Origin of the sequence: Variovorax flavidus, assembly GCF_030317145.1 — a bacterium.
Taxonomy (GTDB): Bacteria; Pseudomonadota; Gammaproteobacteria; order Burkholderiales; family Burkholderiaceae_C; genus Variovorax; species Variovorax flavidus.
This window is the reverse complement of record NZ_JASZYE010000001.1, coordinates 1504981-1560494: the sequence shown is the minus strand read 5'-3', so window position 1 is coordinate 1560494 and position 55514 is coordinate 1504981. Positions and strand designations below refer to the sequence as shown.

General features: G+C 66.0%; 55 protein-coding genes and 2 riboswitches (2 of these 57 only partly in view). Of the genes, 23 read left to right on the top strand and 32 right to left on the bottom strand.

Going from position 1 to position 55514, the window contains the following annotated elements:
* The 3 genes from QTH90_RS07590 to QTH90_RS07580 all read right to left on the bottom strand — a co-directional run.
* Positions 1-739: the 5' portion of a flavin-containing monooxygenase gene (locus tag QTH90_RS07590; protein WP_286663860.1), read on the bottom strand. 713 nt of this gene lie to the left of the window's left edge; 739 of the gene's 1452 nt are visible here — the first part of the coding sequence; it begins with the start codon at positions 737-739; its stop codon lies off the left edge, out of view.
* A gap of 139 nt (positions 740-878) precedes the next feature.
* Positions 879-1166, bottom strand: coding sequence for a hypothetical protein (locus tag QTH90_RS07585; protein WP_286663859.1), 288 nt, complete (start codon positions 1164-1166; stop codon positions 879-881).
* Positions 1167-1346: 180 nt separating this feature from the next.
* Entirely contained in the window at positions 1347-1976 is a 630-nt protein-coding gene (locus QTH90_RS07580; RefSeq protein WP_286663858.1) for a flavin reductase family protein, read from the bottom strand.
* Positions 1977-2076: 100 nt separating this feature from the next.
* On the opposite strand from QTH90_RS07580, the gene QTH90_RS07575 reads away from it, so the two are divergent.
* Entirely contained in the window at positions 2077-2958 is an 882-nt protein-coding gene (locus QTH90_RS07575) for a DUF3014 domain-containing protein (protein WP_286663857.1), read from the top strand.
* Between the two features lie 12 nt (positions 2959-2970).
* Here QTH90_RS07575 and QTH90_RS07570 read toward each other — a convergent pair whose 3' ends face one another.
* The 13 genes from QTH90_RS07570 to QTH90_RS07510 form a co-directional block, all read right to left on the bottom strand.
* Complete coding sequence (locus tag QTH90_RS07570) at positions 2971-4269, bottom strand: RNA polymerase sigma factor (protein ID WP_286663856.1); 1299 nt, start codon at positions 4267-4269, stop codon at positions 2971-2973.
* Between the two features lie 12 nt (positions 4270-4281).
* Positions 4282-4725 carry a YciI family protein gene (locus tag QTH90_RS07565; RefSeq protein ID WP_286663855.1) on the bottom strand — a complete coding sequence of 148 codons (444 nt, stop codon included), beginning with the start codon at positions 4723-4725 and terminating at the stop codon, positions 4282-4284.
* A 16-nt stretch (positions 4726-4741) separates the two neighbouring features.
* On the bottom strand, positions 4742-5164 hold the full coding sequence (locus QTH90_RS07560; RefSeq protein WP_286663854.1) for a YciI family protein: 423 nt from the start codon (positions 5162-5164) through the stop codon (positions 4742-4744).
* Between the two features lie 139 nt (positions 5165-5303).
* Complete coding sequence (gene gcvP / locus QTH90_RS07555) at positions 5304-8213, bottom strand: aminomethyl-transferring glycine dehydrogenase (RefSeq protein WP_286663853.1); 2910 nt, start codon at positions 8211-8213, stop codon at positions 5304-5306.
* Positions 8214-8266: 53 nt separating this feature from the next.
* A complete protein-coding gene (gene gcvH / locus QTH90_RS07550; RefSeq protein ID WP_286663852.1) occupies positions 8267-8644 on the bottom strand; it encodes a glycine cleavage system protein GcvH in 378 nt (125 codons plus the stop codon).
* A 38-nt stretch (positions 8645-8682) separates the two neighbouring features.
* Positions 8683-9846 (bottom strand): glycine cleavage system aminomethyltransferase GcvT, encoded by a 1164-nt coding sequence (gene gcvT, locus QTH90_RS07545; RefSeq protein ID WP_286663851.1) that lies wholly within the window; start codon positions 9844-9846, stop codon positions 8683-8685.
* Between the two features lie 45 nt (positions 9847-9891).
* Positions 9892-10004: riboswitch (glycine riboswitch) on the bottom strand.
* A 10-nt stretch (positions 10005-10014) separates the two neighbouring features.
* A riboswitch (glycine riboswitch) is annotated at positions 10015-10117 on the bottom strand.
* Between the two features lie 33 nt (positions 10118-10150).
* The gene (locus QTH90_RS07540) at positions 10151-10675 is read right to left on the bottom strand and encodes a hypothetical protein (RefSeq protein WP_286663850.1); all 525 of its coding nucleotides are present in this window, start codon (positions 10673-10675) and stop codon (positions 10151-10153) included.
* A 77-nt stretch (positions 10676-10752) separates the two neighbouring features.
* The gene (locus QTH90_RS07535) at positions 10753-12045 is read right to left on the bottom strand and encodes a TRAP transporter large permease (RefSeq protein ID WP_286663849.1); all 1293 of its coding nucleotides are present in this window, start codon (positions 12043-12045) and stop codon (positions 10753-10755) included.
* Positions 12042-12554 (bottom strand): TRAP transporter small permease, encoded by a 513-nt coding sequence (locus QTH90_RS07530; protein WP_286663848.1) that lies wholly within the window; start codon positions 12552-12554, stop codon positions 12042-12044. Before QTH90_RS07530 ends, QTH90_RS07535 begins: the two co-directional genes overlap by 4 nt.
* A 97-nt stretch (positions 12555-12651) precedes the next feature.
* A complete protein-coding gene (locus tag QTH90_RS07525; protein ID WP_286663847.1) occupies positions 12652-13620 on the bottom strand; it encodes a TRAP transporter substrate-binding protein in 969 nt (322 codons plus the stop codon).
* A 39-nt stretch (positions 13621-13659) separates the two neighbouring features.
* A complete protein-coding gene (gene denD / locus QTH90_RS07520; protein ID WP_286663846.1) occupies positions 13660-14679 on the bottom strand; it encodes a D-erythronate dehydrogenase in 1020 nt (339 codons plus the stop codon).
* A gap of 35 nt (positions 14680-14714) precedes the next feature.
* Entirely contained in the window at positions 14715-15566 is an 852-nt protein-coding gene (locus QTH90_RS07515) for an alpha/beta fold hydrolase (RefSeq protein WP_286663845.1), read from the bottom strand.
* A gap of 92 nt (positions 15567-15658) precedes the next feature.
* A complete protein-coding gene (locus tag QTH90_RS07510) occupies positions 15659-17182 on the bottom strand; it encodes an ABC transporter permease/substrate-binding protein (RefSeq protein WP_286663844.1) in 1524 nt (507 codons plus the stop codon).
* A 106-nt stretch (positions 17183-17288) separates the two neighbouring features.
* Between QTH90_RS07510 and QTH90_RS07505 the strand changes: the two genes are divergently transcribed.
* From QTH90_RS07505 to QTH90_RS07495, 3 genes are read left to right on the top strand one after another with little or no spacing between them, the layout of a single operon-like run.
* Entirely contained in the window at positions 17289-18077 is a 789-nt protein-coding gene (locus tag QTH90_RS07505; RefSeq protein WP_286663843.1) for an alpha/beta fold hydrolase, read from the top strand.
* A gap of 21 nt (positions 18078-18098) precedes the next feature.
* Positions 18099-19169: an ROK family protein gene (locus QTH90_RS07500; protein WP_286663842.1), complete on the top strand. Its 1071-nt coding sequence runs from the start codon at positions 18099-18101 to the stop codon at positions 19167-19169.
* Positions 19166-20092, top strand: coding sequence for a complex I NDUFA9 subunit family protein (locus tag QTH90_RS07495; protein WP_286663841.1), 927 nt, complete (start codon positions 19166-19168; stop codon positions 20090-20092). The genes QTH90_RS07500 and QTH90_RS07495 overlap by 4 nt, the downstream gene beginning before the upstream one ends.
* On the opposite strand, the gene QTH90_RS07490 is transcribed toward QTH90_RS07495, so the two are convergent.
* The 3 genes from QTH90_RS07490 to QTH90_RS07480 all read right to left on the bottom strand — a co-directional run bounded on the left by QTH90_RS07490 (position 20070) and on the right by QTH90_RS07480 (position 23405).
* Entirely contained in the window at positions 20070-21449 is a 1380-nt protein-coding gene (locus QTH90_RS07490; protein WP_286663840.1) for a phospholipase D-like domain-containing protein, read from the bottom strand. The two genes, QTH90_RS07495 and QTH90_RS07490, sit on opposite strands and share 23 nt — an antisense overlap.
* Entirely contained in the window at positions 21446-22114 is a 669-nt protein-coding gene (locus QTH90_RS07485; RefSeq protein WP_286663839.1) for a glutathione S-transferase family protein, read from the bottom strand. Before QTH90_RS07485 ends, QTH90_RS07490 begins: the two co-directional genes overlap by 4 nt.
* A gap of 169 nt (positions 22115-22283) precedes the next feature.
* Entirely contained in the window at positions 22284-23405 is a 1122-nt protein-coding gene (locus QTH90_RS07480; RefSeq protein WP_286663838.1) for a 5-methyltetrahydropteroyltriglutamate--homocysteine S-methyltransferase, read from the bottom strand.
* A 145-nt stretch (positions 23406-23550) separates the two neighbouring features.
* On the opposite strand from QTH90_RS07480, the gene QTH90_RS07475 reads away from it, so the two are divergent.
* The 9 genes from QTH90_RS07475 (at position 23551) to QTH90_RS07435 (ending at position 31562) form a co-directional block, all read left to right on the top strand.
* Positions 23551-24657 (top strand): aromatic ring-hydroxylating dioxygenase subunit alpha, encoded by a 1107-nt coding sequence (locus QTH90_RS07475; RefSeq protein ID WP_286663837.1) that lies wholly within the window; start codon positions 23551-23553, stop codon positions 24655-24657.
* Positions 24654-25421, top strand: coding sequence for a GntR family transcriptional regulator (locus tag QTH90_RS07470; protein ID WP_286663836.1), 768 nt, complete (start codon positions 24654-24656; stop codon positions 25419-25421). Before QTH90_RS07475 ends, QTH90_RS07470 begins: the two co-directional genes overlap by 4 nt.
* 12 nt (positions 25422-25433) lie before the next feature.
* On the top strand, positions 25434-26444 hold the full coding sequence (locus QTH90_RS07465; protein WP_286663835.1) for a PDR/VanB family oxidoreductase: 1011 nt from the start codon (positions 25434-25436) through the stop codon (positions 26442-26444).
* A 158-nt stretch (positions 26445-26602) separates the two neighbouring features.
* Positions 26603-27772 (top strand): ABC transporter substrate-binding protein, encoded by a 1170-nt coding sequence (locus tag QTH90_RS07460; RefSeq protein WP_286663834.1) that lies wholly within the window; start codon positions 26603-26605, stop codon positions 27770-27772.
* Between the two features lie 26 nt (positions 27773-27798).
* On the top strand, positions 27799-28671 hold the full coding sequence (locus tag QTH90_RS07455) for a branched-chain amino acid ABC transporter permease (RefSeq protein WP_286568648.1): 873 nt from the start codon (positions 27799-27801) through the stop codon (positions 28669-28671).
* Positions 28671-29642, top strand: a complete 972-nt coding sequence (locus tag QTH90_RS07450; RefSeq protein ID WP_286663833.1) for a branched-chain amino acid ABC transporter permease — start codon at positions 28671-28673, stop codon at positions 29640-29642. The genes QTH90_RS07455 and QTH90_RS07450 overlap by 1 nt, the downstream gene beginning before the upstream one ends.
* Positions 29643-29650: 8 nt before the next feature.
* Positions 29651-30409: an ABC transporter ATP-binding protein gene (locus tag QTH90_RS07445; RefSeq protein ID WP_286664493.1), complete on the top strand. Its 759-nt coding sequence runs from the start codon at positions 29651-29653 to the stop codon at positions 30407-30409.
* Positions 30402-31106, top strand: a complete 705-nt coding sequence (locus QTH90_RS07440; RefSeq protein WP_286663832.1) for an ABC transporter ATP-binding protein — start codon at positions 30402-30404, stop codon at positions 31104-31106. Before QTH90_RS07445 ends, QTH90_RS07440 begins: the two co-directional genes overlap by 8 nt.
* 63 nt (positions 31107-31169) lie before the next feature.
* Positions 31170-31562: an SRPBCC family protein gene (locus QTH90_RS07435; protein WP_286663831.1), complete on the top strand. Its 393-nt coding sequence runs from the start codon at positions 31170-31172 to the stop codon at positions 31560-31562.
* 12 nt (positions 31563-31574) lie between these two features.
* Here the strand turns inward: QTH90_RS07435 and QTH90_RS07430 are convergent, their stop codons facing one another.
* Positions 31575-32192: an NAD(P)-dependent oxidoreductase gene (locus QTH90_RS07430; RefSeq protein ID WP_286663830.1), complete on the bottom strand. Its 618-nt coding sequence runs from the start codon at positions 32190-32192 to the stop codon at positions 31575-31577.
* 36 nt (positions 32193-32228) lie between these two features.
* Positions 32229-32897, bottom strand: coding sequence for a DsbA family protein (locus QTH90_RS07425; protein ID WP_286663829.1), 669 nt, complete (start codon positions 32895-32897; stop codon positions 32229-32231).
* Positions 32898-32974: 77 nt separating this feature from the next.
* Between QTH90_RS07425 and QTH90_RS07420 the strand changes: the two genes are divergently transcribed.
* Complete coding sequence (locus tag QTH90_RS07420) at positions 32975-33949, top strand: LysR family transcriptional regulator (protein ID WP_286663828.1); 975 nt, start codon at positions 32975-32977, stop codon at positions 33947-33949.
* Here QTH90_RS07420 and QTH90_RS07415 read toward each other — a convergent pair.
* The 4 genes from QTH90_RS07415 to dnaG all read right to left on the bottom strand — a co-directional run bounded on the left by QTH90_RS07415 (position 33894) and on the right by dnaG (position 41004).
* Entirely contained in the window at positions 33894-35030 is a 1137-nt protein-coding gene (locus tag QTH90_RS07415; protein ID WP_286663827.1) for an HPP family protein, read from the bottom strand. The two genes, QTH90_RS07420 and QTH90_RS07415, sit on opposite strands and share 56 nt — an antisense overlap.
* Positions 35031-35035: 5 nt before the next feature.
* Positions 35036-36274: a multidrug effflux MFS transporter gene (locus tag QTH90_RS07410; protein WP_286663826.1), complete on the bottom strand. Its 1239-nt coding sequence runs from the start codon at positions 36272-36274 to the stop codon at positions 35036-35038.
* Between the two features lie 164 nt (positions 36275-36438).
* Positions 36439-38754, bottom strand: coding sequence for an RNA polymerase sigma factor RpoD (gene rpoD, locus QTH90_RS07405; protein WP_286663825.1), 2316 nt, complete (start codon positions 38752-38754; stop codon positions 36439-36441).
* Between the two features lie 279 nt (positions 38755-39033).
* The gene (gene dnaG, locus QTH90_RS07400; RefSeq protein WP_286663824.1) at positions 39034-41004 is read right to left on the bottom strand and encodes a DNA primase; all 1971 of its coding nucleotides are present in this window, start codon (positions 41002-41004) and stop codon (positions 39034-39036) included.
* A gap of 81 nt (positions 41005-41085) precedes the next feature.
* On the opposite strand from dnaG, the gene QTH90_RS07395 reads away from it, so the two are divergent.
* Positions 41086-42048, top strand: a complete 963-nt coding sequence (locus tag QTH90_RS07395; RefSeq protein WP_286663823.1) for a YihY/virulence factor BrkB family protein — start codon at positions 41086-41088, stop codon at positions 42046-42048.
* Here the strand turns inward: QTH90_RS07395 and QTH90_RS07390 are convergent.
* A complete protein-coding gene (locus tag QTH90_RS07390) occupies positions 41996-42754 on the bottom strand; it encodes a 3-hydroxyacyl-CoA dehydrogenase (protein ID WP_286663822.1) in 759 nt (252 codons plus the stop codon). The genes QTH90_RS07395 and QTH90_RS07390 overlap by 53 nt on opposite strands.
* A 268-nt stretch (positions 42755-43022) precedes the next feature.
* Positions 43023-43580 carry a phasin family protein gene (locus QTH90_RS07385; protein ID WP_286663821.1) on the bottom strand — a complete coding sequence of 186 codons (558 nt, stop codon included), beginning with the start codon at positions 43578-43580 and terminating at the stop codon, positions 43023-43025.
* A gap of 173 nt (positions 43581-43753) precedes the next feature.
* Between QTH90_RS07385 and QTH90_RS07380 the strand changes: the two genes are divergently transcribed.
* On the top strand, positions 43754-44683 hold the full coding sequence (locus QTH90_RS07380) for a histone deacetylase family protein (RefSeq protein WP_286664492.1): 930 nt from the start codon (positions 43754-43756) through the stop codon (positions 44681-44683).
* Positions 44680-45117, top strand: coding sequence for an acyl-CoA thioesterase (locus tag QTH90_RS07375; protein WP_286663820.1), 438 nt, complete (start codon positions 44680-44682; stop codon positions 45115-45117). Before QTH90_RS07380 ends, QTH90_RS07375 begins: the two co-directional genes overlap by 4 nt.
* 71 nt (positions 45118-45188) lie before the next feature.
* Here QTH90_RS07375 and QTH90_RS07370 read toward each other — a convergent pair whose 3' ends face one another.
* Complete coding sequence (locus QTH90_RS07370; RefSeq protein ID WP_286663819.1) at positions 45189-45596, bottom strand: hypothetical protein; 408 nt, start codon at positions 45594-45596, stop codon at positions 45189-45191.
* A 61-nt stretch (positions 45597-45657) separates the two neighbouring features.
* Positions 45658-45891 (bottom strand): CsbD family protein, encoded by a 234-nt coding sequence (locus QTH90_RS07365; protein WP_286507397.1) that lies wholly within the window; start codon positions 45889-45891, stop codon positions 45658-45660.
* A gap of 182 nt (positions 45892-46073) precedes the next feature.
* Here QTH90_RS07365 and pncB point away from each other — a divergent pair, with 182 nt between their 5' ends.
* Genes pncB through QTH90_RS07340 form a run of 5 tightly spaced genes read left to right on the top strand, consistent with a single transcriptional unit; the run spans position 46074 to position 52245 of the window.
* Positions 46074-47291, top strand: a complete 1218-nt coding sequence (gene pncB, locus QTH90_RS07360; RefSeq protein WP_286663818.1) for a nicotinate phosphoribosyltransferase — start codon at positions 46074-46076, stop codon at positions 47289-47291.
* Positions 47288-48715: a sodium:proton antiporter gene (locus QTH90_RS07355; protein ID WP_444814686.1), complete on the top strand. Its 1428-nt coding sequence runs from the start codon at positions 47288-47290 to the stop codon at positions 48713-48715. Before pncB ends, QTH90_RS07355 begins: the two co-directional genes overlap by 4 nt.
* Positions 48716-48717: 2 nt before the next feature.
* Positions 48718-49704, top strand: a complete 987-nt coding sequence (locus tag QTH90_RS07350; protein WP_286663817.1) for a 2-hydroxyacid dehydrogenase — start codon at positions 48718-48720, stop codon at positions 49702-49704.
* Between the two features lie 19 nt (positions 49705-49723).
* Positions 49724-51067, top strand: coding sequence for a DNA recombination protein RmuC (locus QTH90_RS07345; protein ID WP_286664490.1), 1344 nt, complete (start codon positions 49724-49726; stop codon positions 51065-51067).
* Positions 51064-52245, top strand: coding sequence for an MFS transporter (locus QTH90_RS07340; protein WP_286663816.1), 1182 nt, complete (start codon positions 51064-51066; stop codon positions 52243-52245). Before QTH90_RS07345 ends, QTH90_RS07340 begins: the two co-directional genes overlap by 4 nt.
* A gap of 18 nt (positions 52246-52263) precedes the next feature.
* On the opposite strand, the gene QTH90_RS07335 is transcribed toward QTH90_RS07340, so the two are convergent.
* From QTH90_RS07335 to earP, 3 genes are all read right to left on the bottom strand, one after another.
* On the bottom strand, positions 52264-53130 hold the full coding sequence (locus tag QTH90_RS07335; protein WP_286663815.1) for an LOG family protein: 867 nt from the start codon (positions 53128-53130) through the stop codon (positions 52264-52266).
* Positions 53131-53245: 115 nt separating this feature from the next.
* Positions 53246-53800, bottom strand: a complete 555-nt coding sequence (gene efp, locus QTH90_RS07330) for an elongation factor P (RefSeq protein WP_286663814.1) — start codon at positions 53798-53800, stop codon at positions 53246-53248.
* A gap of 138 nt (positions 53801-53938) precedes the next feature.
* The gene (earP, locus tag QTH90_RS07325; protein WP_286663813.1) at positions 53939-55009 is read right to left on the bottom strand and encodes an elongation factor P maturation arginine rhamnosyltransferase EarP; all 1071 of its coding nucleotides are present in this window, start codon (positions 55007-55009) and stop codon (positions 53939-53941) included.
* Between the two features lie 48 nt (positions 55010-55057).
* On the opposite strand from earP, the gene QTH90_RS07320 reads away from it, so the two are divergent.
* Positions 55058-55514: the 5' portion of an OsmC family protein gene (locus QTH90_RS07320; RefSeq protein WP_286663812.1), read on the top strand. The gene runs 26 nt beyond the window's last position; 457 of the gene's 483 nt are visible here — the first part of the coding sequence; its start codon is at positions 55058-55060; its stop codon lies beyond the right edge, outside the window.

Below are 55514 nucleotides of genomic sequence, written 5' to 3'. Positions count from 1 at the left end.
CCAGCATCAGATTGCGCCAGCGCGTGATGCCATGGGCGGAGGAGGGGCCCAGGTGACGCAGCATCCAGCCCGCCATCCGGTCGACCGACGGGATGGTGAGCACGTAGCTGGGCGAGCGTTGCAGCATCGTCACGTGCGCCGCGTGCTTCGCCAGTTCGGGCACCAGCGTGACGGCCGTGGCGCCGCTGCCGATCACGACCACGCGCTTGCCGGCGTAGTCGATGTCGTCGGTCCATTGCTGTGGATGCACGATCCGACCGGCGAAGCGCTCGCGGCCCGGAAAGGCCGGGGAGTAGCCCCCGGCGTAGTCGTAGTAGCCGCTGCACGCCAGGAGGAAGTTGCAGCGGATCGAGGCCTTGTCGCCGGAATCGCGCTCGAAATCGACGGTCCATTGTGCGTTGTCAGATGACCACATCGCGCGCCGCACGCGATGTCCGAAGCGGATCAACTTGTCGATGCCCTGTTCACGAGCCGTGTCGCGCAGGTACTGGAGGATGGAAGGCCCGTCGGCAATGGATTTCGTCCCGGTCCACGGCCGGAACGAATAGCCCAGCGTGTACATGTCGGAGTCGGAACGGATGCCGGGATAGCGAAAAAGGTCCCAGGTGCCGCCGAGCGACTGGCGCGCTTCCAGGATCGCCACGCTCCGGCCGGGGCACAGCCGCTGCAGGTGGGAGGCCGCGCCGATGCCGGAGAGGCCTGCTCCCACGATCAGCACGTCGACGAATTCATCAACCATCTGCTCGGACTCTCCTCACGCGCGCGTGAAGACTCCGCAGCCACGCGCATCCTTGATTCTGGCCGGAGTGTCGCAGGGTGATCCTCCCCCGGAATGATGAGGCGCGGACGATGGGGCAGGATGCCGCTGAGCGCTTTGCTCAGCCTTTGGCTTGCCCTTCCAGCCGGCGATTGGCGTCCAGTGCGTAGACGACGGGCTTCTCATCCGAGCTCTTGTGGGATGCCGCCGCGCCTTCGCCCAGCGGGAGGTGCGACGATCCGTAGACCTCGCGCTCGAGCCGCTTCGCGCGTTCGGCGTACATGCGGGCCAGCGCGCCATGGTGCTCTGCCGCCGCCTGGTGCTCGATGCGGGCCAGGTGGGCCTCTTCGAGCAGCGTCATGACGCGTCGCAAGTGGCCGTTTCGATTGGGCTGGAAAAAGCTGAACATCAGATCCTCCATCGCGGTAGCCGTTGATAGGTCTGTGTTTTAACTTCAATTGGGGTGCGGCGCTTGTAAGGCAGCGCCTACCTTAGGGATAGACCGCACGGCCGATCACTCTGCGAGGCGCAACGCAGTAGATTGGCAAGTTCCCGCAACCAGTGGCCTGGCCGCAACGGATCGGGAGATCTACATCTCGTCGATCGAGGTGCTGCGCGTCTCTCCCTGGGCCGCCAGGGAGTAGCGTTCGCGAGTCTTGACATAGAAACTCGCGCCGAAGCGGCCGACCGGAAAGTAGTGCTGCAGCCGGACGCGCCAGGTTTCGGTGTCGATCAGTTCATCGCGGGCGTGCATCCATCGCACCTGCCCGATGAAGATCTGGCGGCTCTCGGTTTCGAGCGTTTCCCACAACGTGCATTCGAATGCTACAGGCGCCTCGGCGATGCGAGGCGGCTTCACCGCACTGCTGGGCAACGCGGTGAAGCCGACGATGTCGAGCTCGCTCACGTGCGACGGATGGCGGTCGCCGCAGCGGTGCATCTGCTCGGCGATGTCCTCGTCAGCCAGGTGCACGACGAATTCGCCGGTCCGCACGATGTTGGCGGCCGTATCCTTGAGCACGCCGTCCTGCAGGCGGTTGACGCTGATCATCACGATAGGGGGCTCCTCGCCGAGCATGTTGAACATGCTGAAGGGCGCGGCATTGACGATGCCGTCGGGGCCGAGCGTGGTGACGAGGGCGATCGGCCGGGGCACGATCAGGCTTGCCATGAGCTTGTAGCGCTGGTGCTCGGTCAGGGCGGCGAAGTCGATGTTCATAGGGGTTCCAGGGCGGTCACAGGGCGTTACGGCACGAAGCGCTGTCGTGGTTTCAAATGGAAAGGGCGTCTCCGCCCGCAGATGAAAGGACGATTCCACCATGCCCGAACGGGACTCAGCAGAATTCAGGCCAGCACGCGAATCTTCGGTGTGGACCCTGGTGATTGTCGTCGTGGTGATCCTCGCGGCCGCATTCGCGTGGTGGCGCTGGTCGCTGCAGAAGGAGGCGCCTCCGCCCGAGGCGCCCGCCGCGACCGCGCCGCAGCCCGCACCACCCGATGTACCGCCGGCGCCCGTCGCCCAGGGCCCACAGAACCCGGTCGACGCACTGGCCGAGCCCGATGCATCGTTGCCCGCGCTGAACGACGCCGATGGGCGTGTCACCGCCGCGCTCAACGAATTGCTGGGCAAGAAGTCCGTTGGTTCCTTCCTTCAGGTCGACGGCTTCGTGCGCCGCGTGGTCGCGACCGTCGACAACCTGCCGCGTGCCCAGGCCACCTCGCGCATGTGGCCGACCCATCCCGCGCCGCAGCGCTTCACGGTGCAGGGCAATGGCGAGGTGAAGACGATTGGCGCGGACAACGGCAGCCGCTACACCCCCTTCGTGCTTTTCGCGGAATCGGTCGATACGGCGCGTGCGGTGGCGCTCTACGCGAAGTTCTATCCGCTGTTCCAGCAGGCGTATGAGGAGCTCGGCTATCCGGGGCGTTACTTCAACGACCGTCTGGTGGCGGTCATCGACCACCTGCTGCAGGCGCCCGAACCCATGGGGCCGGTGAAGGTCAAGCTCACGGAAGTGAAAGGCGAGATGCAGTCGGAGCGCCCCTGGGTGCGCTACGAGTTCGTCGACCCGGAGCTTGAATCGCTCTCGGCCGGCCAGAAGATGCTGGTGCGCATGGGGCCGGTCAACGAGCGGCGGATGAAGGCCAGGCTGGCCGAGTTCCGCCGCCAGATCGCGACCGGCGCCATCGCGAAGAAGTAGCGCGAACCTCGCTCAACCGGTGCCCGGTCCGGCCGCACCGCCCGAGCACGCAAGGGCGCGCATCAGAAGCAGCTTGCGCTCCCGCGCGTTGCGCGTCAGTTCCGCAGCGCGCTTGAATTCCGCACAAGCCTCGCTTTTGCGGCCCAGCTTGGCGAGCAGGTCGCCTCGCACGCTGGGCAGCAGGTGATAGCCCCGCAGTAGCGGTTCCGAACGCAGCGCATCGACAAGTTCCAGGCCCGTGGCGGGCCCGAATGCCATCGACAGCGCGACCGCGCGATTCAGTTCCACGATCGGGGAGGGCGCGAGCTGTGCCAGTGCTTCGTAGAGCGCGGCGATGCGTTGCCAGTCCGTTTCCGCAGCGGTGCCGGCGCGTGCATGGCATGCGGCGATCGCGGCCTGCAGCGCATAGGGGCCGAGCGCGCCGCCGAGCTTTTCGGCGCGTTCCAGCGCCTTGAGGCCACGCCGGATCAGAAGCTGATTCCAGCGTCCGCGGTTCTGGTCGAGCAGCAGGATCGGGTCTCCATTGGCATCCACCCGTGCCGCGGCGCGCGAGGCCTGGATCTCCATCAGCGCGACCAGCCCATGAACCTCAGGCTCGTCAGGCACGAGTTCGGCCAGGATGCGGCCGAGGCGCAGCGCTTCCTCGCACAGGGCGGGGCGCATCCAGTCATCGCCGGCGGTGGCCGAATAGCCCTCGTTGAACACCAGGTAGATGACTTCGAGCACCGACGCGAGGCGCGCCGCCAGCTCGTTGGCGCGCGGCGCCTCGAAGGGCACGCGCGCAGCGGCGAGCGTTCGCTTGGCCCGCACGATGCGCTGCGCAATCGTGGGCTCGGGCACGAGGAAAGAGCGCGCGATCTCGTCGGTGGTCAGGCCTCCGAGCAGGCGCAGGGTCAGCGCGACGCGGCCTTCGGGCGACAGCACCGGGTGGCAGGCCGTGAACACGAGGCGGAGGAGGTCATCACCGACCTCGTCGTCGAGCGCGGCGTCCACCGCTTCGGCGAACTCCGCCGCGGCCATGGCGTGCCGGGCATCCAGCTCGCGGCCGACCTCTTCCTGCTTGCTGGCGTGCAGCGTTCTCTTGCGAAGCAGGTCGATCGCGCGGTGCTTCGCAGTCGTGGTGAGCCAGGCGCCGGGGTTGTCCGGAATGCCCTCTCGCGGCCATTGTTCGAGTGCGGCAACCAGCGCGTCCTGGGCCAGTTCCTCCGCCACGCCGACGTCGCGCACCATCCGCGCCACCGCACCGATGATCTTCGCGGATTCGATGCGCCAGACCGCGTTGATGGTGCGGTGCGTATCGGCTGCCGTCACGGGATCGGCGCCTCAGCGGGAGGCGTTGGTGTCGCGCGAAATCGCGCTGTCGCGCAAAAGCTCTTCCTGCTTGCGGATCTCGGGCGTGAACTCCGCACCGAAGTCCTCGGCCTCGTAGATCTGCCGGAGTTCGAGCACGACATTGCCGTCGCCATCGATGGGCGGCCAGCGCTTGACCCATTCGAGTGCTTCCTCTCGTGACTTGACCTGGATCAGGGTGAAGCCCGCAATCAACTCCTTGGACTCGGCGAAAGGGCCGTCGATCACCGTGGGCTTGCCGTCCTTGAACTGGATGCGCGCACCCTTCACGCTGGGCTGCAGGCCCATGCCGTCGAACATCACGCCCGCCTTGATCATCTCTTCGTTGTACTTGAGCATGTCGGTCACGAGCTGCTCGGTGGGCATCATGCCGGCCTCGGTGTCCTTGTCGGCCTTGCGAATGATCATGAATTTCATCGCCGTGCCTCCTCGGTCAGGCCTTCCTGGCGGCAAGTTCAGCCGCCAGCCTCTTTTCCTGCTCCCGGAGTTCCGGCGTGAGTTCCGCGCCGAAGTCCTCCATCTCGAAGACCTGGCGCAGCTCGACCTCTTCGCCGCCGTCGAATGGCGCACGCTTGAGCCATTCGATCGCTTCGTCCTTCGAGCGCACCTGCCAGAGCCAGAACCCGGCGATCAGCTCCTTGGTCTCGCTGAACGGGCCGTCGATCACCGTTCGCTGCTTGCCTGAAAAGCGCACCCGCGCGCCTTTCGAGCTGGCCTGGAGTCCTTCGCCCGCCAGCATGACGCCGGCCTTGACCAGCTCTTCGTTGTACTTGCCCATCGCCGTGAGCATTGCCTCGGAGGGCATGACGCCGGCTTCCGAATCCTTGCTGGCCTTGACTATCACCATGAATCGCATGTCGTTGCTCCTTCGGTTGGGAGCCCGGAATCCGGTCGGCGTGACCGGGGCTTTTCCGGGGCTCTACTTCAACGTCGAAGCTCGGACAGCGAAAACGACAGCTTCGGCGCCCTTAAATGTAAATAAATGTTATTGACGTTCAAGCCTTGGCATAGTCGCCCACCGGTACGCAACTGCAGAACAGGTTGCGATCGCCGTAGACGTTGTCGACGCGACCGATCGGCGGCCAGTACTTGGCCTGCTTGAGCGTCGCGAGCGGAAAGGCGCCGAGTTCGCGCGAGTAGGGGCGGGCCCACTCGCTGCCGAGCAGGCTGGCCGCAGTGTGGGGCGCGTTCTTGAGCGGGTTGTCGTCCTTCGGCCAGACGCCTTCCTCGATCCGGCGGATCTCCCCACGGATCGCGATCATCGCGTCGATGAAGCGGTCGAGTTCGGCCAACGGCTCGCTCTCGGTCGGCTCGACCATGAGCGTGCCTGGCACCGGGAAGCTCAGCGTCGGCGCATGGAAGCCGTAGTCGATCAACCGCTTGGCGACGTCCTCGGCCGTCACGCCGCTGGCGTCCTTGAGGGGGCGCAGGTCGAGGATGCACTCGTGCGCGACGTGGCCGTTCGGGCTCGCGTACAGCGTGGGGTAGTGGTCCTTCAGCCGCGCGCTGATGTAGTTGGCGCTGAGGATGGCGGTCTCGGTCGCGGCCTTCAGGCCCGTCGCGCCCATCATCCGACAGTACATCCAGCTGATTGGCAGCACGGCCGCATTGCCCAGCGGGGCGGCCGACACGGCACCCACGCCGTGGGATGCGATGCCGCCGGTCGCGTGTCCGGGCAGGTAGGGCACGAGATCCTCGACGACGCACACCGGCCCGACACCGGGGCCGCCGCCGCCGTGCGGGATGCAGAAGGTCTTGTGCAGGTTCAGGTGGCTCACGTCGCCGCCGAACTCGCCCGGCGCGGCCACGCCGACCAGCGCGTTCATGTTGGCACCGTCCACGTACACGCGGCCGCCGTGGGCGTGCACGATCTCGCAGAGTTCCTTCACGCGGGTCTCGAATACGCCATGCGTGCTGGGGTAGGTGATCATCACCGCCGCGAGCTTGTCGCCATGTGTTCCGCAGGCGCGCTTGAGGTCGTCGATGTCGACGTTGCCCTCGGCGTCGCAGGCCGTCACCACCACCTGCATGCCCACCATCTGGGCGCTGGCGGGATTGGTGCCGTGCGCCGAGGACGGAATCAGGCACACGTTGCGATGGCCCTCGCCCTTGGCTTCGTGGAAGGCCTTGATCGCCAGCAGGCCCGCGTACTCGCCTTGCGAGCCGGCGTTGGGTTGCAGGCTGATGCCGGCGTAGCCCGTCGCCTCGCAGAGCCAGGCGCGCAATTGCTTGTCGAGTTGGGCGTAGCCCTGCAATTGGTCGGCCGGCGCGAAGGGATGGATGTTCGCGAACTCGGGCCAGGTGATCGGGATCATCTCGCTCGTCGCATTGAGCTTCATCGTGCAGCTGCCGAGCGGGATCATGCTGCGGTCGAGCGCGAGGTCCTTGTCGCTCAGGCTGCGGATGTAGCGCAGCATCGCGGTTTCGCTCTTGTGGGTGTTGAACACCGGGTGCGTGAGGAAGTCGCTGGTGCGGCGCAGATCTTCGGGAATGCGCGGCGTGATGCGGAGGGTCAGGTCCTCGAAGCGCGGCATCGGCTTGCCCGTCGGCACGAACAGGGCCCACAAGGTCTCGATGTCGGCACGTGTCGTCGTCTCGTCGAGCGAGATGCCCAGGTGGTTCTGCACGCGCTGGCGCAAGTTGAAGCTGGCCGCCTCGGCGCGTTCCAGGATCTTGGCCGTGTCGTCGCCGGTCTTGACGGTGAGGGAGTCGAAGGCGGTGGCGTTGACCAGCTCGCGGCCCATCTGCTCCAGGCCTTGCGCGAGCACCGCGGTAAGTCCGGCGACGCGCTGCGCAATGCGGCGCAGCCCGTTCGGTCCGTGATAGACGGCGTACATGCTGGCCACCACGGCGGGCAGCACCTGCGCCGTGCAGATGTTGGAGGTGGCCTTCTCGCGGCGGATGTGCTGCTCGCGCGTCTGCAATGCCAGGCGGTAGGCAGGCGCGCCATGCGTGTCGACGCTGACGCCGACGATGCGCCCGGGCAACGAGCGCTTGTATTCGTCACGGCACGCCAGATAGGCCGCGTGCGGGCCGCCATTGCACATCGGCATGCCGAAGCGCTGCGTGGTGCCGCAGACGATGTCCGCATCCCATTCGCCGGGAGGCGCCAGCAGCGTGAGCGCCAGCAGGTCGGCAGCCACGCAGAAGGCAGCGCCGAACTGGTGCGCATGGCCTGCGAGCGGGCGCAGGTCGTGCACATGCCCGGTCGTGGCCGGGTACTGCGCCAGCACCCCGAAGAACTCGCTGCTCGCCATCAGGTGCGGCAGGGTCTCGGAGACGGTGCTGACCTTGACCTCGATGCCGAGCGGCGCGGCGCGCGTCTTGATCACCTCGATGGTCTGCGGGTGGCAGTCGCCCGACACCAGGAACACGTTGCTCTTGCTCTTGACACTGCGCTTGGCCAGCGTCATCGCCTCGGCGGCGGCCGTGGCTTCGTCGAGCATCGACGCATTGGCAATGGCCATGCCCGTCAAGTCGCAGACCATGGTCTGGAAGTTGACCAGCGCCTCCATGCGGCCTTGCGAGATCTCGGCCTGGTAGGGCGTGTAGGCCGTGTACCAGGCGGGGTTCTCGAGCACGTTGCGCAGGATCACGCCCGGCGTGTGCGTGCCGTAGTAGCCCTGGCCGATGAAGCTCCGCGCGACCTTGTTCTTCGCCGCGATCGCCTTGAGTTCGGCCAATGCTTCGGCCTCCGTCGTCGGCGCCGGGAGCCGCATCGGACGGCTGCGGCGGATGGCCGGCGGCACGATGCCGTCAATCAGCTCGGCGCGCGTCGTCGAGCCGATGGCGGACAGCATGCGCGTCTCGTCTTCCGCTTCGATGCCGATGTGGCGTGCGATGAATTCCTCGGCGTTCTCGAGTTCGCCGAGCGTGGGGAGAGTGGGCAGGACGGGCGTCGACATGGAGGTGGTCGTTGGCGGAAGTGGGATCGGGCAGTGAAGGAATCAGCCAGGGATCAGTTGTCTGCGGAGAACTTCTCGTAGGCTGTCTCGTCGAGCAGCGCTTCGAGTTGGGCCGCGTCGCTGATGCGGACCTTGAAGAACCAGCCCGCATCCATCGGCGCGCTGTTGGCAAGCGAAGGATCGGCGCGCAACGCCTCGTTGACTTCGGTGATTTCCCCCGAGACCGGCATGAACACATCGGCCGCGGCCTTGACCGACTCGACCACACCCGCGACCTCGCCCTGGTTGAAAGTCTTGCCGACTTCAGGCAGGTCGACGAACACCACGTCGCCCAGCGCGTCCTGCGCATGCACCGTGATGCCGACGGTCACGAGCGTGGCGTCCGCGTCCTGCTGAACCCACTCGTGGTCCTTGGTGTACTTGATGGTCATGTAGGAAGCTCCTTGGATAAAAAGAATGTGAGAAGGGATCAGCCCCGGTAGTAGCGGGCGGGCACGAAAGGCATGGTGCTCACTTCCATCGGCACGGGCTTGCCCCGCACGATGGCCTGGATGCGCGTACCCGGCTCCGCGTAGGCCAGCGCGACATAGCCCATGGCCACCGGCCGGTCGACCGTGGGGCCGAGCAATCCGCTGGTGACGTGGCCGATGGCATGGCCTTCGAAGGATTCAAGGAGCGTGCCATCGCGCACCGGCACGCGCTCCAGCGCCACCAGACCGACCCGCTTGCGCTTCAGCGTGTCGTGGTCGAGGTGGCCCGCTGTGCCGCTGGCGGCCGTGAGTTGGGCCAGGATCCGGGCCGCGCCGGGAAAGCCGCCTTCGCGCTCGCCGCCGGTGCGCCGCACCTTCTGCATCGCCCAGCCGAGCGAAGCTTCGACCGGCGTGGTGGTTTCGTCGATGTCGTTGCCGTAGAGGCAGAGCCCGGCCTCGAGCCGCAGGGAATTGCGCGCGCCCAGGCCGATGGGCTTGACCTCCGGCTGAGCGAGAAGCAGGCGGGCCAGCGCTTCGGCGTCCTTGGCGGCGACGGAGATCTCGAAGCCGTCCTCGCCCGTATAGCCGCTACGCGTGACGAAGGCCGGCAGGCCGCCGATCTGCACGGCGCCGCCCGTCATGAAGACAAAGCGCTCCACGCCGGGAGACAGACGCGCGAGCGTCGCAGCGGCTTGCGGCCCCTGGAGCGCCAGCAGCGCATGGTCGGGCATCGGCAGGACCTGGCAGCGCTGGCCGATCTTCGCCGTGATGTGCGCGATGTCGGCCTGCTTGCAGGCGCCGTTCACGATCACGAAGAGGGAATCGTGTCCCTCGTTGAAGAACATCAGGTCGTCGAGGATGCCGCCCTCGTCGTTGAGCAGCAGTCCGTAGCGCTGCTTGCCCGGCGCCAGGCCGATCACGTCGACCGGCATGAGGGTCTCGAAAGCCGCTGCGGCCTCCGGTCCGACGAGGCGAAGCTGGCCCATGTGGGAAATGTCGAACAGGCCGGCGGCCTCGCGCGTGTGCTTGTGCTCGGCCATCAGGCCGGCGGGGTATTGCACCGGCATCGAATACCCGGCGAAGGGCACCATGCGGGCGCCAAGCTCCCCATGCAGGGCGTGAAGCGGGGTCTTCAGAAGATCGTCGGTCGATGCGGAGGCCAAGGCACTCTCCAAAGGGGCAGTCCAGATCCATGACCGAAGCCATGGGCCACCCCTGCTGTCCGCTTTACCTGAGAGATTCGCCCCACGATCGGGGTTTGCTCCTTCGGTGGACGGGCCTCCGACGTCTTGACGGGCCGCCTCTCTCCAGCAAGGAAACGCCCTTGGAAGGGCGCCTCGTCAGTCCTTTTGCCTGAGCGTTCGGGCCCTTGTTTCGAGGGGACCTGCGCCTTCGGCGGCCCCGCAGTGCGGGGCTCTCTCCTGACCGGGCGAGTGTAAGGGATTGGCGGATCGCCGGCCTGCGAAATCAGTGCACGAGCGCCGCCGGCAGCAACTTGTCGATGCGATCGCGGATCGATTCCGCGCGTTCCGCCCCCGCGGACTTGGCGATCTCGTCGAGCATTGCGCCGGCCACGGCCAGCATGCCGTCCCGGTCGCGCGACTCGCGCAGCAACTCGCGGAACTGCTCGGCCAGGATCGGGTCGCGCCGCACGAACATGCGCTCGCAGAGGTCGAAGAGAAACATGCGCGTGGTAGCGAGGGAGCGCTTGCCGTCGAAGGCGTCGGCCGCTGCCGACGCGATGTCGACCGGAGCCGGGGGCGTCTCGGACGGCGGCTGGCGCTGCTGTGCGCGGCTGTCCAGCAGGTAACCCTCCTGCACCAGATGAAGTGCGACCTTTCCGGCTTCGTCGCGGCTGCTGAAGAGCTGACCGAAATCAGTCACCGAGCGCTGGCCGTCGGCCATCAGCAGCAGGGCGCGTTCGCGTTGGCCCAGTGTGCGGCGGCCGGGCTGGAGTTCGTGGCGCGCCTTGTCGGTCTTGATGAGGAACATGGGGGATGCTGCGGCGTTCTTGGGCGAGCGCCGCAGCATCGCGGATCGGCATGACACTTTCGTGAAAGGCGCCCGCGCTACTTGAAGCCCCACAGATGCGGCAACCATGTGCTCAGCGCTGGCATGAAGGTCAGCACCAGCAGCACCACGCCATGCGCCCACAGGAAGGGCGCCAGTTCGCGCACCAGTTGCGACATCGGCACGCGCGAGACATTGCAGGTGACGAAGAGCAGTCCGCCCACCGGCGGCGTGATCATGCCGAGCGTGAGGTTGTAGATCACGATCATCGCGAAATGGATCGGGTCGATGCCCAGCTTGACCGCCACCGGCGCAAGGATCGGCGCCAGCACCATCACGCCCGGCAGCGGCTCGATGAAGATGCCGAAGAGCAGCAGGAAGACGTTCACGATGATGAGGAACATCCACGGCGACAGGTTCATGCCCGCCAGCCATTCGGCCAGCATCTGCGGCACGTTCTCGATGGTCAGGATCCACGCGAACGAGGCCGACAGCCCGATGATGATGAGCACCGATGCCGAGAGCAGGGCGGAGCGCGAGAGGATGTCGGGCAGCGCTTTCCATTCGAGCGTGCGGTAGACGAACTTGCCGCACACCAGCGCATAGAACACCGCCACCACCGATGCCTCGGTCGGCGTGAACCAGCCTGCGCGCATGCCGCCCAGGATGACCACCGGCAGCAGGATGGCCGGGATCGCCTTCCACGTCGTCAGCAGGACTTCGCGCCAGGGTGGCATGCCGCCGTCGCCCTTGTAGTTGCGCTTCTTCGAGACATGGAAGTTCACCGCGCACATCGCCACCGCGATGAGGATGCCCGGGATGAGCCCGGCCACGAACAGGCTGCCGACAGACACGTTGTCGTCCTGCAGCGCGTAGATGATCATGATGATCGAGGGCGGGATGATCGGGCCGACGATGGCAGTCGACGCCGTCAGCGCCGCAGCGTAGGAACGGTCATAGCCGGCCTTGTCCATCATCTTGATGAGCATCGAGCCCGGCCCGGCCGCGTCGGCCAGTGCCGATCCCGAGATGCCCGAGAAGAAGGTCAGCGACACCACGTTGGTGTAGCCCAGGCCGCCGCGCCGGTGGCCGACGAACTGTCCGGCGAAGCGCAGAAGCACTTCCGTCAGCGAGCCGCCGCTCATGAGCTCCGCGGCAAGGATGAAGAAGGGCACCGCCATCAGCGGAAAGCTGTCGATGCCGGTGAAGGTCTCCTTCAGCAGCACCATCAGCGGATAGGACTCGGCGAGGATCAGCGTGGCGGCCGTGGCGAGGCCCAGTGCGAACGCGACCGGCACGCCGATCGCGAGAAACACGCACACCGAGAGGATGAGGACGAGGCTGGCGTTCATAGCGAGGCGCTCGCAGCTGCATCGAAATGCGCGTCGGATGCGAATTCGCGCCGCAGCACGTAGCCGCGCACGATCAGGAGCCAGTGCACGATCAGCAGCAGGCCGCCGAACATCATGGCGCTGTAGATATAGGCGAAGGGAATCTGCGTGACCGCGGTCAGCTGGAACATCGTGCGCTCCATGTAGAGCCAGCCGTACCAGACCATGAAGCCGAAGAAGGCGAAGAGCAGCGCCGCCACGACCGCGCGCAGCGCGATGGCGGCCTTCGGTGGCAGCGCGTCCTGCAGGTTCTCGACCGCGATGTGCCCGCCGTAGCGCAGCACCGGACCGGCGCCGAGGAATGTCAGCCAGATCATCATGTGGCGCGAGACCTCTTCGGCCCATTCGAGGGAGTTGCTCGTCAGGTAGCGCATCGCCACGTTGATGAAGATGATGACCGACATCGAGGCGAGCAGAAGAATCAGCGCCCACCGGTTCGCGGCCAGGAAGTAGTGTTCGAAGGTTTTCACGACGACTGTTGTTGTTGTGGGATCTGTGCAAAGAGAACCGCCCGGTGCCATGGCTGGCTCACCGGGCGGTGGTGCCGGAGGCGGCGCGTGGCCGCGCTTACTGGACGTCCGAGATCTTCTTGATGTTGTCGGCGCCGAATTCCTTGGCGTAGCCGGCGTAGGCGGGCTTCAACGCCTCGCGGAAAGCGGCGCCGTCGACCTTGCGGGTCACCTTCATGCCGTCCTTCTCGAGCTGGGCGATGCCGTTGTTCTCGTCTTCGTTGACCTTCTTGCGCTGCGCGGCGCCGGCCTTGCGGGCGGCTTCGAGGAAGACCTTCTTGTCGGCGTCCGACAGCTTGTTCCAGACCCGCGGCGACAGCAGCAGCAGCGCCGGCGAATAGACGTGGGAGGTCAACGAAAGATGGTTCTGCACCTGTGCGAACTTGGCCGACAGGATGACGGGGATCGGGTTCTCCTGGCCGTCCACCGTGCCTTGTTGCAAGGCGCCGAACAGCTCGGGGAAGGCCATCGGCGTCGGCAGGATGCCGAAGGTGCGGTAGCCGTCCATGTGCACCTTGTTTTCCATCGTGCGCATCTTCAGGCCGGCGGCGTCCGAGGGCTTGACGATGTCGCGCTTGCTGTTCGTCATGTGACGGAAGCCGTTCTCGGTCCAGGCCAGCGCGATGATGCCCTTGCTCGGGAACTTGGCGAGGATGTCCTGACCGATCGGGCCGTCCATCACCTTGCGCGCGTGATCGTAGTCGCGGAACAGGAAGGGGATGTCGACGATCTTGACTTCAGGCACGAAGTTGCCGACCGGGCCTGTGGACGTGTTGACGAGGTCCTGCGTGCCGAGTTGCACGGCCTCGATCTGCTCGCGTTCGCCGCCCAGCGCGGAGTTGGGGAAGTGCTGGCACTTGTAGCGGCCTTGCGTGCCCTTCTCGACCTCATCGCAGAACACCGTGGAGCCGACCCCGTAGTGCGAGTCCTTCGTCGTGGCGTAGCCGATCTTGAGCGTGGTGGTCTGTGCAAAGGCGCTTGCGCCGAGGGCGAGCGAAAGGCAGGCGGCGAGGGTGCCGAGTTTCATGTTGTCTCCGGGGAGGTTGCGGGAAGAATGCGCAACCGACTATGCCCGAAGAGAGAGCCTGACCTCGTCGGGATTTTCACGGACGTATTCGAGCACCACGTCGTCGAAGCTTGCGTCCGAATCCAGGCCCAGCGCGCGGGCGCGCACCGTTTCGAAGCGCCCCGGCCAGCTCTTCACGATGCGGCGGATCACCGGGTCGGGCGTGCGGTCGAGCAGGTCCGTGGCGGCCGTGCCGGCGACTCGGCCGAGCGCCGCTGCCATCTCGCCGACGGTCGTGGAGAGCGAAGGAAGGTTGAGCGCGGTGCGCGGACCCCATTGCGTATCGCTCGCTTCGGCAGCGCGAATCAATCCCTCGATGGTGCGCGTCGGCGACGAGATCGCCACCGGCGTTTCGTCCGCCACGGGGCAGGCGGCGCGTACGCCCGCCAGCGGCTCGCGGATCATGCCGCTGAAGAAGCCCGAGGCGGCGCCGTTGGGCCGGCCCGGGCGCACGCTCACCGTCATGAGCCGCACGCTACGGCCGTTGATGAAGCCCTTGCGCGTGTAGTCCGCCACGAGCTGCTCGGCAATGAACTTCTGGATGCCGTAGCTGGTCTGCGGGGTGGGGAGGGTGTTGTCGTCGATGACCTCGGGCAAGGGTTGTTCCGGCGAGTTGCCGAACACGGCGAGCGAACTCGAGAACACCAGCGTCGGCACCGTACCGAGCTTTCGGCAGGCTTCGAGCAGCGCGTTGGTGGCGGCGAAGTTGCTGCGCATGCCGAGGTCGAAGTCGGCCTCGCATTCGCCGCTGACCGCTGCGGCAAGGTGGAAGACGAGTGACGTATCCGGGGGCACGGCGCGCTCGGGTGCGTCGGCAAGCAGCTCGTTGAGCTCGCCCACCACCGCGCTCACTCGCGGGTCCTGCGCAAGATCGCTCGGTGGGGGGACGCGGTCGACGAGGGTGATGGTGTCGATCGATGCAGGCGTTGCGCCAGCCAGGGAGAGTTGCCGGCCTGCGAGCAGGGTGCGCGCGAGGCGTGCGCCGACGAAGCCGGCGCCGCCGGTGATGACGATGTTCATGTGCGACGTGTCCTTGTGTCCGGAAAGAGGCGAGTCTAAGTACGTCCGCCGCGCAGCAAGGTCCAGAACACCACCCGGTTGAAGCCGACTGGATTCTCGGAAGGCGCCCCGTGTCCGGCGCCCGCGATGACTTCCCGTTGCGCGCGGGGCAACTCGAGCACCAGCTCGTCGATCGATCTCCGAAAAAGATCGCTGGTCCGGTCGCCGTTCAAGAGCAGAACTGGCATCTCCAGAGCCGCCACTTCGGAACGCGACAGATCGGGAAACGGCTCCGTCGATCGGGTCAGTGCTTTCATTGAGCCTGCGTTGCGCGTCATGGCGTGCATGCGCTCGGGCGGCAGTCTGTCGAACAGCGGCTCGTCCCAGATGCCATCGACCAGCAGGCGCAGCGCCGTGCGGTCGTCGTTTCGTTCGAAGGCCAGGGTGGCGGGGCGCCAGACATCGTCCATGAAGGCTTCGAACAGCGCGCGTCCCTCGGCCGTGCGGCATGCCCATCGGTGCAAAGGCGGTTCGTTCAGCGTCAGGCTCAGCACCTGGTCCGGATGCTGCATCGCGAACATCAATGCGATCAAGGCACCGCGGGAGGTGCCGACCAGATGCGCTGGCCCGCAGCGCAAATGCGCTTGAAGTGCCGCGAGGTCGTCCACGTCGGATTGCGGCGCGTAATCGGACTGTGCGGAGGGGCTCCGGTTCGGGCTGCTGTACCGGCGGCTGTAGGCAATGACGCGGAACCGTGCTGCAAAGACTTGCATCTGCGGCGCCCATGAGTGGCAATCGCCCAGGCCGTCGTGCAGAAGGATCAGCGGCGATCCGCGCCCCTGCTCGGTGTAGTGCAGTTCTGCGCCATCCGCCAGCGGCAGGCGTGTGGGCAGCTCGCATCGATTCATCGTTGGCTCCTCCGGACCGCGCTCGTGTGCGGCAGCGATCCAAGAGACTAGCCCCGCTCGTTCGCCATCGCAATCGGGTGATGCGCCGTCCCTCAGCCCCGGCGTCGGCGCATCAGGAACTCGATGGTCTCGAACAGCGCTTCGCTCAGGAGGGCGAGCACGGCGGCCGGAATGGCGCCTGCAAGGAGCAATTCGCGGTCGTTGAGGGCGAGCCCGGTCACGATGCGTTCACCGAAGCCGCCCGCCCCGATGAAGGCCGCGATGGTCGCGGTGCCGATCGCGATGGTCGTCGCCGTTCGCACGCCGGCCAGGAGGGTGGGGAGCGCCAGCGGAAGCATCACCACCTGCAGGCTCTGCGTACCGGTCATGCCGAGAGCCGTGCCCGCTTGCCGCAATCCCGCCGGAACCTCCGCCAGGCCAGTGACGGTGTTGCGCATGATCGGCAGCAGCGAATAAAGCGTCAGCGCAACCAGCGCAGGCAACGTTCCGATCGCGCCGATCAGCGAGATCAGCACGGCGAGCAGCGCGAGCGAAGGGATGGTCTGCAACAGGCCCGTGAGGCCGAGCACCACCGCCCGCGCGCGCACATGCGGAAACACCAGGATCCCGAGGGGTACCGCGATGAGGATTGCGAGCCCGACCGAGACCGCGACGAGCATCAGGTGCTGGCGCGCCAGCCGGCCCAGGTCGGAGCCGAACAGCTTGGCGACAAAGCCGCGTGAACCTGCATCGGAGGGGCCGGCCTGCCCTTGCGCCAGGAAGTCGCGGGCGATCGCGTCGAAGGCCACGCCCTGCAACTCGGCGCGTGCGTTCATCGCGATCATGGCGCGCTCGTCGATACGGCCTTCGAGCTTCTGCAGGGCAGCCCAGGCCTTCGGCCAGCGCGCGGGCACATCGAGCCGGTACAGCACCACGGCGTCGTAACGCGGGAAATAGCCGCGGTCGTCCCGGAGCACGCGCAGCCCGAGATGGTCGATCTTCGCGTCGGTGGTGTAGATGTCGATCACGTCGATCTGCTTCGCCACGATCGCGTCGTAGGCGAGGCCATGGTCCAGCCCGGTCGGCGCCTGCCTGAATCCGTAGCGCGCCGCGAGACCTTGCCAGCCATCCGCGCGACCGATGAACTCGTTCGACAGGCCGAGCTTGAGTTCGGGATGGCGCGCCAGATCGCTCAGGTCGTGCACACCGAGCCGGTCCGCGTCAGCTGCGCGCATGGCGAGCGCATAGCCGTCGTTGAAGCCGAGCGGAATCGCGACGCCCAGTCCCAGTGGAGCAAGGGCCGCGCTCATGGCCTCGCGCGTCATCGACTGGGAGCCCTTGAGGATCTCCAGCGCGATCGTGCCTGTGTACTCCGCATAGAGGTCGATGCCGCCGGAGCGCAGCGCCTCGTAGACGATCGCGGTGTTGCCCAGCCCCTGGCGAACCAAGGGCGGCGTCGGCGTCTGCGGCGATGCGGTCTGCGCCAGCACCTCGGCGAGGATGTAGGACTCGGTGAATCGCTTGGAGCCTATGCGCAGGCCTTGTTCCTGCGCGTGCGAGCTGTGCGAAAACGCCGCAGCGCAGAGCAGACCCAGGCAAGTCAGGGCGGTGAGCCACGGTCGGCGCAAGGAAGGCATCGGTCCAGTGTATCGGCGCCGTCAGGGGCGAACAGGCTCGTTCTCCTACAGCCGATCGTGCGACAGGCTGATGCTGCGGCGCACTATCTGAACGCAAACTGAACACGTGCTCATCAACTATGTCCGACGCGGTGAAGGAAAGCCCTTGTTGCTCGTACATGGTCTCGGCAGCAATTGGCGGTCGTGGCAGACCATCCTGAATTCGCTGGCTGCCGAGCGCGCCGTGGTGGCGATCGACCTTCCGGGCTTCGGCAAGAGTCCGCCGCTGGCGGGCGAGGTTTCGGTGCGCACGCTGGGCAATGCGGTCGAACAGTTCCTGCGGGAACATGACCTGCTGGGCAGCGACGCGGTCGGCAGTTCGCTCGGTGCGCGTCTGGTCCTCGAACTGGCGCGGCGCGGCGGCGTTCTCGGCTCCGTCATATCGCTTGGACCGGGTGGATTCTGGGGTGGCTGGGAGCGCTACGTGTACCAGAGTTCGATCTGTTTCTCGCGACGGGTGGTGCGCAGCCTGCAATTCGCGATGCCCGCCATCACCGGCCATGAATGGTCACGCAAGCTGCTGCTGGCACAGTTCTCCGCGAAAGCGGCGCAGCTGTCGCCTGCACTGGTGCTGGAGGAGATGCGCAGCTACGCTTCGGCGGAATCCTTCAGCTTGATACTGCGTGATCTGGTGCGCGGAGCGCCGCAGGAAGGGCTGGCCACGGGCAGCAGGGTCAAGCCGATGGTCATCGGCTGGGGGCGACTGGACCGGTTATGTTTCCCCCGGCAGGCGGCGCGCGCGCAGCAGCTGTTTCCCGATGCGCGCCTGCACTGGTTCGAACGCTGCGGCCACTTTCCGCACTGGGATGCGCCGGAGGAAACTTCGCGACTGATCCTTGAGACAACCGCCGACTGAACGGCCCTCATGAAAGACGCAATGGCACCCGAGAGTGAATCGCATCCGCTGCCCGACGTGCATGGCGCGCGTGAGCTGCCTTCGGTCGTTGTCGAGGGCTACAGCCTACAGTTGCGGGACAAGGACGGCTTCATCGGAGACCAGGCGAGCCAGACCGCTTTCCGGGCGCTGCTGGAGCGCTGGCGGCAGAAACGCCGGCGCAAAGGCAAGGACCCGCTCGGCGGTCGTCATTCCAAGGACCTCAGCAAGGCGACGCTGGACGAGGCGCTCGGGGCCAAGGACGCCTCCGAAGCGGCCGACGTGGTGCACGCAGCCATCGAGGAATTCGCGGAGGAACTCGCCTGGGTGATCGAGCGCTTCATGCGGCAGCCGTCGTGGAAGGGCGTCGAGCGCATCGTGATCGGCGGCGGCTTTCCGGAGAGCGACGTGGGCGAGCGCGCCATCCTGCAGGCCGCGGCGATCCTGCAGGACTCGAAGGTGCCGGTGCAACTCGCCCGCATCTGCCACGAGACCGACGACGCCGGTCTGCTGGGCTGGGTGCACCTCGTGCCGCCGCCGCTGCTCGCGCACCACGACGCGATTCTCGCGCTCGACATCGGGGGCACCAACGTGCGCTGCGGCATCGTCAAGATGCGGATGAAGCGCGCCAAGGACATGTCCAAGGCCAAGGTGCTCCGCCGCGAAAAGTGGCGACACAAGGACGACCGACCCAACCGCAAGGCGCTGATCGATCGTCTGGCCGAAATGCTCGAAGCGCAGGTCCGCTACTGCAAGAAGAAGGGCATCCGGCTCGCGCCGTACATCGGCATCGCATGCCCGGGGCTGATTGCCAAGGACGGCTCGATCTCGCGCGGTGCGCAGAACCTTCCTGGCCACTGGGAGAGCGACAACTTCCACTTGCCCAGCGAGTTGTGCAAGCGGATCCCGACCATCCACGGCGCGCCGACCATGGCGTTGATGCATAACGACGCGGTCGTTCAAGGTTTGAGCGAACTGCCCTTCATGCAGGATGTGAAGTGCTGGGCCATCCTGACCATCGGCACGGGGTTGGGCAACGCGAGCTACACCAACAAGCGGACGGAAGGCGGATGAACAAGGTCCTGGTCCTCGGAGGAACGGGCTTCGTGGGTCGCAGCCTGTGTGCGCTCATCGCTGCCTCGGACGGCGCAACCGGGATCACAGTGCCTAGCCGTCGACCGGCGCAAGCAAGGCAACGGGGGCTGCCGCCGTCCGCGACGGTCGTGCGTGCGGACGTCCACGACCCGGTGCAACTCGCGGGCCTAGTCGAAGGCCATGACGCTGTGGTCAATCTCGTTGCGATCCTGCACGGGAGCGAGGCCGAGTTCGTCCGAACGCACGTCGCCTTGCCCCGGACGCTCGCCGGTGCCTGCCGTTCGAAAGGCGTCCGCCGGATCGTGCATGTCAGCGCACTCGGAGTCGACAGCGCGCAGCCGAGCCGGTACCTGCGGTCGAAGGCTGAGGGGGAGGCGGTGCTGCAAGGCGCGGATCTCGATGTGACTGTGCTTCGGCCATCCGTGATCTACGGCCAGCACGATCGCTTCATGAACCTGTTCGCGCGCCTGCTGAGGTTTGCGCCAATGCTCCCGTTGGCCTCCGCAGACGCCCGTTTCCAGCCCGTGTGGGTCGAAGACGTTGCCCGCGCGATCCTCGTCTGCCTCGAGCGACCGGAAACAGCCGGCCAGACCTTCGAGTGCGCGGGCCCGGAGGTCTTCACGCTCAGGGAGCTTGTGAAGCTGGCGGGTCGGTGGTCGGGCCATGAACGTCCCGTGATTGCGCTCCCGCCCGCTGTCGGAACCCTGCAGGCGGCAGTGATGGAACGCTTGCCGGGCGAGCCGCTGATGTCGCGCGACAACCTGCAGTCCATGAAGACGCCGAACGTGGCCAGCGGCAGGCTCCCGTCGCTGGCGGATATGGGCATTCGGGCTGCCGCGCTCGGAGCGGTCGCGCCGGAATACCTCGGTGCCGACCGGGTCAGAGCTGGAACGCAATCGTGAGCAGCAGCCCTTCGGCCACGTCGCGAACCAGCCCGGGCCTGCGCGCGCGATAGGTTTCGCCGGCGGAGGCGGCGGTCTCGATCCACTGGGCGAGCCACTCGACCTCGCCGCGGCCGTAGAACACCACGGCCGCTTCGTGATTCAGCAGCAGGCTGCGCATGTCGAGATTGATCGAGCCGCACAGGGCCAGGTTGTCGTCCACCACCACCGCTTTGGCGTGCGCCATGAAGGGCAGCATGCGAAAGATGACGCCGGCGCGTGCGAGGTCGCGCATGGCGCGGGCGCGAACGAAGTCGGCCAGCCGGTGGTTCGATTGCGCAGGCATCGCGATCGTGACCTGCACCCCGCGGCGTGCGGCGAGCCGCAACGCATCGCGCAGGCCGTCACCGGGCACGAAGTAAGGCGTGATCGCGAGCAGCCGATGCTCGGCGCGGAAACAGGCGTCGATCAGCAGCGCATGCGCAGTGTCTTCCGTCTGGTCCGGGCCGCTCGGCAGGAACTGGGCGAGGCCTTCGCCTGAGGGGCTGTCGTCGGCCGCGATCGCGCGCGGCTTGCGTTTGCGCACCGACGACCAGTCGTGGTCGAACTGCCGCGCCGCCGCGGCCGCCACGCTGCCCTGGAGGTCGAAGGACAGGTCGTGCCACGGAAGGGGATGGTCGTCGTTGCCCGTGAAGTATTCGCCGGCCAGATTGCGGCCGCCCGACCAGAGCCAGCCGTCGTCAGCGATCGTGAGCTTGCGATGGTTCCGCAGGTTGCGCGGGCCGGTGCGGCGCAGGCTGAAGATGGGGCGGAACACGGCGACTTCGGCGCCAGCCTCGCGCAACGAGTCGAAATGCGAGCGCGGCAGCGAGAGCGCGCCAAAGCCGTCGAGCAGCACGCGCACCTTGATGCCTGCGCGGGCTCGGCGCGACAAGCGGTTGATGACCTCGTGCCCGAGCGCGTCATCGCCGATGATGAAGGTGCACACGTCGATGCGGTGGCGCGCGCCCTCGATGACTTCGAAGAGCGCATCGCGCGCCGAGCCGCCATCGGAATGAAAGCGGGGCGTGCACCGGCCCGGCGGAGCGAGACCGAAGCTTTCGATCAGGTCGGCCGCCCAGTGTCCCGCCGGCGCGGACCGCGGCGGGCGGGGCGAGCCGGTCGGCCGCAGCTTGCGCTGGCCGAACATCAGGTACATCGGCAGGATGACGTACGGCACGAGCACGAGGCCCATCACCCAGGCGATCGCCGTGGTGGGCGCGCGTTGCTCGCGCCGTGCGCGCGTGCTCAACACGTAGACCAGCAGGGCGACAGTGACGACCAGCAAATGCTGCGACGGCGATGGCAGCCAGTCGAGCAGGTCGTCGAGCTGGTTCACGTGCGGAGGTGCTGCTGCAGGAAGGCAGGCACCGGACGGCCCTCCGAGGCAAGGAAACCCATCATCGCGCCGACCACTTCGCGCACGGCATCCCGTGCGCCGATGCGATCGCGCCACGCCACCAGACGTGGGGTGGCCTCGGTCATGCCTGCGCCCTTGCGGTCGGCGAACACGTGCGCCATATAGAAGGCGATGTCGGCGTAGGAATAGGAGCCCGCAAGATAGTCCCGGTCGCTCAGCAGGCGATCCAGGTCTTCATGAAAGCGGGCGCAGGCGCCGCAGGCGGCAAGCGCCGCCGGGCTTTGCATGTCGTGCTGGAGTCCGAAAAGCTTCACCACCTGGGGGAAGTAGACCTCGTCCGACTTGAGCTCCAGCTGCCGGGCCCGTGCCCGCGCCGCGGCGCCCGCGGGCCAGAGCGGGGGAGTGGGCGCGCGGTCTTCGAGGTATTCGAAGATCTGCGTCGAGTCGAACAACTCGACGTCGCCGTCGATCAGCACCGGCACCTGCCGCTTCGGGTTGACGCGCAGAACCTCAGGGTGCCTGGGCTCGTAGTTGTCGTCGCGATCGAAGGGCACCATGACGCATTCGAACGCGAGCCCTTTTTCGAGCAATGCGATCTGCGCCTTGGCGCCGAACATGCTGAGGGGACCGGTGAAGAGCTTCATCCCCGGAGCCTACTTCAACGGAACGCGAATACAAACCGTCCAACGAAGAAGGCTCCGTCGCGCGGGTCCCGTCGCGAAACACCGCGGAACCGGCTCTGCCGGGCCGCCGGTGTTGCCCCCGGCAGGGGGTTGGCGAAGCGACACGAAGTGCGCGAAGCCTGGGGGCGAGCTACACCCCTCCCCAGACTTCCTGTGCGACTTCGACCACGAGACGCAGCTTGGCGCGCTGTGCCTCGACGGCGATGTTGTTGCCGTGCACCGTGCTGGAGAAACCGCACTGCGGCGACAGCGCCAGCTGGTCGAGCGACACGTACTTGGCGGCGGCTTCGATGCGGCTCTTGAGCTCGTCCTTGTCTTCCATCTCGCCGAACTTGGTGGTCACCAGGCCCAGCACGACCGTCTTGCCCTTGGGCAGGAAGCGCAGCGGGCGGAAGTCGCCGGAGCGGGCATCGTCGTATTCGAGGAAGTAGGCGTCGAGGTCCATCTCCTTGAGCAGCGCCTCGGCCACCGGCTCGTAGTTGCCGGCCGCGGCGTGGGTGCTCTTGAAATTGCCGCGACACAGGTGCATCGCGAGCGTCATGCCGGCGGGCTTCTGCGCCACGACCTTGTTGATGAAGGCGGCGTAGCGGTGCGGCAGCTCGTTGGGGTCGTCACCGCGCTGGCGGGCGGCTTCGCGCATCTTCTCGTCGCAGAGATAGGCGAGGTTGGTGTCGTCCATCTGCACGTAGGTGCAGCCGGCTTCGGCCAGCGAGCGCAGCTCGTCGCCGTAGGCCTTGGCGACGTCGTCATAGAAGGTCGGGTCGAGCTCGGGGTAGGCCTCCTTGCTGATGCCGGCGCGGCCGCCGCGGAAGTGCAGCATCGTGGGCGAGGGGATGGTGACCTTGGGCGTGTTGCCCGCCGACACCTGGCTCTTGAGGTACTGGAAGTCCGCGAGCTGGATGTTCTTGGCGTGGCGGACCTTGTCGATCACGCGCATGACGGGCGGCGCCAGTTCTTCGGTGCCGTCGGGCTTGCGGATGGTGACTGGAATGTCGGTCTTCACACCGCCGAGTTGCTCGAGGAAGTCGATGTGGAAGTAGGTCCGGCGGAATTCGCCGTCGGTGATGCTCTTCAGGCCCACGTCTTCCTGGAACTTGACGATCTCGGTGATGGCCTTGTCTTCGACCTTGCGAAGCTGCTCGGGCGTGATCTCGCCCTTGGCTTTTTGCTCTCGGGCTTCGAGCAGGTATTGGGGGCGCAGAAAGCTGCCGACGTGGTCGTAGCGGGCAGGCAGGGCGGCGTGCTGGGACATGGGTTGGCTCCGTCGAATCTGGAAAAGAACGGTCGATCGTATCCGCTCAGGATGGCCCTGCAGTGGATACAGTTAGGCTGGTGTTTACCCTGAATATGGGCGGAAAGACTGGATTTTATGGCGTCTCTGTATACAGTGCGTATCCATGAATGCCTCCACGAGTCCATTTCCGTTGAATGCCTGGTACGCCGCGGCGTATGACGTCGAAGTCAAGCACGCACTGCTGGCGCGCACGATCTGCAACCAGAAGCTGGTGCTCTACCGGCGGACCGACGGCCAGGTCGCTGCGCTGGAAGACGCCTGCTGGCACCGCCTGATGCCCTTGTCGCTCGGCCGGCTGGAAGGCGACGAACTCGTTTGCGGCTACCACGGCCTCGTCTACAACAGCCAGGGGCGCTGCACCTTCATGCCGAGCCAGGAGACGCTGAATCCTTCGGCCTGCGTGCGCTCTTACCCGGTGGTCGAGAAGCATCGCTTCGTCTGGGTTTGGCCGGGCGATCCCGCCAAGGCCGATCCGGCGCTGGTGCCCGACATGCATTGGAACGATGACCCCGAATGGGCCGGCGACGGCAAGATGATCCGCGTGGCCTGCGACTACCGGCTGGTCGTCGACAACCTGATGGACCTGACGCACGAGACCTTCGTGCATGGCTCGTCGATCGGCAATCGTGCCGTGGCCGAGGCGCCGTTCGTCGCGACGCATGGCGACCGCTCGGCCACCGTCACGCGCTGGATGGAGGACATCGACGCGCCGCCGTTCTGGGCCGGGCAGATCCACCACGCGCACGGCTACCGGGGCAAGGTCGATCGCTGGCAGATCATTCGCTTCGAGGGGCCCTGCACGGTCAACATCGACGTCGGCGTGGCCGAGGCGGGCAGCGGTGCCGTGCCGCGCAACGGCCTGCCCGGCGACCGCAGCAAGGGTGTCAACGGCTTCGTGCTCAACACCATCACGCCGGAGACCGACAAGACCTGCCTCTATTTCTGGGCCTTCGCGCGCAACTACTGCATCGGCGAGCAACGCCTCACGCACGAACTGCGCGAGGGCGTGGCCGGCATCTTCCGGGAAGACGAGGTGGTGCTCGAAGCCCAGCAGCGCGCCATCGACGAGCGACCCGACTACAGCTTCTACAACCTCAACATCGACGCCGGCGCGATGTGGGCGCGGAGGCTCATCGACCAGATGGTTGCGCGCGAAAAGCCGCGCTCGCCGACCATTCCGATCCAGCCGGCCGCGACGGAGCGCGCGTGAGCGCCGTCACGACGCCTGCCGTGGCGGACCCCGTCGAGGCGGGGGGCTCCCAGTCGGTCAAGGCGCAACTGCGGCTGCGCGAGATGGTGCTGGCCGGCGAGCTGCCCGGCGGCGCGCGCATTGCCGAGGTTGCGATCTCTGAGCTCCTGGGCGTCTCGCGTACGCCGGTGCGCAGCGCGCTCATGCGGCTCGAACAGGAAGGCTTGCTCGAAGCCTTGCCCAATGGCGGCTACGCCGTTCGCACCTTTTCCGAGCGCGACGTGGCCGATGCGATCGAGCTGCGCGGCACGCTCGAAGGCCTCTCGGCGCGGCTCGCGGCCGAGCGGGGCGCACCGCCCGTGGTGTTGCGCGAGGCGCGCGCCTGCCTGAAGCGCATCGACGAACTGTTGCGCGACCCGGCCCTCGACGACGCGGCGTTCTCGCGCTACGTCGCGTTCAACGAAGAGTTCCATCGGCTCCTGTCCGAAATGGCGGGGAGCCCGTTGATCGCGCAGCAGATGGAGCGGGTAATCAACCTGCCTTTCGCGTCGCCCTCCGGCTTCGTCGTCGTGCAGGCGAACTCGCCCGCTGCGCGCGACATGCTCCTGATCGCGCAGGACCAGCACGGACAGGTGCTCGATGCGATCGAGAACCGCGAAGGCTCGCGCGCCGAGGCGCTGATGCGCGAGCACAGCCGCATCGCCCAGCGCAATCTCCGCGAAGCGCTGCACGGCGCGCAGAACCACCCCCTGCCGGGCGTGCAGCTCATCCGCCGCCGGGCCTGAAGACATTCCAAGATGAAAAGCGATATCCACTGGATGCCTGCGCGCATCACCGCCTGCCGCGACCTCACGGCGACGGTGCGCGAGTTCGAGATCACGCCCGAGTCGGGCATCGCGGCGGAGCATGAACCCGGCGCCCATCTGCAGGTCCAGGTCCTGGTCGGCGAGCCGGGTTCGGGGCGCATGCAGACCCGCTCGTATTCCGTGGTGGGCGCTCCTGACGGACGTGCGTGGCGCATCGCCGTGAAGCGGCTGGACGACGGTCGCGGTGGCTCGCGCGCGATGTGGCGCCTGGCGCCCGGGGACCGCCTGCTGGTCAGCGAGCCCCAGAGCCACTTCGGTCTGGACCTCACCGCGCCTGGCTACCTGCTGGTGGCGGGCGGTATCGGCATCACGCCGCTGGTCTACATGACGCAGCGCCTCGCCGAGTTGGCGCAACGCCGCGACGTCGGGGTGCGCATGCTTTATGGCGCTCGCAGCGAGGAGGAGCTGGCCTATCTGCCAGCCCTCCACGAAGCGATGGGCCAGTCTTCCAGCACCAGCATCCAGGCCTTCACCGGCAGTGCGCCCATCGATTTCGCATCCGAGATCGCGCAACTGCCGCCCGGTGGCCAGCTCTACACCTGCGGGCCGGTGCCGATGCTCGAAGCCGTCAAGCGCGCATGGGCGACGGCCGGACGGGCACAGGCCGACCTTCGCTTCGAGACCTTCGGCAGCAGCGGCCGGCTCGCGGCGCAGGCCTTCGAAGTTCGAATTCCGCGCCACGACATGGCGATCACGGTGCCGGCCGGCAGCACGCTGCTCGAGGCGCTGGAAGGCGCTGGCGTGCAGACCCTCTGGGACTGCCGGCGCGGCGAGTGCGGCCTGTGCGCCATGGACGTGCTCGCCATCGACGGCGAGATCGATCACCGCGACGTCTTCCTGAGCGAACACGAGAAGCAGTCCGGCCACAAGATCTGCGCTTGTGTCTCGCGCGCGGTCGGCACGATCACCCTCGATTCGGCATGGCGGCCGGAAAGTCCATGAGGTCGCGCAAGCTTTGCGCGATGATCGCGCAGCCTATTTGCTGATCGCGCAGAAATCCGCTGCGTGGCCGACGCGCTAGGTGTTTGCCGGCGCCCCGGTTCGCTTGCATCTGGTCACAATATCCCCCGTTCCAGCATCTATCCAAGAAGGAGAGCTTTATGCTTCGTCGCCATCTCGTCCAGGCTGCCAGCCTGACCGCCATTGCGCTGGCCATTCCCCTGGCTCACGCCGCCGATACGTTCAAGATCGGCCTGATCCTGCCGATGACCGGTCAGCAGGCTTCCACGGGGCGCCAGATCGAAGCGGCGGCGCGTCTGTACATGGCGCAGAACGGCGACACCGTGGCGGGCAAGAAGATCGAGCTGATCGTCAAGGACGACACCGCGCTGCCCGACGTCACCAAGCGCCTGGCGCAGGAGCTGGTGGTCAACGACAAGGTCAACGTGCTTGCCGGCTTCGGCGTGACGCCGGCTGCGTTGGCGGCGGCGCCCATTGCCACGCAATCCAAGACGCCGCTGGTCGTGATGGCCGCAGCCACCTCCAGCATCACGCAGGCCTCGCCATACATCGTCCGCTCCAGCTTCACGCTGCCGCAGGTGTCGGTCGCGATGGGCGACTGGGCGCCGAAGAACGGCATCAAGTCCGTCGTGACGCTGGTCAGCGACTATGGCCCCGGCAACGATGCCGAGAAGTTCTTCAAGGAGCGCTTCGAGCTCAACGGCGGCAAGGTGCTCGATTCGCTGCGCGTGCCCCTGCGCAACCCGGACTTCGCGCCCTTCCTGCAGAAGGTGCGCGATGCCAAGCCCGATGCGCTGTTCGTCTTCGTTCCCTCCGGCGCAGGCGCTGCGGTGATGAAGCAGTTCCTGGAGCGCGGCATGGACAAGGCCGGCATCAAGATGATCGCCACCGGCGACGTGACGGATGACGACCAGCTCAACGACATGGGTGACGGCGCGCTCGGCGTGGTCACTTCGCACCACTACTCGGCGGCGCATCCGTCGGCGGCGAACAAGAAGTTCGTCGAAGCCTTCCAGAAGGCCAACAAGGGCATGCGCCCCAACTTCATGGCCGTCGGCGGCTACGACGGCATGCGCGTGATCTACGAAGCCCTCAAGGCCACCAAGGGCCAGGGCGGCGGCGACGCGCTGCTCGCGGCGATGAAGGGCCAGGTCTTCGAAAGCCCGCGCGGCGAAGTGCTGATCGACGCGCAAACGCGCGACATCACGCAGGACGTGTACCTGCGCAAGGTCGAGAAGAAGGACGGCCAGCTCTACAACGTCGAGTTCGACGTGATCAAGGGCGTCAAGGACCCCGGCAAGGCGAAGTAACCAGACCAAGGGTTCCGGACAGCAGTATGTTGACCATTCTTTTTGACGGCATTGCCTACGGCATGCTGCTGTTCGTGCTCGCGGTCGGGCTTGCCGTGACGCTGGGGCTGATGAACTTCATCAACCTCGCGCACGGCGCTTTTGCCATGGCGGGCGGCTACCTGACCGTGTTCGCGATGCAGAAGCTGGGCGTGCCGTTTCTCGTCTGCCTGCCGCTCGCGTTCATCCTCGTCGGTTTGCTGGGGGCGCTGCTCGAACGCACGCTGTACCGGCCGATGTATGGCAAGCCGCACCTGGACCAGGTGCTGTTCTCGATCGGACTGGCGTTCATGGCGGTGGCCGGGGTCGACTATTTCGTCGGCTCGTCGCAGCAGAACATCCACTTGCCCGAATGGCTGCGCGGCCGCACCGAGATCGGCGACGGCGCGTTCCTGCTCGGCATGGGGCACTACCGGATCTTCATCATCGTGCTGTGCGCGCTGCTGACGGTGGTGCTGCAACTGATTCTTTCGAAGACGCGTTTCGGCAGCCGGCTGCGCGCCGCGGTAGACGATCCGCGCGTGGCGGCGGGGCTGGGCATCAACGTGAACGTAGTGTTCCTGCTGACCTTCGCGGTCGGCTCGGGGCTGGCGGGTCTGGGCGGGGCGCTGGGCGCCGAGATCCTGGGGCTGGATCCGACTTTCCCGCTCAAGTACATGATCTATTTCCTCATCGTGGTGTCCGTCGGAGGCACTTCGTCGATCACCGGGCCGCTCCTGGCCGCGCTGCTGCTCGGCATCGCCGATGTCGCCGGCAAGTATTTCATTCCGAAGATGGGCGCCTTCACGGTCTACCTGCTGATGATCCTGATCCTGATGTGGCGGCCGCAAGGCCTGTTCACGCGCAAGGGAGGGAAGTGATGGACTTTCAGCAACCTTTGCTGCGCAAGGCGCGCTGGCGCCCCTGGGAGTACGCGATCTGGGCCGTGGCCTTCGTGCTGCCGCTGCTGATGCCCTCGCACGCCTTGATGATCAACGAGATCGCGATCGTCGCGCTGTTCGCTATGTCGCTCGACCTCATCCTGGGCTACACCGGGATCGTGTCGCTCGGGCACGCGGCATTCTTCGGTTTCGGTGCCTACACGGCTGCGCTGTTCGCCAAGCTGGTGATGCCGGACCCGACAGTGGGGCTCGTGGTGGCGATCGTGCTGTGCGCCGCGCTGGGCGCCGTCGCCAGCGTCACCATCCTGCGCGGCACCGACCTGACGCGGCTCATGGTCACGCTCGGCACGGCGCTGCTGCTGCTCGAACTCGCGAACAAGCTCGACTGGCTCACCGGCGGCGCGGATGGCCTGCAAGGCGTCGTGATGGGCCCGGTGCTCGGTCTCTTCGACTTCGACCTGTACGGTCGCACGGCGGCCTGGTATTCGCTCTCGGTGGTGTTGCTGCTGTTCCTGCTGATGCGGCGGCTGGTGCATTCGCCCTTTGGCGCAACGCTCAAGGCGGTGCGCGACAACCGCTTGCGGGCGATGGCGATCGGCATTCCGGTCGTGTCGCGGCTGGCCGTGATCTACACGGTGGCCGCAGCGATCGCCGGCGCCGCCGGCGCGCTGCTCGCACAGACTACCGGGTTTGCCTCGCTCGACGTGCTGGCCTTCGACCGTTCGGCCGACGTGCTGCTGATGCTGGTCATCGGCGGCGTGGGCTGGCTCTACGGCGGCATCGCCGGCGCCATCGTGTTCAAGCTGCTGCAGGACACGCTTTCGACGGTCACGCCGCAGTACTGGATGTTCTGGATCGGCCTGATCCTGGTGCTGCTGGTGCTGGTCGGGCGTGACCGGTTGCTCCGGCCGTGGACCTGGTTCGGGGCGCGCGGGGGAGCCAAGCCGTGAGCGATACCGTGAACGACATCGTCCTGTCGGCGACCGGCCTGGTGATGCGCTTCGGCGGCATCACGGCCACCAACAACGTCTCGCTGAACCTGCGGCGTGGCGCGCGCCATGCGCTGATCGGCCCCAACGGCGCCGGCAAGACCACGCTGATCAACCTGCTGACCGGCGTACTCACGCCCACCGAGGGCCGCATCGTGCTCGAAGGCGAGGACATCACCCGCCTCGCGCCGCATCGGCGGGTGGCGCGCGGCATGGTCCGCACCTTCCAGATCAACCAGCTTTTCGACTCGATGACGCCGCTGGAAACGCTGGCGCTGGTCGTTTCGCAGCACACGGGGCTGGGCGGGCAGTGGTGGAAGCCGCTGGGTTCGTCGAAGCAGGTCGCCGAGCGGGCGGGGCAGTTGCTCGAGCAGTTCCGGCTGGCCGACGTCGCGCAGCAGCAGACGCGGCAGCTGGCCTACGGCAAGCGCCGCCTGCTGGAAATCGCCATCGCGCTGGCGTGCGAGCCGCGCGTGCTGTTGCTCGACGAGCCCGTGGCCGGCGTGCCGGCGGGCGAGCGCGAGGAGTTGCTGGAAACCGTCGCGGCGCTGCCGGCCGATGTGTCGGTGCTGCTGATCGAGCACGACATGGATCTGGTGTTCAGCTTCGCCGACCGCATGACCGTGCTGGTCAACGGCACGCTCCTGACCGAGGGCGACCCCGACGCGATCGCCAACGACCCGAAAGTGAAAGAGGTCTACCTGGGCCATGGAGCCGCGCATGTCTGAACTGTTGCGCATCGAAAACCTGAGCGCGGGCTATGGCGAAGCCGTGGTGCTGCACGACATCTCGCTCGCCCTCGGCCAAGGCCAGACCCTGGCGCTGCTGGGCCGCAACGGCACCGGCAAGACGACGCTCATCAACACGCTGGCCGGCGCGACGCGCCAGCACGGCGGCACCATCACGCTGGGTGGCGTGGCGCTGCACAAGCTGTCGCCGCACCAGCGCGCCGCCGCAGGCATCGGCTGGGTGCCGCAGGAGCGCAACATCTTCAAGTCGCTCACCGTGCACGAGAACCTCACGGCCGTGGAACGCCCCGGCAAGTGGAATCCGCAGAGGGTCTACGAGATGTTCCCGCGGCTTTCGGAGCGAAAGGGCAACCTGGGCACGCAGTTGTCGGGCGGGGAGCAACAGATGCTCGCCGTCGGGCGGGCGCTGGTGGTCAACCCGACCCTGCTGCTGCTCGACGAGCCGCTCGAAGGCCTGGCGCCGATCATCGTGGAAGAGCTGCTGCGCGCCATCCGCCGGATTACTCGCGACGAGGGGCTTGCCGCCATCGTCGTCGAGCAGCACCCGCAAGCGATCCTGGCGATCTCGGACGAGGCCGTCGTGCTGGACCACGGCACCGTGGTGCATGCCGACCATGCGTCGACGCTCGGCGCGCAGCCTGAGGTGCTGGAGCGTCTGCTGGGCGTCAAGCGCTGAGGACTACCCGCGAGACTTCTTCACGCCTAAACTGGCCGGCTGGCCTGAAAGGAGTGAAGAACCATGGCGTCCATTCGACAGGAGATCCGGGTGGCGGCGAGCGCCGATCAGATCTGGGATGCTCTTCGCGATGTCGGCGAGATCCATCACCGGCTGGTCCCGGGCTTCGTGACCGACTGCAAGCTGGAAGGCGACGCGCGCATCGTCACCTTCGCCAACGGATTGGTGGCGCGCGAGGTCATCATCGACGTCGATGACGAGGCTCGACGCGTGGTGTGGTCTGCAACCGGCGACCGGCTGACGCATCACAACGCATCACTGCAGGTTTTCGCCGAAGACGCCGGGCACAGCCAACTCGTCTGGATCGCCGATCTGCTGCCCAACAGCCTGAAGGAGCCGATCAGCGCCATGATCGAGCAGGGCATGCAAGCAATGAAGAAGACCCTGGAAAAGTAGCCTCGGGGTGCTTCAATACCCCACCGTGAAGCGCTGGCGCGAGTGTTCGGGGGCCTCGACCTCGTCGGCCAGTGCGATGGCATAGTCTTCCATCGAAATCCAGCTCTTGCCATTGGCATCGCTCAGCAGGCTGTCGCCACCGACGCGGAACTTGCCGGTGCGTTCACCGGGCGCAAAGAGGGCGGAAGGCGAGAGGAAGGTCCAGTCGAGTTCCTTTTCGGCACGCAGCGCCTTGAGCATCGCGCCGCCGGCCTGTGCCTCCGGCTTGTAGGCGTCGGGAAATTCGGGCGTGTCGAGCAAGGCCTTGCCCGGTGCGACTTCGAGACTGCCGGCGCCACCGACGATCAGCAGACGCGGCACGCCGGCTTGTTTGGCAGCCGCGACAAGCGTGGCGGCGTCCGCCCCACCGGCGAACCGCGTCGCGCTGATCACGACGTCGTGACCGCGCAGCACCGGAACCAATGCGTCCACGGATGTCGAATCGGCCGCCTTCAGCGTCAGGCTCAGGCGCGGCCCGGTCCCTTCGATCTTGCGTGCGATGCCAGTGATGGTGTGGCCGCGTTGCAGCAGCTCATTGGCGATGCGGGAGCCTGCGCGGCCGGTGATGCCGAGGATGGCGATCTTGCTCATGGCGTGTTCCTTGTGGTGAGTGGATGAAGAAAGTGTTCAGCGTGGGATCAGCGTTTCGAGGTGCGCAGCCCAGGCTTCCGGCTGGCCCAGGAAGCGCCCGATGTCCAGCGAGGTGAGTCCGCCATCAGCCGTTTGGAGCGCGAAGGTCGGAAAGCCTCGCCCGCCTGCGCGCGCCAACCATGCGCGGCTGTCGGCGATGTGGCGCTGCGTCGGCTCGCCGGCGAGATAGTCGAACGCTTCCGTGAAAGCTGTCGGGACGAGGCCGATCTCCGCCGCGAGCGCGCGCAGCACGGCCGTGTCGGCGATGCGGCGGCCCTCGACGTAGTGGGCGCGTTGCAGGCGGTGGAGCATCTCCAGTCCTTTGCCGGCATCGGCGTGGGCCGCCAGCACGGCGGTCAGCGGCGGGGCGGAATCCAGCATCGCGCCGCCGTCGTTCAGCAGGCCATCGAAATACGCGGCGCCGAAGGGCTGGCCGCTGAGCTGGGCGATGCGGCGGTCGTGCGGCATCACGTAGTCCCGCCATTCGGGCGTGATCGCGCGGCGGTTCGCGCCGGTCATCATGCCGCCGCCATGGAGGTCGATGGCCAGGCCGGGAACTGCATACGCCGCCTGGACCAGCGGCGCTGCGGCATAGCACCAGCCGCAGAGCGGATCGAAGACATAGTGAAGGGTGGCGCTTCGCGGGATCGGATTCGTTGCTGTCATGTCCGTGATCGTATGTTTCTTGATCCGATCAAAAAACACCGTAGCATGCAAATGTTTGTTGCTTGGATCGATCGAATATGGACCGCATCACCGCCGCCGAAGTGTTCGTATGCATCGCCGAACGCGCGAGCATGACCAGCGCCGCCGAAGCGCTCGACATGTCGCGCGCCATGGTCACGCGCTATCTGGCGCAGATGGAGCAATGGGCGGGTGCACGCCTCCTGCACCGGACGACCCGCCGCCTGAGCCTGACCGAGGCTGGCGAGGAAACGCTCGCCCGGTGTCGCCGCATGCTCGAAGTGGCCGGCGAGATGGCGGTGACGCCCAGCGCCGAAGCGGACGTGCCCCGCGGCCTGCTGCGCGTGGCTTGCGCGCAGTCGCTCGCCCAGGATGTGCTGGCCCCGGCGGTTGCGGAGTACCTGCGGCGCTATCCGTTGGCCGCGATCGACCTGCACATCGACTCGCGGCCGGTGAACCTCGTCGAGGAGCGGATCGATCTCGCCATCCGGATCACCAACGATCTCGATCCGAACCTGATCGCGCGGCCGCTGGGCCATTGCGCGTCCGTCGTCTGCGCATCGCCGGCTTACCTGGCGGCCCATGGCACGCCGCGCAGCGTGCACGATCTCGCGACGCACAACTGCCTGACCTATTCGTACTTCGGCAAGAGCCTGTGGCAGTTCGACCAGGAGGGAGAGCGTCTGTCGGTGCCCGTCAGCGGCACTCTCAGCGCGAACGAATCGCAGGTGCTGCTTGCGGCGGCAATCGAAGGCGCGGGCATCGCGATGCAGCCGGTGTATTCGGCGGGCGCGCCCATCGCGGAAGGCCGGCTCGTCGAGCTGCTGCCGGGCGTGGTGCCGTTGGGGCTGGGCGTGTACGGGCTCTATGGCTCCCGCCGTCAGATGCCGACATCCCTGCGTGTGCTGCTCGACTTCCTGGTGGAGCGATTTGCCGATGCTCGGCACTGGCCGGCGGGCGCCGCCGAAGCGACGGGCCTCAAGCCTGCGGCTCGACCGCGCGATACAGCGCGCGCACGAAATCGGACTGCGTGATCATCCCCGTGAGCCGCCGCTCGCCATCGATGATGGGGATGTGATGGTGCCCGCCCTCGGAAAACAGCGGCACCAGTTCGACCATCGGCCGGTCTTCGCTGGCCACGCGCACCTGGCGCGTCATGATCTGGCCGACGACCTCGGGTTTGTTCGAGATCACTGTGCGCGTCGCGCGGATGAAGTCGCGCAGCCGGCCGCCCAGGCCCTCGTGGTGTTGCAAGTCGATGTGCCGGAAGAAGTCGGCTTGCGTGACGATGCCGACCACCCGCCGGGTGCGGTCGGTTACCGGGAGCGCCTTGATGCGCCGCTCGTGCATCAGCGACCACGCTTCCTGCAGCGGTGTGCCGAATTCGACCGTCACCGGCTGGCGCGACATGATGTCGACGCAGCGCACGGTGCCGAGCCGGCGGTGCCACGACTCCATCTCGGTCTGCCGGATCAGCGACTCCAGGTCGTCGCGGCTGATGTCGAGCACCTGGTTGTAGCGCGCGAGCACTGCATCGATGTCGGCGGAGCTGAAACGCGTATCGCCGGGAGTCGCCTGGCGCTGCGCGATCTGGACGTGCGGGTAGCGCCGGCCCGTGAGGCTGTTGTAGAGCACGCCGGCGAGCACCAGCAGCAGCGAATCAGTCAGGACCGGCGAGATGGCGAAGGGGAACGCCGAGGTGTGCGTCAGCACGGTCAGCAACGCGACCGCGCCGCCCGGAGGGTGCAGGCAGCGCAGGGAGAACATGAGTCCGATGGCCAATGCCGTCGCGACCGCGCCGAGCCACCAGGCATCGGGCAGCCACCGGACGCACGCCACGCCGACCAGCGCCGCGAGGGTGTTGCCGCCAATCACCGGCCAGGGTTGCGCCAGTGGGCTGGCGGGTAGCGCGAACACCAGCACCGCGCTGGCGCCCAATGGCGCGATCAGCCAGTTGCCGCTGGCCGAAGGTCCGGCCAGAAGCTCGCAGATCAATGCCGTGAACAGCAGCCCCAGCGCGGCGCCGCCGACGGCGCGCAGGCGTTCCCGTCCATCGACGACGGTGGGGCCCGGAATCCAGGCGCGTGCAAAAGTCGTGAGAGTGTCGAACCGCATCGTCGTCAGGCCGCTTCGCCGGCGACCAGGCGCCCGATCTCGGGCCACCGCCCGTGGAGCCAGACCCAGGCGACCAGTCCGATGCTCAGCATCAGGATGGAGGTCGTCGCCAGCGCCAGCGTCGAATGCATTACCAGCGGCGCGATCACGCCTGCAACGATGCCGTTGGCGGTCGAGCCGATCACCGCCTGCAGCGAGGAGGCCATGCCGCGTCGTTCGGGATGCAGGTCGAGCACGAGCAAGGTCACCACCGGCACCATCAGCGCCCAGCCGAAGGCGAACACGGCCAGCGGCCACAGCGCCCACGCCGCGTGAGGCGTGAAGAGGGCGTTGGCCACCACGTTGACGAGCGAGGTTGCCAGCATGATCACGAAGCCGTCGCGAATCTGCCGCTTCGGTGCGACCTTGCCAGCCATGCGTCCGCTCGCCCAGGCGCCGGCCATGATGCCGCCGATGGTCAGCAGGAAGAACCAGAAGAACTGCGTCGGCGCCAGCGCGAGGTGCTCACCCAGAAAGGCGGGTGCGGCCAGCACGTAGAGGAACATTCCGTTGAAGGGCACGCCGCTCGCCAGTGCGAGCAGCAGAAAGCGCGGGTCGGAGCACAGATCCCAGTAGCCGCGCATCAGGTGCTTCACCTCGAAGGGCTGCCGCTGGTCGCGGTGCAGCGTTTCGGGCAGAAGCTTGTAGTTGGCCGCGAACAGCACCACGCCCACCGCCACGAGGAACCAGAAGATGCTGTGCCAGCCCAGGTGCACGAAGAGAAATCCACCCACGATCGGGGCGATCGCAGGCGCGATGCCGAAATAGATGGTGACCTGGCTCATCACCTTCTGGGCCTCGGCCGGCGGGAACATGTCGCGGATCACCGCACGCGAAACCACGATGCCGGCGCCGGTCGACAGCCCCTGCAGGGCGCGGAACAGCACGAGTTGGCCGATGGTCTGCGACAGCGCGCACCCCAGCGACGCAATGGTGAACACCGCCAGGCCCCACAGCACCACCGGCCTTCGGCCGAAGCTGTCCGACAGCGCGCCATGGAACAGGTTCATGAATGCAAACCCGAACAGGTAGGCCGAAAGCGTCTGCTGCATCTCGACGGGCGTGGCGCCGATCGACTGCGCAATGCCTGAAAACGCCGGGATGTAGGTGTCGATGGAGAAGGGCCCGAGCATGCCCAGCACCGCCAGCAGCACGGCCAGCGCCCAGCGCGGGGCCAGCCAGAGTTTGTCGGCATCCGGGTTCATGCGGCTTCTCCTGTCTCCAATAAAAAGAGCGCCTCGCGGGCGCCCTTGTTTCTTCTCCCCCCTCGGGAAACACCGCGGAACCGGCTCTGCCGGGCCGCTGGTGTTGCCCCCTGCAAGGGGGTGCCCGAGCCACACGAAGTGGGCGAGGCTGGGGGTGTGCTTGGTTACAGTGTATCGATGAAGCTGCGCAGCTTGTCAGACCGGCTCGGATGCTTGAGCTTGCGCAGCGCCTTCGCTTCGATCTGGCGGATGCGTTCGCGCGTCACGTCGAACTGCTTGCCGACTTCTTCCAGCGTGTGGTCGGTCGACATCTCGATACCGAAGCGCATGCGCAGCACCTTGGCTTCGCGCGGCGTGAGGCTGTCGAGGATGTCCTTGACCACGTCGCGCAGGCCGGCCTGCATCGCGGCCTCGATCGGGGCCGTGTTGCTGCTGTCCTCGATGAAGTCGCCCAGATGCGAATCGTCGTCGTCGCCGATGGGGGTTTCCATCGAGATCGGCTCCTTCGCGATCTTCATGATCTTGCGGATCTTGTCTTCCGGGATCTCCATCTTCGCGGCCAGGATGCCGGCGTCGGGCTCGAAACCGAACTCCTGCAGATGCTGGCGGCTGATGCGGTTCATCTTGTTGATGGTCTCGATCATGTGCACCGGGATGCGGATGGTGCGCGCCTGGTCGGCGATCGAGCGGGTGATCGCCTGGCGGATCCACCACGTCGCATAGGTCGAGAACTTGTAGCCGCGACGGTATTCGAACTTGTCGACCGCCTTCATCAGGCCGATGTTGCCTTCCTGGATCAGGTCCAGGAACTGCAAGCCGCGGTTGGTGTACTTCTTGGCGATGGAGATCACGAGGCGCAGGTTGGCCTCGATCATTTCCTTCTTGGCGTCACGCGAAGACGATTCGCCTTCGTTCATGCGCTTGTTGATGTCCTTGAGCTCGGCGAGCGGTACCACCACGCGTGACTGGATGTCGGCGAGGCGCTGCTGCAGTTCCTGCACCGGCGGAATGTTGCGCGCGAGCACGGCGCTCCAGGGCTTGCCGGCGGCGGCCTGTTTCTCGACCCACTTGAGGTTGAGCAGGTTGGACGCGACGCGGTTGCCGTTCTTGTCGTAGCCGCTGAAGTCGCGGATGAACTCTTCCTGCGGAAAGCCGCACTTGTCCACGATGATGCGGCGCAGCTCGCGCTCCTTCTTGCGGACGTCGTCGACCTGCGTGCGCACCAGGTCGCACAGCTTCTCGATCGTGCGGGCCGTGAAACGGATGGTCATCAGCTCTTCGGAAAGGGAGTGCTGGGCCTTCTGGTAAGCCGGCGTGCCGTAGCCTTCCTTGTCGTAGATCTTGTGGACCTTCTCGAACATCACGGCGATGCGGTCGAAGCGCTCCAGCGCGTCGCGCTTGAGTTCCTCGAGCTTCTTGGTCAGCGCCTTGGAGCCGCCCTTGCCGTCGTCGTCGTCTTCCTCGTCGAATTCGTCGAAGTCTTCTTCGGCCACGTAGTCGTCGGCCTCGTTCGGGTTCGAGAAGCCGTCGACGATGGTCGAGATGACGACCTTGCCTTCACGGATTTCCTGGCCGAGGCGCAGGATCTCGGCGATGGTGGCCGGCGAAGCCGAGATGGCTTCCATCATGGCCATCAGGCCGCCTTCGATGCGCTTGGCGATTTCGATTTCGCCTTCGCGCGTCAGCAGCTCGACCGTGCCCATTTCGCGCATGTACATGCGCACGGGGTCGGTGGTACGGCCGAATTCGCTGTCCACCGTGGAGAGGGCGGCTTCCGCTTCTTCCTCGGCTTCCTCGACCGTGGTGGCGGTCGGGGCGGTGTTGTTCAGGAGCAGGGTTTCCGCGTCGGGGGTCTGCTCGTAGACGGCCACGCCCATGTCGTTGAGCATGGTGACCACGACTTCCATGGTCTCGGCATCGACCAGCTTGTCGGGCAAGTGGTCGGAAATTTCGCCGTGCGTCAGGTAGCCGCGGGTCTTGCCCAGCGTGATCAGGGTCTTCAGGCGCGAGCGGCGCTTGGCCAGGTCTTCCTCGGACAGGACGGTCTCGTCCAGGCCGAATTCCTTCATCAAGGCGCGTTCCTTCGCCTTGCTGATCTTCATGCGCAGCGGCTTGACCTTTTCCTCGGTCGTCGTTGCTGCCGGCTCGTCACCGACCAGCTCGTCCTCGATGTCCGACAGGTCGACGTCGCTCGAGGCGGCCTCGTTGCCGGCCTTGGGCTTGCGGCCGCGCTTGGCGCCTCCGGCTGCGGCGGGCGCACCGGCTGCTTTGGGAGGACGGCCAACCTTCTTGGCGGCGGGTTTCAGGGTTTCGTCGGCGGTGGTCGATTTCGTGGGCACGGTTTTCACTTTCGTTGCGGCGGACGCCTTGGACGCGGCGGCACCCGTCTTGGTTGCCGGCAGGGCGGCGACCTTGGACGGTTTCTTGACTGCAGCAGGCTTCTTGGCAGCGGACACGGCAGGCTTCTTTGAACTGGGCATACGACCTCAATACAACAAGATGGACCAAGCGGAATCACACGCGCCACAAACCCGGCGCAGGCAGGAGCACAAACACTGAGGCCAAGAGGACACAAGTCCTCGAAGAGCCGTCAAAAGGCAAGATGTCGGGCGAACATTTGGTGTGCAGTCCTTGCGGTGTATTGACCCGTTTCCCTTTGGGAAGTGCATTGCGCATGGGGTCGGCCCGGAGGTGCTGCTGTCGCTCTTGCCTGTTTTCGCGTCTAGCGAAGCCTTACATTATAGCGCGCTGCGTAATTTTCAAGCAGTGTTTGAACTGGGATTGAGGCGATTTCGCAACTCCAGCCGCCGCGCTTCCAGCGCCTTGTAGCGCTCCAGAGCCCGTGGATCGCTCCCTACGGCCGCGATCGCCTCGCTTTGCTGGATCTTGAGCAGGTCGTCCAGCATGTAGTCGAGCAGGTTGCGCAGTTCCCGGGCCGAATCGGCCGCCTGTTCGCCCTCGGCGTCGCCGATGGGGCCGCCGTCGGGGCCCGTCATGACGCGCAGGGACATTGCCTCGAAGGACATACCCCGCATGCCCTCGCGCAGGGCCGCCCAGGGCTGCACCCCGTGCTCGTGCGATTGGCTGTCGAGCCAGGCGAAGAGCTGGCCGTGCTCGCCCGGCAGGTCGCACAGCAGGGCGTGCAACTCGTGGGAGAGGCGTTCCCATTCCGCCATGTTCGACAGGATCAGCCTCGCAGCCACGTCGGGGCGGCTGGTTGGCAGCTTCCGGCCGCCGGGTGGCGGAAGTGGAGGAGAGGGCTTGCGCCAGGACTTGAAACGCCGCTTCTCGGACGAAGGCGAAGCCGAAGGACGGGGGAAATCATCGACCCATTCGACGCGTTCGCTCCGGTCATTCCAGTCGTTCCAGTCGCTCTCGGAGCGCGCCGGGGCCGTGGGCGCAGCTGCCGGTGCGCGTGGCGCGGCCGGGGCCCATAGCTCGCCCAGTTCCTGGCTGCTCAGCTGGACAAGGGTGGCGATCTCGCTCAGGAGCTGGCGCTTGAGCGCGCCTTCCGGCAGGGCGCTCCACAGCGGACGGGCGTTGCTGGCCATGTGGGCGCGGCCCTCCGCCGTTCCGAGGTCGCAGCCGTCGCGGGCGGCTTCGATCATGAAGCGGCTGAGTGGCGTCGCCTCGTTGACGAAACGTGCAAACGCGTCGGCGCCGAACTCGCGGATGAAGCTGTCCGGGTCGTGCTCCGAAGGCAGGAACAGGAACTTGATGCTGCGCACGTCCGTGGCGTAGGCCAGGGCGCCGTCGAGCGCCTTGCGCGCGGCGCGCCGGCCTGCGGCGTCGCCGTCGAAGCTGAAGACGACGGATTCGGTGAAGCGGAAAAGCTTCTGCACGTGCTCCGGCGTGCAAGCGGTACCCAGTGTCGCGACGGCGTTCGGGAAGCCCAGCTGCGCCAGCGCCACCACGTCCATATAGCCCTCGGTCACGAGGGCGTAGCCGCGGTCGCGGAACGCAGCCCGGGCCTCGTAGAGCCCGTAGAGCTCGCGTCCCTTGCTGAAGACAGGGGTTTCAGGCGAGTTGAGGTACTTGGGCTTTTCGTCCCCCAGCACCCGCCCGCCGAAACCGATGCATTCGCCCTTGACGTTGCGGATCGGGAACATCACGCGGTCGCGGAAGCGGTCGTAGCGCTTGCCGTCCCCGTTGTCGTCGGCCTCGCCGACGATCACCAGCCCGCTTTCGGCCAGCAGGGGGTCGTCGTAGTCGGGAAACACGCTCGCCAGCGTGCGCCAGCCTGCCGGCGCGTAGCCGATGCCGAACTGCCGGGCGATTTCACCCGAAACGCCGCGCCTCTTCAGGTAGCCGATCGCGCCCTGCGATTGGCGCAGGTGCTTCCGGTAGGCCTCGCCGGCCTTTTCCAGCACCTCGGAGAGCGTCGCCTGCTTCTGGCGCTGCCCGGCGGCGCGGGCCCGTTCTTCGGGCGAGGCGTCGTCCTCCGGCACCTGCATGCCGTACTGGCCGGCCAGGTCGTGCACGGCCTCGACAAAGCCCATGCCGGCGTGCTCCATCAGGAAGCCGATCGCGTTCCCATGCACGCCGCAGCCGAAGCAGTGATAGAACTGCTTGGTCGGACTGACCGAGAACGAGGGTGACTTCTCCCCATGGAATGGGCACAGGCCCATGAAATTGGCGCCCGCCTTCTTGAGCTGAACGTAGCGGCCGACGATTTCCACCACGTCGGCACGTGCGATCAGTTCCTGGATGAATGAAGCGGGGATGGTCATGGAGGCGGAGAGCGGCAGATGATACGCAAGCCATCAACACACCGCCGGCCACCGGCATACTCCCCTTCCCGAAGCCGACGCATGATCCGACGAAACATCACCCATGCAGTGCCTCTGCTGCGCCACCCGCTGAGATTCATGTGGGAGGCGCTCAAGGGTTTCAAGGCCAACCAGGGCCTGCTGCTCGCCGGCGCGGTCGCCTATTACGCGCTGCTGTCGATCGTGCCGCTCTTGATCGTGAGCGTGATCGCGCTGTCGCGCTTCATCGAGCAGGCGGCGCTGCTGCGTGCGGTCGGGCGCTACCTGGAGTGGCTGCTGCCGGGCCAGTCGCTGGCGATCATCGCCGAGCTTTCGAACTTCCTGACCCACGCGGACGTGCTCGGTCCGGTGCTGCTGGTCACGATGATCTTTTTCAGTTCGCTGGCTTTCACGGTGCTCGAAAGCGCGATGGCCGTGATCTTCCACCATCGCAAGGCGGATCACTCGCGGCATTTCCTGATCTCCGTGGTGATGCCGTATATCTACATCCTGTGCCTGTGCATCGGGCTGCTGCTGGTCACGCTGGTGTCGGGCGCCCTCCAGGTGATCGGCGAGGAAAGCATCGAACTCCTCGGCCGCAGCTGGCCGCTCTCCGGCGTGTCGGGCGTGCTGCTCTACCTGCTCGGGCTCGCCGGCGAGATCTTCATGCTGACGTCGCTCTACCTGGTGATGCCCGTGGGCCGGCTCCGGCTGCGCCATGCATTGCTGGGCGGGGTCACCGCGGCGCTGCTGTGGGAAGTCACGCGCCGGGTGCTGGTGCTCTACTTTGCGACGCTCTCCCAGGTCAACGTGGTCTACGGCTCGTTGACGACCGCCATCGTCGTGCTGCTCAGCCTGGAGATCGCGGCCACGCTCGTGCTTTTCGGCGCCCAGGTGATCGCCCAGTACGAGCGCCTGGAACGCACCGGCAGCGTGACCCCGCTCGACGACACCGAGGGAGCCCTCGGAAGCGTCAGCGCGGCGCCAGCCGAATCGCGCCGTCGAGTCGGATCACCTCGCCGTTGAGCATGTCGTTCTCGATGATGTGCTTGGCCAGCTTGGCGTAGTCCTCCGGCGTGCCGAGGCGCGAAGGAAACGGGACGCTGGCAGCCAGCGCGTCCTGCACCTCCTGAGGCATCCCGAAGAGCATGGGCGTGCCGAAGATGCCCGGGGCGATCGTCATGTTGCGAATGCCATTGCGCGCCAGGTCGCGCGCGATCGGCAGCGTCATCCCGACGACGCCACCCTTCGAGGCGCTGTACGCGGCCTGGCCGATTTGCCCGTCGTAGGCTGCCACCGAGGCCGTTGAGATCAGCACCCCGCGCTCGCCGGTCGCCTCGGGCTCATTCTTGCTCATGGCGTCGGCCGCGAGGCGAATCATGTTGAAGCTGCCAATGAGATTCACGGTGACCGTCTTGCTGAACACCGCCAGCGCATGCGGCCCGGTCTTCCCGACGGTCTTCTCGGCCGGCGCAATGCCGGCGCAATTGACCAGTCCCATCAGCTTCCCCAGCTTCAGGGCAGCAGCCACGGCGGCCTGACCGTCCGCCTCCTGGCTCACGTCGCACTTGACGAAGACGCCGCCGATCTCCTTGGCAACCGCCTCGCCCTTGTCGGCCTGCATGTCCGCAATGACCACCTTGCCGCCATTCGCCGCAAGCATCCGCGCCGTGCCCTCGCCGAGCCCCGAAGCGCCGCCGGTGACGATGAAAACCTTCCCGTCGATCTGCATGAATAGTCTCCTGAACGTATGAACACCAGATTATTCCCGCCTTCCACCAACGGCCGGCAAAGCCAGGCCCGTTCGTGAACACCGCGGAACCGGCTCCGCCGGTCCGCCGGTGTTGCCCCCGGCAGGGGGAAGGCGAAGTGACACGAAGTGCACGCAGCCTGGGGGCGAGCAAAAAAAAGACCCAGTCCGAAGGACTGGGCCCCTGAATTGGATCCCGAAGGACCCAAGGAGACAATCAGCGCCCGCTGGATGCGGGCTTGAAGATGGTTCAGCGCTTGCGCGTGGCGGTTTGGGCCGTGCTCTTGGCAGCGTTGACAGCAGTGGTCTGCACAGCCTGGAAGTTGGCTTCGGCGACGTCGGAAGCTTGCTTGACAGCCTTTTGCACCGATTCGAATGCGTTGTTGGCAGCAGCCACGGCGCTCTTCATCACGGCGACGGCGGTTTCCGAACCGGCGGGTGCGTTCTTGGCAGCGCTGTCGACCAGGCCGACGAAGGCTTGCTGGGCTTCAGCGGCCTTCACTTCGAAAGCCTTGGTGAACTCGGCGCCGGTGCCTTGGGCGATGTCATACAGGTGACGGCTGTAGGCAGCGGTCTTTTCAGCCAGGGGCTGGTACAGGCTGGCTTGCAGCGTGAGCAGTTCTTGCGCATCCTTGACGCTCAGCAGCGCTTGCGTCGTGCCGGCGGCTTCGGTCAGAGCGGCCTTGGAGGCGGTCACGTTCAGCTCGACGAGCTTCTCAACGCCTTCGAAAGCCTTGGTGGTCAGGCCGAACAGGGTTTCGAGGTTGGCTTTTTGAGCAGAAATCAGTTGGTCAGCGGTCAGGGCCATGTGGGAACTCCAGTTAGAAAGAAAAGGGGGATTCACAGTGAGCTGCCTCTGAACTTTTGTTGCGGTGCAGCATGGCCTCAAGTATAGGCAGCTTCAATTTCAAAACAAGATTTTTCTGGTGCACTGCAGCAATTTAGAACGCGCTTTCTAAATGGACCCTGACAATGTTTCCGATGCGTGCGTTTTATTCCGGCCAGTTCGTTCTGCCCCTCCCGACCGGACATCGTTTCCCCATGGGGCGGTACGTCCTGCTTCGTGACCAGCTTGAACAGCACTTGCCGGAAGTCCAGATGTTCGAGGCGCCGCGTGCCAGCGACGGCGAATTGGCCCTGGTCCATACCCCGCAATGGATCGCGTCCATCAGCGACGGCAGCGTGAGCCCCGAGGCCATGCGTGAGATCGGTTTTCCGTGGAGCGAAGCGATGGTCGAGCGTTCCCGCCGGTCGACCGGCGCCACCATTGCCGCCTGCCGTACGGCAATGGGAGAAGGCGTATCGGCCAACATGGCCGGCGGCACCCACCACGCCAGCGCGGGGAAGGGCGGCGGCTTTTGCGTCTTCAACGATGCCGCGGTCGCCGCGAGGCTCATGCAGGCCGAACAGGGCCGGCGAGGGCGTATTCCGTTGCACGTCGCCGTGATCGACCTGGATGTGCACCAGGGCAACGGCACCGCCAGCATCTTCCGCAACGATGCCAGCGTGTTCACGTTGTCGATGCACGGCCAGAAGAACTTTCCGTTCCGCAAGGAAGCCAGCGATCTCGACGTCGAGCTGCCTGACGGCTGTGGCGACGACGACTACCTTGCCGCGCTCGAACATGCGCTGGACGAGCTGGACCGCCGGTTCTCGCCCGGCCTGGTCATCTATCTCGCCGGGGCCGATCCCTTCGAGCGCGATCGGCTCGGCCGCCTCAAGCTGAGCTTCGACGGCCTGGAGGCGCGCGACCGGCGCGTCTTCGATTTCGCCTGGCAGCGGCGCATCCCGTTGGCTTTCGCCATGGCTGGCGGCTATGCGAGCGACATCGCCGAGACGGTGCAGGTGCAACTGGGCACTTTCAGGGTCGCCTGCGAATACTGGCGGCGCTGGCAAAATGCCGCGCCATGAGTGCCCGACCATCCCCCGAACTCCGCAGCAGCTACCGCGCCTTTCGCAGCATCCCCACGCGCTGGGCGGACAACGACATGTACGGGCATGTCAACAATGTCGTCTATTACGGCTGGTTCGATACGGCCGTCAACGCGCTGCTGATCGAGCGCGGAGCGCTGGATATCCATCACGGCACGACGATCGGTTTCGTCGTGGAGACGCAGTGCAACTACTTCGCGCCTCTCGCGTTCCCGCAGACGGTGGAGGCGGGGATCCGGGTGGCGTATGCCGGCAGTTCCAGCGTGCGCTATGAGATCGCCCTGTTTGCCGAAGGCGCCGAGACCGCTGCAGCGCAAGGACATTTCGTCCACGTGTATGTGGACAGGGAGACCCAGCGGCCGGTCCGGTTGCCGGCAGCGCTTCAGGCGGTGCTCGACGACCTGCGCGTCTGAGGCACAAGAAAAACGGCGCCCGCAGGCGCCGTTGACGATCGCTGGCCGGCCCCGGGGGCCGACGGGTCTGATCAACCCTTCGTCTTCATCGCCTTGATTTCGGCCTTGCCCTTGGCTTCGTCAGCCTTGGCTTGCTTTTCGCAGGCGTTCTTGGCATCGCCCTTCAGGTCGTCGCACTTTTCCTTGGCGACTTCGTAGTTGGCCTTTACCTGTTCTTCCTTTACGTTGCGAGCATGGCTTTCGCTGGGCTTGTATTGCTGTTCGAGTTCAGCCTTGGCAACGTTTTCCTTGCCCTTGGCTTCCTTGTCGCAGACGTCCTTGGCGTTGTCCTTCAGCGTGTCGCACTTCGCCTTGTCGACCTTGTAGTCGGCTTCGATCTTTTCCTTGGCGACCTTGTATTCGTCGCTGGTCATCGCGCTGGCTTGGCCTGCGATAAGGCAAGTGGATGCGATGGCGATCATGAGCAGATGTTTTTTCATGGCGTTTCCCTCTGGAGTTGTGAAATCGGTTGGTGGGCGGATGGACTGATACGACGTCGGATCAGACGCGTTCCATCCAAATGGCAGCAGGTGTGCGACCGTCACGGCTTTCCCAGTCCGCAACCTGCTTTTCAGCTTCGTCGCGGCTGATGCCATGGCGTTCCTGGATGCGGCCCAGGAGTTGGTCGCGCTTGCCGGCGATGACGTCGAAGTCGTCGTCGGTGAGCTTGCCCCATTGCTCCTTGATCTTGCCCTTGAACTGTTTCCAGTTGCCTTCGACGGTGTCCTTGTTCATCACGTATCTCCTTCAGATCAGGTTTCGTCGCCGGCCTGAACTTGTGCTGGCCGGCGTGAAGACACTGTCGCGTCAAGGCATTGGCCACACGGTAGGACGCCCGGGGAACGGGTCGTAGGCACATGCCGACGCAGCCCGTGATAATCGAACGCACATCGAACCCGGAGACTGCGTCCCGCACCATGATCATTCACAGCCTGCTCGATACCGACCTCTACAAGTTCACGATGATGCAGGTGGTGCTGCATCACTTTCCGGGCGCGCGCGTCGAGTACCGCTTCAAGTGCCGCAATCCCGGCATCGACCTGGCCCAGTTCGCCGGCCAGATCCGGGAAGAGGTGCGCCATTTGTGTTCGCTGCAGTTCAAGGATGCGGAGCTGAGCTATCTGCGCACGATGCGTTTCATCAAGAGCGACTTCGTCGATTTCCTCGGTCTGTTCCGCCTCAACGAGAAGTACATCAACATCATCCCCAAGGCCTCGGGTGAACTCGAGATCCGCATCGAGGGACCGTGGCTGCACACCATCCTGTTCGAGATTCCGGTTCTGGCGATCGTCAACGAGGTGTACTTTCGCAATACCCGTCCCAACCCGGACATGGCCGAAGGCCGCCGCCGGCTCGACACCAAGATTGTGGAGCTGCAGCGCGAGGGTCTCGCCGACCTCAAGATCGCCGACTACGGCACGCGCCGCCGCTTCTCCAAGGACTGGCACGAAGAAGTCCTGCGCACGCTTGCCACGCGCCTCGGTGCGGTGACCGCGCCCGGCCATCCGAATGCGCTGGCCAAACTGCCGCAATTCGCGGGCACCAGCAACGTGCTGTATGCGATGAAGCTGGGATTGATTCCCTTGGGCACCATGGCGCACGAATATCTGCAGGCCTGCCAGGCGCTGGGGCCGCGGCTGCGCGACAGCCAGATCTTCGGCTTCGAGTCGTGGGCGCGGGAGTACCGCGGCGACCTGGGTATTGCGCTGTCGGACGTCTACGGCATGACGGCTTTCCTGCGCGACTTCGACTTGTACTTCTGCAAGCTGTTCGACGGCGCCCGCCACGACAGCGGCGATCCCTTCCAGTGGGGCGAGCGCATGCTGGCCCACTACATCGCCAACCGGGTCGATCCGCGGACGAAGACACTGATCTTCAGCGACGGCCTGACGGTGCCCAAGACCATCGAGCTCTACCAGCAATTCCGCGGCCGCTGCCAGCTGGCTTTCGGCATCGGGACCAACCTCACCAACGACCTGGGCTACGAGCCCCTGCAGATCGTGATCAAGATGATCCGCTGCAACGACCAGCCGGTGGCCAAGCTGTCGGACACGCCGTCCAAGAACATGTGTGAAGACGAAAGGTATCTGGCCTACCTGCGCCAGGTGTTCGAGATCGCCCAGCCTGTCGCATGACAGCCTGGCCGTCGACAAGAGCCTTGCGTGTGCTGGCAGCGGGCGCGCTGCCGATGATGGTCCCGGCCATGGCCTTCGCGGCCGATCTCGACGGGAGTCGCCTTTCGCCGCTGTGGGGCGCGCCCTTTGCGGGCCTCCTGTTGTCGATCGCGTTGATGCCGCTGCTGATGCCGTCTTTCTGGCACCACCATTACGGCAAGGTCGCAGCGGCTTGGGCGCTGGCCTTCCTGTTGCCCTTTGCGGCGATCTACGGCGCTTCGCTGGCGGGGGCCCAGCTGGTTCACGCGCTGCTGGCTGAATACATCCCGTTCATCATCCTGCTGGGGGCGCTGTTTGCGGTGGCAGGGGGCATCCACATTCGCGGCAACCTGAGAGGGTCGCCCAGGCTCAACACCGCGATCCTCGCCATTGGCGCGGTACTGGCGAGCCTCATGGGCACCACAGGCGCGTCCATGCTGCTCATCCGGCCTCTGATCCGGGCGAACGACAACCGCAAGCACCAGGTGCATGTGGTCGTGTTCTTCATCTTCATCGTTTCGAATGTCGGCGGCTCGCTGACGCCGCTGGGCGATCCGCCGCTGTTTCTCGGTTTCCTGAAAGGCGTCGAATTCTTCTGGACCGCGAGGAACATCCTGCCGGACACCTTGTTCGTCGTCGGTGCGCTGCTGGCCATCTTCTATGCGCTCGATGCCTTCTATTACCGCAACGAAGGTGTGCAGCGCTTCGACCCGACACCTGATACAGCCTCGATCGGCTTCGACGGTGCCGTGAATTTCTGGCTACTGGGGGGCATCTTGTTCTTCGTGCTGCTGAGCGGCATCTGGAAGTCGCCCGCAAGCTTCGACATCCACGGCACCGTGGTCGGGTTGCCGGGCATCGTGCGCGATGTGGCGCTGGTCGCGATCACGCTCCTCTCCCTCAAGATCACCGCGCCCAAGGTCCACAAGGCCAACCAGTTCGGCTGGGAGCCGATGGTGGAGGTCGCCAAGCTGTTTGCCGGAATCTTCCTGACGATCGTTCCGGTGATCGCGATGCTCAAGGCGGGTGCGCAGGGGCCGTTCGGCGCCATTGTTTCGGCCGTGACGCGTCCCGACGGCCAGCCCGATCCCGCCATGTACTTCTGGGCCACCGGGATCCTGAGCTCCTTCCTCGACAATGCACCGACCTACCTGGTGTTCTTCAATACTGCCGGCGGCGATCCGCAGGCGCTGATGACCACCTACGCGACGACGCTGGCGGCGATTTCGGCCGGCGCCGTGTTCATGGGCGCCAATACCTACATAGGCAACGCGCCCAATCTGATGGTCAAGGCCATCGCTGAAAGCCGCGGTGTGCGCATGCCGAGCTTTTTCGGCTACATGCTGTGGTCGGGCGTCATCCTGATGCCGCTGTTCATCATTGCCACCTTCATCTTCTTCCGTTGATCATGAGCAAACCCAAAATCCTCGTTGCCCGTTCGATCTTTCCCGAGACCATTGCCCGTCTCCAGGAACACTTCGAAGTCGAGTCCAACCCGAACGACGAAAGCTGGAGCAAGGCCCGGCTGATCGAAAAACTCCAGGGCAAGCAGGGTGTCTTCACCACCGGCAGCGAGCGCATCGATGCCGAGGTGCTCGATGCCTGCCCCGACCTGAAGATCTGCGCCAACATGGCTGTGGGCTACAACAACTTCGACATCGACGCGATGACGGCGCACGGCGTGCTCGCCACCAACGCACCGGACGTGCTGACCGAGACCACGGCCGACTTCGGGTTCGCGCTGCTGATGGCGACGGCGCGCCGCATCGCCGAGAGCGAGCATTTCCTGCGCGCGGGCAAGTGGGAAAAGTGGAGCTACGACATGTTCTCCGGCTCGGACATCCATGGGTCCACGCTGGGCATCGTCGGCATGGGCCGCATCGGGCAGGGCATTGCGAAGCGGGGCGCACACGGCTTCGGCATGAAGGTGATCTATCACAACCGATCGCGGCTCGACGCCTCGCTCGAGGCCGAATGCAAGGCCGGCTACGTGAGCAAGGATGAGTTGCTGAAGACCGCCGACCACGTCGTGCTCGTCGTGCCCTACACGCCGGCATCGCATCACACCATCGGCGCCGCCGAGCTGGCGCTGATGAAGCCCACCGCCACGCTCATCAACATTGCGCGCGGCGGCATCGTCGACGACGCGGCACTCGCGGCAGCGCTGCGCGACAAGCGCATTGCTGCGGCCGGCCTCGACGTGTTCGAGGGTGAGCCCAAGGTCCATCCCGACCTGCTCACGGTGCCCAACGTCGTGCTCACGCCTCACATCGCGAGCGCGACGGTGCCCACACGCCGTGCCATGGCCGACCTCGCGGTCGACAACCTCATCGGCTATCTCGTGAACAACAAGCCGGTCACGCCCCTCAATCCCGCAGTCCTTGCGGCCAAGTAAGAAGACAACGACACCCGTGATCGAAACCTGGATCCTGCTGGCCCTCGCGGCCCTGAATTTCATACTCATCCTGTGGCTGCTGCTGCGCAAGCAGCCGGCGCCTGACCATTCGACGCTGGTCGCGACCCTTGGCGCCGGCAACGAGCGCATCGAGCGCGAACTTCGCCATGAGATCGGCGAATCCTCGCGCGGCGCCCGACAGGAAACGGCGCAAGCCTTCGCCACCTTCCAGCAGGCGCTGGTTCAACAGGGCGCGGAGGCCACGCGCACGCAGAACGCGCAGATCGACGCCTTTGCGCAGCAGCTCGCGCTGCTGCAGAAGACGTTGGCGGACACGCTCAACACCCAGCTTCAGGGGCTTAGCGAATCGAATGCGCGCCGGCTTGCCGAAGTGCGGGCGACGATGGAAACCCAGCTCGCGCAACTCCAGCAGAACAACAGCGCCAAGCTCGACGAGATGCGCAAGACCGTCGACGAGAAGCTGCAGAGCACGCTCGAAGCCCGTCTGGGCGAGAGCTTCAAGCAGGTGGCGGACCGTCTCGAACAGGTCCACAAGGGACTGGGCGAAATGCAGACGCTCGCGGTCGGCGTGGGCAGCCTGCAGCGGGTTCTGACCAACGTGAAGACCCGCGGCGTGTTTGGCGAGGTGCAGCTGGAGGCGCTGCTCGAACAGGTGCTGACGACCGACCAGTACGCCAAGCAGGTCGAAACCAAGCCGCGCAGCGGCCAACGCGTGGACTTCGCGATCCGCTTTCCAGGTCGCGGCGGCGATGGCGCGCCGGTCTGGTTGCCCATCGATGCCAAGTTTCCGCGCGACGACTACGAGCGCCTGCTGGACGCGCATGAGCGGGCCGATCCCGGCGCTGCCGAGATTGCGGCCAAGGCGCTGGAAACGCGCATTCGTACCGAGGCAAAGTCGATCTCCGAAAACTACCTCGCGGCGCCGCACACCACCGACTTCGCGATCCTCTTCCTGCCGGTCGAGAGCCTGTACGCCGAAGTGCTGCGCCGTCCCGGCCTGATGGATGCGATCCAGCGCCAGCACCGCGTGACGCTCGCCGGTCCGACCACGCTGCTGGCGATGCTCAACAGCCTGCACATGGGCTTTCGCACGTTGGCGCTTGAGCAGCAGGCCTCCGAAGTGTGGAAGGTGCTCGGTGCGGTCAAGACGGAGTTCGAACGCTACGGCGAATGGGTCTCGCGCATCAAGGAGCAGGTGGCCAAGGCCTCCGACACGCTCGACAAGGCGGACACGCGCGCCAAGCAGATGCGGCTCGCGCTGCGTAAGGTGGAGGCGCTGCCCGAGGCGCAATCCCAGGCGCTGCTGCCGCCCGCCGACGGCGAGGACGATCTTCAGACGTGAATGCCGGCCTGCTTCGCCTGATCCTCGCGCAGGTCTGCCTGCATGCGGCGATGACAGGCACCCGGCTGGCGGCCCCGCTGCTGGCGCTGCGCGAGGGTTACAGCGCGGCTGCCGTTGGGGTCCTGCTGGCACTGTTCGCGTTGACGCAGGTGTTCCTGGCACTGCCCGCCGGGCGCTTCGCGGACCGGCATGGGCTGCGACGGCCGTTGACCATCGCTGTGGTTTCAGCCTCGGCCGGGGCTGCAATGGCTGCGGTGCTGCCGGTATTCCCGGTGCTTTGCCTCGCGGCGCTCTTGACCGGCGGCGCCACCGGCATCGCGGTGATCGCGCTGCAGCGCCACGTTGGCCGCGCGGCGAGCAATCCCACGCAACTGAAGCAGGTGTTCAGCTGGCTCGCGATCGCGCCGGCTGCGGCCAACTTCGTCGGACCCTTTGCCACGGGGCTTCTGATCGACCACGCCGGCCCCACACCCGGCGATGTGCTGGGTTTTCGGGTGGCTTTTGCCTTGCTGGCGCTTCTGCCGGTCGCTTGCTGGATGCTGGCGCGCGGAACGGCTGAACTCCCCCCGGTGCGCCTGCCACCCGGTGCGCCCAAGCCGCGTGCCTGGGACCTGCTGGCCCAGCCGATGTTCCGCCGCCTGCTGTTCGTCAACTGGCTGCAGTCCGCATCGTGGGATGTTCACACCTTCGTGCTGCCGATCCTGGGCCATGAGCGCGGGCTGAGCGCTTCGATGATCGGCTCCATCCTCGGCGCCTTCGCCGTGGCTGCGGCCGGCATTCGCGTCGTGCTCCCGCTGGTGGCGTCGCGCTTCAGCGAACGCGGCGTGATCACCGCGTCCAACGTCGTCACGGCGCTGGTCTTCGTGGCCTATCCGTTCATGACCTCGGCGCTCGGCATGGGCGCCTGCTCGGTGGTGTTGGGCGTGGCTCTCGGCGCGGTTCAGCCGATGGTGATGAGCATGCTCCACCAGATCACGCCCCACGCGCGGCACGGCGAAGCGCTCGGCCTGCGCGTGATGACGCTCAACGCCTCCAGCGTCGCCATGCCCATGCTTTTCGGCGCAGCCGGCGCCCTGATCGGCGTCGCGGGCGTGTTCTGGATCGTGGGCGGCGTCGTGGCGCTAGGCACCCGCTCGGTCTGGGGCCTCCAGGCCCCGAGCGCCGATGCGCACGGCTAAGGCAAGTCTGGGGGCGAGCTAAAGCTTGTAGAAGTTCTTGATGTAGTCCCAGGCGTCCTGGGGCGCGTCCACGTACTCGATCAGCTTCACGTCATTGGGCGAGATCACGCCTTCCTCGGCCAGGAACTCGAAGTTGATGAGCTGCTTCCAGTAGTCCGAGCCGAACAGCACGATCGGCACGGGCTTGGCCTTGCGGGTCTGCACCAGCGTGATGACCTCGAACAGTTCGTCCAGGGTGCCGAAGCCGCCCGGGAAGGCGACCAGCGCCTTCGCCCGCATCATGAAATGCATCTTGCGGATGGCGAAGTAGTGGAACTTGAAGCTCAGCGCCGGCGTGACGTAGGGGTTGGCTTCCTCTTCCATCGGCAGCGCGATCGCCAGGCCCACCGAGAGACCACCGCCTTCGTACGCGCCACGATTGGCCGCCTGCATGATGCCGGGGCCGCCGCCGGTGCACACGAAGAGCTTGTCCTGGGGCTCCCTGTCGTTGCTGTACTGCGCGACGAGCTTGCCGAAGGCACGCGCCTTCTCGTAGTAGTGGGAGCTGCGTGCCAGCTTGCGCCAGCGGTCGGCGGCTACGGTATCGCCCGATGCCTCGGCCTGGGCGATCAGGGCACCCGATTCCTCTTCGCTGCGAAAACGCGCGCTGCCGAAAACGACCACCGTGTTCTCGATGCCGTGGGCGCGCATCTCGAGGTCGGGCTTCATGAGTTCCAGTTGCATGCGCAGGCCGCGCGTTTCGCGGCGCAGCAGGAACTCCGGGTCGGCGAAGGCCAGGCGCGAGGGATCGGTATGCAGTGGAAGCCCCTTGTCCGCATGGGCCTGCAGGGTGGCCCAGGCGTCGGCGAGGCGTTTGTCGTGGAGGTCGTGTGTGCTGTTGGGCATGGTCTTGCGAGGAAAGCGAAGCTGAATTGTGCGCCTTGCAGATTTCGGGCCCGGCGGGCCGGAACGCACGAAAAAAAGGCTCCCGAGGGAGCCTTTTTTCAGGGTGAGCAGGCGCTTAGACGCGCTTGCGGTATTCGCCCGTGCGGGTGTCGATTTCGATGCGATCGCCTTGCGCCACGAAGAGCGGCACGCCGATCTCGAAACCGGTCGAGATCTTGGCCGGCTTCATGACCTTGCCCGACGTGTCGCCCTTGACGGCCGGCTCGGTCCAGGTGATTTCGCGCTCGACGCTGGTCGGCAGTTCGACGGAGATGGCCTTGCCGTCGTAGAACACCACTTCCACCGGCATGCCGTCTTCGAGATAGTTGAGCGAGTCGCCCATGTTCTCGGCTTCGACTTCGTACTGGTTGAATTCGGTGTCCATGCAGACGTACATCGGGTCGGCGAAGTAGGAATAGGTGCATTCCTTCTTGTCGAGCACGATCTGCTCCATCTTGTCGTCGGCCTTGAACACGACTTCGGTGTTGAAGTTGGCGATCAGGCTCTTGAGCTTCATGCGCACGGTGGCGGAATTGCGGCCGCCGCGGCTGTATTCGGTCTTGAGGACGACCATGGGGTCCTTGCCGTGCATGATCACGTTGCCAGCGCGGATTTCTTGAGCGATTTTCATAAACAGGGTCTCTGGATGTTGGCCGCTCGGTGCGTCATCGGGCCCTTTGGCCCTCTGTCGCATTCACCGCGGCGGGTTCAGCGGATGGTGCGGCAATCGGGGTGAAGCCCCGGCCGGAAATCCGCAAAGCCCGCAATTTTAGCTTTTTTGGGCGACGAAACGGCGCAGGCGGGTCAAAAGGTCGTCCTGATCGAGCAGGCATGTCCGTGCCGCCAGCGCGGTCGAACCCCAGGATTCGAGCGTTTGCGGGGTCAGTTCCGGCAAGTGGCCCTCGGCCATGCCGTTCCAGAGATGGTGAAAGCGGCGCAGGGACGGAGAGGCGTTCAGCCAATGCATCAACGCTTCCAGTTTGCTGTGGTGCGCATCGTCATCCTGCGGGTAGATCTGCCAGATGAAAGGCGCGCCGGCCCAGATGGCTCGGACCAGGGAGTCTTCCCCGCGCACGAAATTCAGGTCGCAGGCCCAGAGCAGGTGGTCGAAATCCTGCTGCGACATGTAGGGCAACCACGAAATCGACAGCGCGCCGCGCTGCGCAGGGCCGGGTGGCAGGGCGGCTGCGGCGCGTCCCGCGGTGACCAACAGCCGGGTCGGTTGGCCGGAGCGCTCGAACTGGGCGAGCAAGGCTTCGAGTGCTGGCGGTTCGTAGCAGAACAGCGACACGAGGCGCTCGCCCTCCCAAGGAATGCCCTGTTGCGCCAGCCAGGCGCCGCGATCGAAGCGCTCGCGCCGCGCCGCGAGCTCAGGTTCGCGCAGCAGGCCGCCCGTCGCGGTGGTGAAACCCGGGTAGAAGAAGTGCTTGGTCAGGCCCGCGCCCGGATCCCTGAAAACGGGGGAGGGCAGTCCATGCAGGCGCTCCACATAGGGCTCGGCCGACAGGTATTCCAGATTGATCCATCGGTGACTGGAGCCCCCCGTGGGCGCCTGCCGTGCGAACAGCCTGATGACTTCAGGTGCGGGATCGCAGCCGAATGCCTCGATCAGCACGTCTGGCGCGGGGGCGCTGGCAACCTGGATTTCCACCGTCGCTGCCGTCCAGTCGACGACGGAAACCCCTTCGCACCCCGCGGGTGCCATCCAGGCCAGCGCCGAGGAATCGTCGATCCACAGGCGCACCGTTTCGCCCTGGGCGCCGAGCGCGGCGGCCAGCCGCCAGCAGACGCCAGCGTCGCCATGGTTGTCTATCACCTTGCAGAAAATGTCCCAGCGCATCGCGGGATACTCTACAGCCCCCTCACGGAGACACCGGAGACAGCTTCCATGTCACAACACTCCGCCGACATCCTCTGGCAACGCGACGGCCAGGACTTCGTCGGCAATCGCTACAGCCGCCGCCACACGATCCGCTTCGACGGCGGGGCCGAATGGGCCGGCTCGTCCTCGCCGCACGTCGTGCCGCTGCCGATGTCGGACGCCACGGCCGTCGACCCTGAAGAGCTCTTCGTCGCCTCGCTGTCGAGTTGCCACATGCTGTGGTTCCTGTCGATCGCGGCGTCGCGCGGCTTTTGCGTGGAACGCTATACCGACCGCGCCGATGGCCGGATGGGGCGCAGTGCCGCCGGCAAGGTGGCGATGACGGTCGTCACATTGCGGCCGCAGGCGCTTTTCTCGGGCGAGCGCCTGCCGACGCGCGAGCAGATCGAAGCCATGCATCACTCGGCACACGACCAGTGCTTCATTGCCAATTCGGTCCATACCGACGTGCGCTGCGAGCCAG

Bases quoted from the DNA above. Each gene is read 5' to 3' on its own strand.
- QTH90_RS07380 (WP_286664492.1), top strand. From the start codon at position 43,754: ATGCGTGCGTTTTATTCCGGCCAGTTCGTTCTGCCCCTCCCGACCGGA.
- QTH90_RS07440 (WP_286663832.1), top strand. From the start codon at position 30,402: ATGTCTGAACTGTTGCGCATCGAAAACCTGAGCGCGGGCTATGGCGAA.
- denD (WP_286663846.1), bottom strand. From the start codon at position 14,679: ATGAACATCGTCATCACCGGCGGCGCCGGCTTCGTCGGCGCACGCCTC.
- QTH90_RS07540 (WP_286663850.1), bottom strand. From the start codon at position 10,675: ATGTTCCTCATCAAGACCGACAAGGCGCGCCACGAACTCCAGCCCGGC.
- QTH90_RS07375 (WP_286663820.1), top strand. From the start codon at position 44,680: ATGAGTGCCCGACCATCCCCCGAACTCCGCAGCAGCTACCGCGCCTTT.
- QTH90_RS07485 (WP_286663839.1), bottom strand. From the start codon at position 22,114: ATGAAGCTCTTCACCGGTCCCCTCAGCATGTTCGGCGCCAAGGCGCAG.
- QTH90_RS07435 (WP_286663831.1), top strand. From the start codon at position 31,170: ATGGCGTCCATTCGACAGGAGATCCGGGTGGCGGCGAGCGCCGATCAG.
- QTH90_RS07420 (WP_286663828.1), top strand. From the start codon at position 32,975: ATGGACCGCATCACCGCCGCCGAAGTGTTCGTATGCATCGCCGAACGC.
- QTH90_RS07475 (WP_286663837.1), top strand. From the start codon at position 23,551: ATGAATGCCTCCACGAGTCCATTTCCGTTGAATGCCTGGTACGCCGCG.
- efp (WP_286663814.1), bottom strand. From the start codon at position 53,800: ATGAAAATCGCTCAAGAAATCCGCGCTGGCAACGTGATCATGCACGGC.
- dnaG (WP_286663824.1), bottom strand. From the start codon at position 41,004: ATGACCATCCCCGCTTCATTCATCCAGGAACTGATCGCACGTGCCGAC.
- QTH90_RS07370 (WP_286663819.1), bottom strand. From the start codon at position 45,596: ATGAAAAAACATCTGCTCATGATCGCCATCGCATCCACTTGCCTTATC.
- rpoD (WP_286663825.1), bottom strand. From the start codon at position 38,754: ATGCCCAGTTCAAAGAAGCCTGCCGTGTCCGCTGCCAAGAAGCCTGCT.
- QTH90_RS07425 (WP_286663829.1), bottom strand. From the start codon at position 32,897: ATGACAGCAACGAATCCGATCCCGCGAAGCGCCACCCTTCACTATGTC.
- gcvP (WP_286663853.1), bottom strand. From the start codon at position 8,213: ATGTCGACGCCCGTCCTGCCCACTCTCCCCACGCTCGGCGAACTCGAG.
- QTH90_RS07460 (WP_286663834.1), top strand. From the start codon at position 26,603: ATGCTTCGTCGCCATCTCGTCCAGGCTGCCAGCCTGACCGCCATTGCG.
- QTH90_RS07510 (WP_286663844.1), bottom strand. From the start codon at position 17,182: ATGCCTTCCTTGCGCCGACCGTGGCTCACCGCCCTGACTTGCCTGGGT.
- QTH90_RS07515 (WP_286663845.1), bottom strand. From the start codon at position 15,566: ATGAATCGATGCGAGCTGCCCACACGCCTGCCGCTGGCGGATGGCGCA.
- QTH90_RS07580 (WP_286663858.1), bottom strand. From the start codon at position 1,976: ATGAACATCGACTTCGCCGCCCTGACCGAGCACCAGCGCTACAAGCTC.
- QTH90_RS07495 (WP_286663841.1), top strand. From the start codon at position 19,166: ATGAACAAGGTCCTGGTCCTCGGAGGAACGGGCTTCGTGGGTCGCAGC.
- QTH90_RS07480 (WP_286663838.1), bottom strand. From the start codon at position 23,405: ATGTCCCAGCACGCCGCCCTGCCTGCCCGCTACGACCACGTCGGCAGC.
- QTH90_RS07535 (WP_286663849.1), bottom strand. From the start codon at position 12,045: ATGAACGCCAGCCTCGTCCTCATCCTCTCGGTGTGCGTGTTTCTCGCG.
- QTH90_RS07410 (WP_286663826.1), bottom strand. From the start codon at position 36,274: ATGAACCCGGATGCCGACAAACTCTGGCTGGCCCCGCGCTGGGCGCTG.
- QTH90_RS07575 (WP_286663857.1), top strand. From the start codon at position 2,077: ATGCCCGAACGGGACTCAGCAGAATTCAGGCCAGCACGCGAATCTTCG.
- pncB (WP_286663818.1), top strand. From the start codon at position 46,074: ATGATCATTCACAGCCTGCTCGATACCGACCTCTACAAGTTCACGATG.
- QTH90_RS07450 (WP_286663833.1), top strand. From the start codon at position 28,671: ATGGACTTTCAGCAACCTTTGCTGCGCAAGGCGCGCTGGCGCCCCTGG.
- QTH90_RS07365 (WP_286507397.1), bottom strand. From the start codon at position 45,891: ATGAACAAGGACACCGTCGAAGGCAACTGGAAACAGTTCAAGGGCAAG.
- QTH90_RS07430 (WP_286663830.1), bottom strand. From the start codon at position 32,192: ATGAGCAAGATCGCCATCCTCGGCATCACCGGCCGCGCAGGCTCCCGC.
- QTH90_RS07350 (WP_286663817.1), top strand. From the start codon at position 48,718: ATGAGCAAACCCAAAATCCTCGTTGCCCGTTCGATCTTTCCCGAGACC.
- QTH90_RS07585 (WP_286663859.1), bottom strand. From the start codon at position 1,166: ATGTTCAGCTTTTTCCAGCCCAATCGAAACGGCCACTTGCGACGCGTC.
- QTH90_RS07355 (WP_444814686.1), top strand. From the start codon at position 47,288: ATGACAGCCTGGCCGTCGACAAGAGCCTTGCGTGTGCTGGCAGCGGGC.
- QTH90_RS07335 (WP_286663815.1), bottom strand. From the start codon at position 53,130: ATGCCCAACAGCACACACGACCTCCACGACAAACGCCTCGCCGACGCC.
- QTH90_RS07525 (WP_286663847.1), bottom strand. From the start codon at position 13,620: ATGAAACTCGGCACCCTCGCCGCCTGCCTTTCGCTCGCCCTCGGCGCA.
- QTH90_RS07385 (WP_286663821.1), bottom strand. From the start codon at position 43,580: ATGGCCCTGACCGCTGACCAACTGATTTCTGCTCAAAAAGCCAACCTC.
- QTH90_RS07500 (WP_286663842.1), top strand. From the start codon at position 18,099: ATGGCACCCGAGAGTGAATCGCATCCGCTGCCCGACGTGCATGGCGCG.
- QTH90_RS07560 (WP_286663854.1), bottom strand. From the start codon at position 5,164: ATGCGATTCATGGTGATAGTCAAGGCCAGCAAGGATTCGGAAGCCGGC.
- gcvH (WP_286663852.1), bottom strand. From the start codon at position 8,644: ATGACCATCAAGTACACCAAGGACCACGAGTGGGTTCAGCAGGACGCG.
- QTH90_RS07395 (WP_286663823.1), top strand. From the start codon at position 41,086: ATGATCCGACGAAACATCACCCATGCAGTGCCTCTGCTGCGCCACCCG.
- QTH90_RS07465 (WP_286663835.1), top strand. From the start codon at position 25,434: ATGAAAAGCGATATCCACTGGATGCCTGCGCGCATCACCGCCTGCCGC.
- QTH90_RS07455 (WP_286568648.1), top strand. From the start codon at position 27,799: ATGTTGACCATTCTTTTTGACGGCATTGCCTACGGCATGCTGCTGTTC.
- QTH90_RS07390 (WP_286663822.1), bottom strand. From the start codon at position 42,754: ATGCAGATCGACGGGAAGGTTTTCATCGTCACCGGCGGCGCTTCGGGG.
- earP (WP_286663813.1), bottom strand. From the start codon at position 55,009: ATGCGCTGGGACATTTTCTGCAAGGTGATAGACAACCATGGCGACGCT.
- QTH90_RS07565 (WP_286663855.1), bottom strand. From the start codon at position 4,725: ATGAAATTCATGATCATTCGCAAGGCCGACAAGGACACCGAGGCCGGC.
- QTH90_RS07415 (WP_286663827.1), bottom strand. From the start codon at position 35,030: ATGCGGTTCGACACTCTCACGACTTTTGCACGCGCCTGGATTCCGGGC.